We start from the raw sequence: 57,671 nt of genomic DNA on the forward strand, positions 1-57,671 counted from the left end.
TCCGGTCCGTGGGAATAGGGGTGGAGCTTCCCGAACCTGAGGCCATCCCGCTGTCCGAACTGCACCCGGAGAGCAACGGGGCGGTAGTTGCCGTGCTGATTCCTACAATCTTCAGGAAATCGCGACGGTTTATCGCTTGATGATTGTCTTTTTTCATATATGATGATTCTTTTATTTCTTGATCAAATATTCCGGTGTTGTTCGTGTCCTTCCACATATATGGCGCTGAACGGACGCGACGGGCACAGGTTTTCACAGGCTCCGCAGCCGATGCATTTTTCCTCGTTTACGACCGGCAGTTGAGGCGAATCCGGGTCGTTCGGGTCTTTTGCCACCATCAAGATCGCCTGGGTAGGGCAATGGCGGGCACAGTTGCCACAAGTGACGCCGTCCCGGTTGACGATGCAATTTTCCTGAATCAGTACGGCATGTCCGATCTGGATAGCCGTCTTGTCCGCTTTCGTGATCGGACGGATCGCTCCGGTCGGGCAAACTTCCGAACATTTGACGCATTCGGGACGACAGTATCCTCGCTCGTACGATACTTCTGGCTGCATAAATGTTTGAAGGTTCCCCGAAGGACGCAGCACATGGTTCGTACAAACCGATACACAAAGCTGGCACGCGGTGCAATGCTGGGAGAAATTGGCAGCGCTCAGCGAGCCCGGAGGAGTGATCGGGGTTGTCCGGTCCGGTTTCTTTTTATCTTCGATGATGGCCAGTCCGCCGTCGACTTTCTTGTCCGGGAGTTGTACTTTTTCCTGGGCTTTCAGTGTGGCTGAAGTGGCAAGTAATGCCGATACGGTAAAGAATTTGCGACGATCGGGCTTGTCTACGACCGGTTGGTTGGTCTGTGTTTCAGCCTTGTTTGTTTTTCTGCGTGTATATCGGATGGCCCCTTGTCGGCATTTGTCTATGCAGTCCATGCAATCGACACAGCGGCTATAGTCGATCTCGTGTACTTTCGCATTGATACAGGCTGCTTTGCAATTACGGGCACACAAGCCGCAACCATTGCATTTGGACGTATCGATAACCGGTTTGAAAACGGAAAAACGGGAGATCAATCCCAAAAACGTTCCTACCGGGCAGATCGTGTTGCAATAGGTTCGCCCATTCCGCCAGGCAAGTATGATCAGTATAATGAAGGTAACTGTGGCAATGATAAAGGTTGGGAGGCTCCGTAGCCAGACTTCCGTTTCGTAGAAAGCATAATTGTCTGCCCGTTCTGCCAAGTAGGCCAGAAAGTTGTTTCCCCATTGCCAGAGGGGTGCGAATAAGTTAGAGGCGATACGCCCGTAAGCGCTGTAAGGTGCGATCAATGCCGCCCATGCTCCTAACCCGCTGATCATGGCAAGGATAAATATCACCATGGCTCCGTATCTTAACCAGGACAAGGCGGGGGAATAACGGAAACGGTTTTTCTTCCGTTTCCCCGCCAGCCATGAAACAACATCCTGGAATATGCCGAGAGGGCAGATTACAGAGCAGTAAACCCGACCGAAAATCCAGGTCAATACAATGAGAAACAGTACCACGCCGAGGTTGAGTGCCAATACCGCCGGCAGGAACTGTACTTTCGCCAACCACCCGAACCATGCATGCAACGTCCCCGTGAAATCGAGAAACAGTAGGGTTACAAGCGTAAAACAGATAAGTGCAGTTGTAAGTCTGATCGTTCGCAACATAATAAACTCTTTTTAGATAGTCTGTTATTTTATGTTGCAAACATAATAAAAGGAAATGGTTTGCAACTTACACGAATTACGGATTGATGTACCAATATTACGGTTTTGTCAACTTCTGCAAAAAGTCTGGCTGACAAACCTTAGAACTTCAGGCAAGGCCGTCCGCCAATAGGTCCAGCTATGGCCGCCGTCTCGTACTCGGAATTCATGCCTGATCCCTTTCTGCTTCATGACCTGGTGCACCTGCATGTTTCCGTCCAGCAGGCCGTCGTCATCACCGCAATCAATGTAATAACGAATTTTGGGCAAGTTGTTTTGATTCCAGTCGGAAAGGATCTTCAAGACATTGTTTTGCTTCCAGTGTTCGTCTCCCGGCCCGAACAGGCGGTTGAATAAATCCTTGTGCGATTTGTTTTTTCTTGCCTCCATGACTGTGTCGTCGAAAACGGCGGCACTCAACGGAGCACATGCGCAGAACATGTCCGGATGATGCAAGCTGTACAGGAATGATCCGTAGCCACCCATCGACAATCCGGCAATTGCCCGGCTTTCTTTGTCACTGCGAATCCGGTATGTTTTTTCCATATAGGGGATAAGTTCTTCAAAAAACATGTCTTCATAAGGTACTTTTCCATCATACTGGTTGATATACCAAGTGTCCCATGCGTCCGGCATGACGATTATCATCGGCACGGCTTCCTCGTTTGCGATGGCACGGTCGGCAATCGTTTTCATTTGTCCCATCTGTATCCAGTTGGTTTCATTGTCCGTATAACCATGCAAGAGGTAGAGGACCGGGTAATTCCTTTTCGAGGTGTTGTAGTCGGAAGGCAGGTAGATGGAGTAGGAAACTTTCCTACCTAATTTGTTACTTTCGAAAGAGAGCGATTCGAAAACTGTACTTTGCGAATATCCTGCAACGTTGAATAGAAAGCACAGGATACAATAGAGATAAAATTTGTTTTTCATATACTATTAATAATTAGATTTGTTTGTCTGGACAGAGTAAGAATAAGAGAAGAGAGCTTGCCGGAAAACCCATTAGGTTTCGACATACTCTCTTTCCCTTATTGGGAAATTAATCCGCCACCGGATAGGGAAATTCGGTCAACCCTTTGTACATGAATTGATAGGTCGGAACTTCGATTCCCAATTCTTGGGCAGTTCGTACGACATAGCCTGTCAATGTTTCCACTTCGGTGCGATTGCCTTTTTGAAAATCACTGTGCATGGAGGTTGTGGAGTTGTTAGGCATGATCTTCTGGGCGTCGATGGCGGAGAATACTTGACCGTCCGGCAGACGAATCCCTTTGGCTTCTGCCACGCTTTTGAGTTCATAACCTAATGTGATGAACAGATCGATATGGTTATTTACCACTTCGCCAATCGTTTCATTGAAATAGGAGGTGATAGTGGCGGCGGTCGAGATCATGAAGAATTTCTTCCAGATTTCCAAGTCAATGTCATCCGGTATTGTGGTAAGGATACGGGCGTTGGCCAATATATCCTGTAAGTCTTTCTGTCGTTTCTTGTTTCCTTGTTTACTTCCGAAGAACATCCGGTCCTTTATGGTGAACTTTTCCACTCTTCCCGGTCTGACCAAGCGGGAACCGATGTAAACGCATCCTTTCCAAACCTCATTGTTCGGTAATAGCTTTTGTATGCGTTCCGCTATATCCGCTCCGTTCAGCAGGGGAATGATAACCGTATTAGGGCCGATGATCGGAGTCAGCTGAACTATATTCTCCTCCAAGTCGTAGCTTTTGGTACAGCAAAACAGGTAATCGACTGGTCCTATTTCAGCAGGATTGTCGGTTGCGAGGGTTGGTTTTGCTTTGATCGTCAGGAATGTATTTTTGACTTCGATGCCGTTCTTACGTATCTCTTCCAGGTTTTCACCCCGGGAAATGAAATAGATGTCAATATCTTCAGAGTCTTTGTAACGGGCAGCTAATAGTCCTCCGTAGTAGCCGCCTACAGCTCCTATACCGGAAATCGCTATTTTAGTTTTATTCATGTTCTTGTCTTGTTATTTTTACAAAGATGAAAAATAAAATTGGAAAAACTATATCAGTTTGAGTTCTTTTAGAAAGTCGGGGATACATTGTTCAAAATTAACACCAAAGCGGTAGTCCGTTTTTACATTATATGTCCGGCGTATACTGTCTGCTGTGAAGTTTACGGCTATTTGTGCTGATTCGCTTAAGCTGAAGTTATTCAGCAGGCCGGATAACAGGGCGCTCGCAAAAACATCTCCTGTTCCGTGATAACTTCCTGGTATCCTTTCGGAAAACAGGTAGTCTGTCGAATCTTTCCTTTGGTCGTAGGTCGCAGCTCCCAATTTCTTTTCTTCAAAGTATACACCGGTCAGTACGATCTTTTTCGGTCCGAGCTTGCTTAGTTTTTTTAAGATTTTTTCGATATAGGCCTGCGTATAGGGACCGGGATGGTAGCTCTCTTCCAGTAATAAAGCAGCTTCGGTCAGGTTAGGGACGATGATGTCTGCTTTCCTGCATAAGGATCTCATGCCTGTTGCAAACTCAGGCTGGAATATGCGATATAGTTCTCCGTTGTCCGCCATTACCGGATCTACCAGGATCAGGTTGTTTTTTGATCTGAATAGTTCGAAAAACTCTTTGACGAGGTCCAGTTGTTCGAATGAACCTAAGAAACCGCTGTAGGTCGCATCGAATTGTATATCGAGCGACTTCCAGTGCTGCATAAAAGCCCGCATGTCGCTTGTCAGGTCGCGGTAAGTGTATCCGCTGATTCCTCCTGTATGAGTCGATAATATGGCGGTCGGCATGGCACATGCTTCTATTCCGGCGGCGGAAAGGATAGGCAAAGCAACAGTTAGAGAGCATTTTCCGAATCCGGACAAGTCATGTATGGCAGCCACACGTTTTTGATAATCTTTATTTTCCATTTATATGTTATGACTTTATTTTTCTATAACAACAAAAAATATTTCCGATTTGTTATTTGAGAAATAGATAGGCTATGAGAAATATTGCTATTATTGCACTGTTATTGGCATGTGTCAGTGTGGCTGGCAACGCTGGGAACAGGAAAGAGTTTGATTTAATGAAACAAGAAAATATGAAGATGAAAGACAAGGCTGAAATATATCTGGCAGGCGGTTGCTTCTGGGGTACGGAACATTTCTTGAAACAGATCAGAGGTGTGGAACAAACGGAAGTCGGTTATGCCAACAGCCAAGTTCCCAATCCAACCTATAAAGAGGTGTGCACCGGGAATACCGGAGCGGTAGAAACAGTTAAGGTTGTTTATGATCCGCGAACGGTCGACTTGGATCTACTGTTAGATTTGTACTTTCAGACGATAGATCCGACTAGTGTCAACCGTCAGGGTGGGGACAGTGGTTTACAATATCGTACGGGCATTTATTATATCGATAAAGACGATGCTCCGGTGATCGAAGCTGCCATTAAGGATTTGGCAAAAGACTATGCGAAGCCGATCGCCATCGAGGTGATGCCACTCGTTAATTTTTATGCTGCGGAGGAATACCATCAGGATTATTTGGATAAGAATGTGGGCGGTTATTGCCATATTAATCCGAAATTGTTTGAATTGGCACGGAAAGCTAATGCCCGTCCTGTTTATGCAAAGCCGGATGATGTGACTCTTAAGAATAAACTTTCGGACATACAGTATGCCGTAACGCAAAAAAATGCCACGGAGCCTGCATTCCGCAATGAGTACTGGAATGAGCATAGGGAAGGAATCTATGTCGATATTACGACTGGTGAACCGCTTTTCGTATCTACCGATAAGTTTGATTCCGGCTGTGGCTGGCCCAGTTTTTCCAAACCGATTGATAAGAAACTGATTGTCGAAAAGCCGGATACTTCGCATGGAATGACCCGGACAGAAGTACGCAGCCAGACGGGGAATGCTCATTTAGGTCATGTCTTTCCGGATGGTCCTGCCGATAAAGGAGGTCTACGATATTGTATAAACAGCGCTTCACTGCGGTTTATCCCGAAAGAAAAGATGAAAGAAGAAGGTTATGGGGATTATTTGCCTCTTCTGAAGAAATAAAATCAGGCTTATATATTGATGAGGCAGTATCCACTGCCTCATGTTTTTTATTTATTGTTCGAGAACATCCAAGTCCATTTATGCCATATGCTTTCCAAGGGACCTTGTTTGTGGCTTGCCAGCCACCATTTGCAGAACGAAACTTGTAACAGGAAGAGGGCGAACCCGATTAGTAAACTTATTGTATAGCCACAATAAGGAGCTAAATATAGTCCGAACGGGAAATAGATGATCGCTCCCATGATTGATTGCGCGATATAATTTGTCAGGCTCATCTTACCGTAAAAACGCAGAGCTGAAACAGCTTTCCTGAAGCATTCTTTCTGGTATAAGAGTACAAACGAGGAAACGAGGATGAATGTAAACGCAAATTTCTGCCACATGTCGAAAGCTGTCCCTACGGTTTGCTTGATCAAGGCATTGTCGCTTGCCATGATCTGTTCTTTTAAGGAATACAAGGGAGCGAAACAGATTGCAGCAATAATAAGAACCTTTACCCAAAAACGCAGGTGTGTTTCGCTTGTAACGAATAGTTCTTTTCTGCCGATATAAAGTCCCACCAGGAATAGACCTGCCGTCTGCAGAAAACGTCCGGCTCCGATAGCCCAGTACAAACTTGCTTTTTGTCCTAACGTGATATTGCCCCAGATGAAGTCCAGGAAATTTCCGGCTTTGGTATATTCGGCGACCTCACTGTACATGGCGCCTACGCCGAGATCCGGCAGAGCATGGGCAGGATTGAGCAGACTCATGATGTAGTGATACCATTCTATAGGTTGGATTAATAATATAATAGCTGTGATCAAGATCGCTTTGTCACTCCATTTGCGGACCAGAAATAAAACCAAACCTACTACGGCAAATAACAACAGTACGTCTCCGGCCGGGAAAAAAGCGGCATTCAAGGTTGCGAAGCCAAGCAACAGAACCAATCGCCATAAGAAGCGGTAGCCGAAGTCTTTTCCTTTCTTTGTCTGATTATGACATTGGATATAGAATGTAAACCCGAACAAAAGAGCGAAAATAGCATAAGCTTTTCCTGCAAACAGGGAAAAAATGACGTTAAACACTCCGTCGTTTAAGACGGCTAGCCATGCTGGTTGTTCTGTTGGATAGACTGGAAAGATAAAATGTTCCAGATTATGCACTAAAATAATTGCCATGACGGCAAATCCTCTTAGTGCATCGACTACTTCAATACGTGGGATTTTACTTGCTGATAGTTCCATATAAGTTGTTTATTAAGTTTCAATGTTCAAATATAGGTAATTTTGATTTCAAAGCATCCATGTTTTGAAATTGGAAAAGTTCACAAGCAGTATTCAAGCGATATTGGGTAACAAATTGTGAGAATGCATTCCTTTGCATCGCTTGGAAGCAGGACTTTCGGGCAATAAAAAAAGCCACAAATCATTGATTTGTAGCTTTTTGTCCGTTCGCTGACCATTTCTGTCCAGTAGGTTCTGCGGAGAAAGAGGGATTCGAACCCCCGGAACCTCTCAGTTCAACGGTTTTCAAGACCGCCGCAATCGACCACTCTGCCATCTCTCCAATATGTATGCAAGTATTTTTTAATTGCAGTGCAAAAGTAGTGATTATTTTCGAATAATCAAATTTGGTGATGGATATTTTTTCTTTTCACTCTATTCATTTTCTTTTAACCACTGAGAATAAACGTTTGTGTCTTTTTATTGTTACTTTTGTAAGTGATAATAATTAAATAGTAATAAGTTTTATATGAGAAGTTTGAAAAGTTTATTGATGGTTGTGGCCGCGCTGATTTTGGTCAGTTGCTCCATGTCTGCAAAACCAGAAAAAAATGAAACGGAAAAGGTGTCATCAGCGCAGGGGGAAGTGATTGTTTTGAATAAAGCGGACTTCCTGTCGAAAGTATATAATTACGAAAAGAATCAGACTCAATGGGTGTACGAAGGAAACAAACCTGCTATTATTGATTTTTATGCAGATTGGTGCGGTCCTTGCAAGAAAGTATCTCCGATCCTGAAAGAACTGGCTGCACAGTATAAGGACGATATCGTTATTTATAAGATAAATGTAGATAATGAAAAAGAGCTGGCTTCGGCATTTGGTATACAGAGTATCCCGACGTTGCTGTTCATCCCCAAGACGGGTAAACCACAGATAGCCCAGGGAGCTTTATCAAAAGAACAGTTTGTAGAGCAGATAGATAATTTCTTGCTGAAAAAATAAGGTTTTGATATATTTCTGTTGGAAATGTTGTGATTTGGAACGCCCGATTCTCGTGTAGGATCGGGCGTTTTTAACTTCTGCGAATGTTCGCGAGGAGAGATAAAGGGATAAAAAAAAGAGGATATCTGCAAAGATATCCTCTTTTTTATTTTGGCAAAGCTCGAATTATTCAGCGCTTTCTGCTGCAGGAGCTTCTTCTGCTGGAGCGGCAGCAGCTGCTTCTTCAGCTTGCTTAGCAGCTTCAGCGGCTGCCAATTCTGCTTTCTTTTTAGCTACGATTTCAGCTTTTGCCTTATTTGCTTCTTTTTCAGCTTCCAGACGAGCAATGGCGGCAGCTTTTGCAGCTTCGCTATCTTTGTCCTTTACTGCTTGAACAGAAGCCTGTTTGTTTTTCAACCAAGCCTGAAACTTAGTTTCAGCAGTAGCTTCGTCGAATGCACCCTTCTTAACACCTTCCAATAAGTGTTTTTTCAAGCAAACACCTTCGCGGGAAAGAATGTTACGAGTGGTATCTGTAGGTTGTGCACCTACCTGTAACCAATACAAAGCTCTTTCGAAGTTCAAATCTACTGTAGCAGGATTAGTGTTCGGATTATAAGAACCTATCCTTTCAATAAACTTTCCATCACGTGGAGCCCTGCTGTCTGCGACTACGATCTGATAAAAAGCGTAGCTTTTGCGACCGTGTCTTTGCAATCTAATTTTTGTTGCCATGTTTGAATAATTAATTTAAGCTGTTTGTATTAGCGGGTGCAAAGATAGGAATTTTCATAAACAAAACAAATATATTGTAGAAGAAAATAATTGATTATCTTTGTCGGCGTGTGAAATTCTCAATTATCAAATAATAAACGGATACATTTATGAAGACGGATACGTTGAAGAAAATGCTATTGATGCTGTTGTGTGTTGTTTCGGTAAATATGACTGCTTTAGGGAAAGAACTGGTTTCGGATGTGTTGCCGATTGCCGATCCTTATATCCTGTTTTACAATGATACCTATTATGCCTATGGAACATCCCGTGCGGACGGTTTCGAGGTGTACAGTTCTAAAGACATGAAATCGTGGGAGCGTTCTCCGCGCCTGGCACTGAGTAAAGAAGATTCTTACGGGGATAAATGGTTTTGGGCGCCGGAGGTCTACTATGTGGAGGAGGATAAGAAGTTTTATATGTTCTATTCGGTAGAGGAACATGTCTGTGTTGCCACGTCCGATTCTCCTTTGGGCCCATTTGTGCAAGATGAAAAGAAGCCGATTCGAGAAGAAAAAGGAATCGATACATCCGTCTTTTTCGATGAGGACGGGAAAGCCTATCTTTATTTTGTTCGCTTTACAAACGGTAATGTGATTTGGTGTGCGGAGCTGAAAGATAATCTGAAAGAGATCAAAGAAGAAACATTGACGCAATGTGTTGAAGCTACCGAACCGTGGGAGCTGGTGTTCGGAAAGGTGGTTGAAGGGCCTTCTATTGTCAAGCAGGGCGGGCTTTATTATATGTTCTACTCCGCAAATGACTTCAGAAGTCAGGATTATGCCGTAGGTTATGCAACCTCGGATTCTCCTTTCGGTCCATGGAGGAAAAGCGAGAAAAATCCGCTTTTGCATAAAGTGGAAGAACTTGTCGGAACCGGTCATGGTGCACCCTTTTTGGACAAGGCGGGCAGATACCGCTATATTTTCCATGCCCATAAAAGTCAGACGGAAGTGAACCAGCGAAACTCTTATATTATTGATATGTCTCTGACTGGGAAGGATCGTGTTTCGATCGGTGGTGGTTTGATACGTCCGGAAGTCGTGAAATAAATCTCTCTTTTTGACCGGGTGGGATGGCAAGGTTCAGTCAGTTAGTTTGCCATCCTGTACCCGTTGGGAGTATATCCTGTCATTCTCTTGAACCAACGGCTGAAATGCTGGGGATAAGGAAATCCCAGTTCATAAGATATCTCACCGATGGATTTCGAAGTATCGGACATTCGTTCCCGGGCTATATCCAATGTTTTCTGTTGAATATGTTTCAAGGCAGATATCCCGGTTTCTTTTCTTAACAAGTCTCCCAGGTAATTGGCCGACAGACAAAGTTTGTCGGCGCAATATTGTACCGATGGCATACCGCTTTCTGCTGGTGCATTTGAGGCGAAATAATCATCCAAAAGACTTTCGAAACGCGTCAGGATATCATGATTTACATTTTCGCGTGTAATGAATTGTCGGTCATAAAAACGAATACAGTAATCGAGTAGCAGTTTGATATTATCCGTTATCAGTGATTTGCTGTGTTTGTCGATGGGATGTTGTAATTCTGTCCGTATCTTTTCCATACATTCGAGGACGATTTTGCGTTCTTGTTCCGAAAGATGCAATGCTTCGTTTGCATTATAGGAAAAATAAGAATATTCTTTTATCAGACGAGCTAATGGTGTCTTTTGCAAAAATTCAGGATGGAAAGCCAATACCCAGCCTTCTGGTTGATGTAGCCTTCCGTCGTCTTCAGACCCCATTATTTGTCCGGGTGCCAGAAAAAGCATTGTGCCTTGCCGGTAGTCGTAACAGCTTTGCCCATATTTCAGCTGTCCGCAATCTGTATCTTTCAATAAGATGGCATATAGGTTGTATAACTTCCGGCAATACCGTAATGGCTTTGCCTTACATCCTTCGATGACGCTGACTGAGAGATGTAAAGTCTCTACTCCGAAATAGTCATTGTATTGCCGAACTGTGTCAATTTTCATTATTTCACTCATAAGCTATTCTCCTTGTGGATACAAAGTTACTTTTTTTGACAGAAATAGGATGCTGAAACGATAGGTTTATTAACCGATCGATGAAATTGGTATTTCTATCCGTAGTTTTGGTACGGACCGTGTGAATGTTCCTTTCTATTTTTGCAACAGAAAACAGAATATGTAAAAAATGCAACAGGAAATGGAAAAAGAATGGAACAATGAACATGGTATGAACCGTCGTCGTTTTTTGAGGCAGGCGGTATTGGCTGGTTCTACATTTTGTGTGGCTTCGACAACCGGGAAGGCGGTAGGCTCGGAACCGGCAGTAATGAATATATCCGGGAGACCGTATACTGGTCTTGCAGGTATGGCTGCTGTTCATAATCGGCGGACACTGGGTAGTGGCACTGCTGCCATGAACGTTTCGGCGATGGGATTCGGTTGCATGGGATTGAACCATCATCGCAGTCAGCATCCAGGTAAAGAGCAGGCGATTGCCTTGATACGTGAAGCGATAGAACGTGGCGTAACACTTTTCGATACTGCTGAAAGCTATGGCTATCATAAGAACGAGAAACTAATGGGGGAGGCTTTGAAAGGTTATGAGGGGCGTGTGTTCGTTTCCTCTAAATTCGGGCATAAATTTGTAAATGGCGTGCAGATCAAGACGGAGGAGGATAGTACTCCGGCCAATATCCGCCGGGTTTGTGAAAATTCTTTACGCAATCTTGGTGTCGAAACGCTTGGTATCTTTTATCAGCACCGTATTGACCCGAATACATCTGTCGAAGTAGTTGCTGATACTGTCAAAGAACTGATTCGGGAAGGAAAGGTATTGCATTTCGGACTTTGCGAAGTGAATGCCGAAACAATTCGCCGTGCGCATGCGGTCTGCCCTGTTACGGCCATACAAAGTGAATACCATTTTATGCACCGCAATGTAGAAGAGAATGTATTGCCGGTCTGTGAGGAGCTGGGTATCGGCTTTGTTCCGTACAGTCCTCTCAACCGGGGATTCTTGGGTGGCATGATCAATGAATATACGCGATTCGAAGCGGCGAATGACAATCGTCAGACTTTACCGCGTTTTCAACCCGATGCTATTCGTGCCAATATGCGTATCGTGGAAGTACTTAACGTGTTTGGTAGAACGAGAGGAATCACTCCGGCTCAAGTTGCCTTGGCATGGCTGATGAATAAGAAGCCGTTTATCGTACCGATTCCCGGAACGACAAAACTTTCCCATTTGGAAGAAAATCTGCGGGCGGCAGAAATTCGTTTCACGGAGAGCGAAATGAGAGAATTGGAGGAGGCTGTTGCTGCCATTCCGGTTATCGGCAGTCGTTATGATGCTTTGCAGGAATCTAAAGTTCAGAAATAATTACAAGTATAGGAATGAAAAATCTGATTGCATTAGGTTTGAGTGTGTTGCTTTTGTTGGCTGCATGTTCCCGTAGTTCAGTATTGAAGATTGTCGAACAGGGCAGTTTTGCCGTTGGCGGTACGGTACTGACCGATTCATTGGGACGTACTTATCATGGCGACCATGCATACGTGTTTTATCAGAAGCCGGTTGATGCACAAAAATATCCACTCGTTTTTGCTCACGGAGTAGGACAATTCTCCAAAACGTGGGAGACGACACCTGACGGGCGCGAGGGATTCCAGAATATCTTTTTGCGTCGGGGATTCTCCACGTATCTTGTCGATCAGCCTCGTCGGGGGAATGCCGGGAGGGGAACGGAGACAGTTACTTTGTCGCCCGTTTTTGATGAAGAGATCTGGTTCAACCGTTTTCGTCTCGGTATTTGGCCTGATTTTTTCGACGGGGTGCAGTTCAGTCGTGACAAAGATGCTCTCGATCAGTATTTCCGGCAGATGACACCGACTGTCGGGTCTGTTGATTTTGAAGTCTATTCTGATGCATACGCAGCTTTGTTCGACAAGATAGGGCCAGCAGTTTTCGTCACGCATTCTCAAGGTGGTCCTGTCGGATGGAGAACGTTGTTGAAGACAAAGAATATCAAGGGAATCGTATCCTATGAACCGGGTGGGGGAGTCCCTTTTCCCGAAGGACAAGTTCCGGAGGAGGGAAAGATTCTGACACTATCCAGGAAAACGGAAGGGGTTGAAGTCCCTATGTCTGATTTTATGGAGTACACTAAAATACCGATTGTCGTATATTACGGAGACAATCTGCCGGAAACGGACGAACAACCAGAGTTATACGAGTGGACGCGGCGTTTATATCTGATGCGCAAATGGGCACAAATGTTGAACGAACTGGGGGGAAATGTCACGGTTGTCCATCTGCCGGAAGCCGGATTGCACGGTAACACACATTTCCCTTTCTCGGATTTGAATAATATTGAAGTGGCAGATTTGCTTTCCGCTTGGTTGCATGAGAAAGATTTGGACTGACGTTTTTGGGTAAAAGGATTTGTTGTTATTCTTTTAAAAAAGGTATTCGTTTAAAACGAAACTGCTACCGCTTCTAATTCAATTATTATCGTACCTATTTATTTCTTACCTTTGCCGCTCGTTTTATAAAAGCAATACATTTATATATTATATGATTTCAGTAGACGGACTAACAGTAGAGTTTGGCGGTAGCGCATTATTTTCGGATATATCTTTTGTCATTAACGAGAAAGACCGGATTGCCCTGATGGGAAAGAACGGGGCGGGTAAATCTACTTTGCTGAAGATATTGGCGGGTGTGCGTGAACCGACTCGCGGGAAAGTGTCTGCCCCGAAAGATACCGTTATCGCATATCTTCCGCAGCATTTGATGACGGAAGATGGCCGTACGGTGTTTGAAGAGACTGCTCAGGCTTTCGTTCATCTGCACGAGATGGAAGCAGAGATCGCTGCTCTCAACAAAGAATTGGAGACACGCACCGATTATGAATCGGACAGCTATATGGAACTGATCGAACGCGTATCGACATTGAGCGAGAAGTTCTATTCCATCGAGGAAATCAATTATGACGCCGATATAGAGAAGACTCTGTTAGGGCTTGGTTTCACCCGTGAAGACTTTAACCGTCAGACAAGCGAGTTCAGCGGTGGTTGGCGTATGCGTATCGAATTGGCAAAACTGTTGCTGAAGAAACCGGATGTGCTTTTGCTGGACGAGCCAACCAACCACCTCGATATCGAGTCCATCCAGTGGTTGGAAGATTTTCTGATCGATAACGGGCAAGCGGTCGTAGTGATCAGTCACGATCGGGCTTTTGTGGATCATATCACGACTCGCACGATCGAAGTTACGATGGGGCGTATCTATGACTATAAAGTCAATTACAGCCAATATCTGCAGCTGCGCAAGGAACGCCGCGAGCAGCAACAGAAGGCATACGACGAGCAACAGAAGTTTATTGCTGAAACGAAGGACTTTATCGAGCGTTTCAAAGGCACTTATTCCAAAACTTTGCAAGTGCAGAGCCGCGTGAAGATGCTTGAAAAGCTGGAAATACTGGAAGTCGATGAAGAAGACACTTCCGCTCTGCGCCTGAAGTTCCCGCCTTCGCCCCGTTCGGGTTCTTATCCGGTGACGATCGAGAATGTGTCTAAATCGTATGGAGACCATACTGTTTTCCGTAATGCCAATCTGACGATCGAGCGGGGTGACAAGATCGCTTTTGTCGGAAAGAATGGCGAAGGTAAATCTACGCTGGTAAAATGTATCATGAAAGAACTCGAGCATGACGGCACGTTGACGATCGGGCATAACGTGATGATCGGCTATTTTGCGCAGAACCAGGCTTCCCTTTTGGATGAAAACCTGACAGTGTTCCAAACGATAGACGATGTCGCAAAAGGGGATATCCGCAACAAAATAAAGGATTTGTTGGGGGCTTTCATGTTCGGGGGCGAGAATTCTGCAAAAAAGGTAAAGGTGCTCTCCGGTGGCGAACGTACCCGCTTGGCAATGATTAAACTATTGCTGGAACCCGTCAATCTGCTGATTCTTGACGAGCCGACGAACCATCTGGATATGAAGACGAAAGATATCCTGAAACAAGCCTTGATGGACTTTGACGGGACGCTGATCGTCGTTTCGCATGACCGAGACTTCCTGGACGGTCTTGTGACCAAAGTTTATGAATTCGGAAACAAGAAAGTGACGGAACATCTCGAAGGTATCTACGAGTTTCTGCAACGCAAGAAAATGGAAAATCTGAACGAGTTGGAGCGTAAGAATTAAATCCGTATCCCTAGCCCGAGCATCAGGTCGTAAGTGGAATAATCTACCCGGGGGTAATACCGGTAGTTTGTCCGTCGTGAGAAATAGCGGTTTGTCAGGGTGATGTTCCACTTGTCCATTAATAAATAAGCCAGTTTCATCGAGAAGATGGTCAGGCGCGCGTTTCCTGCATCGCCTTGAATGTTCAGGGTTCCGGGATCTGCCTGTGACCAGTCGATCTCCGGATCATATCCTTTCCAGGTAAAGATATGATAGTTTTCCATGTTGAGCAGGAAAGCCAATCGTCTGTTGTAGATGATGCCTGCACCGGCCTTGGTGCTGTAGCCGCTTCCTAAGTTATAATCCCGTTCGCCAAGCAGCATATAATCCGAAAGGCTGGCTCCCAAAGCGACGCCGTTTGCATACAGTTCGGCGTAAATATCCGTCTTGTCTCCCGATGTGGCCTGCTTGTAATAGATAAGGCCTCCTCCTGCTGCTGCCGGTGCTGCGATGCGGTAAGGAGGAACGGTCAGGTCGCTTCCGTCGCGGAGCTCCGAGTTATAGAAGTCGAAATGTTGGAATAATCCGGCGGAAAGGGAACGCGGCCCTTTCGTCCAAACAGTTTTTCCCCATAAGGCTCCGATGGCATTGACCTGGCTGACCACCGGCTGGGCAGAGAACAAATCCATTCCGAAGTTGAAGCGGAACCATTCATAGGGAGAATAAAAATCATCGTTGAAAGGATTCCCGTAGTCGATGCGGAAATTAATGTTCAGACTGGTCGTTCCCCGTTTCGAACCTTCTTGTTCTGCGAGGAAACGAGGTCCCATCGTGACGATAAAATTGACGGGAACGGAAGAGTAGGTTCGTCCTTTTGAAGAACCGTGTCGCCAGGCTTCTCCTGAAATGATACGGTTGAAGGCGCGGACCGGCGACAAAATGCCTGCCAATACCTCGCGCCCCACACGTTCGGCTCCCGACGAACGGTTGTCTATGAACAGGTCGGACAGCCGATAGGTGATTTCACCCAATTCGATTCCTCCGAACGTTGTCGCCAGCATGTCGTTGATCGAAGGCGGTTCATTCTCCATAAAGAACTCCCACATCAGACTGCCGCCGGCTGCAAACGGGGCGGATTGCCAGAAGTTCATACCGTTGCTGCGAGCTGCGTTGAAATAGAGTGAACCGTGATAAGGGTGGGAGAAAAGGTTTGTTGTGAACTGGTCGGTGTCCCATACCGGGCCTTTTTTGAAATTGCTTTTGATCGTATGCCCGTTGATATAAGCCCAATCCTCTTTTACGATATATCGGTCGAAGCTCCAGACGAGCATATTGAGTCCGAATGTTTCGAGTGCCGCTTTCCAAGGGCGGCGGGGTTGGAGTAGGGTTGAGTCACTTGTATAATGACGATGTGTAATTTGAGGTATATATTCTTGTCCCCGTATCCAGGGGAACGAAAACAGACAAATGAGTCCGGTTAGTATAAATTTCTTCATTTTTCCCTTAATTAGATAGTCATCAGCACCTTTTTGAATGCAAACTTATATATAATTAACAGCCGGATGTTCGTTTGGTTTAAATAATTATCAGGTCATCTTTATAGAAAACCGCAACATTGCGAGGAAATACTTATTTTTGCAGAAAAAATCAAAATGATAGACTTTATTACGTTTTGCGATTACACCGGGACATTCGCTTTTGCGATTAGCGGCATCCGTTTGGCCTCTGCCAAACAATTTGACTGGTTCGGGGCCTATGTTGTCGGTGTGGTTACGGCGGTAGGAGGCGGTACGATCCGCGATATCCTGCTCAATGCCACCCCTTTTTGGATGGAACAAGCCTCTTATCTCATCATATCGGCTCTGGCGTTGCTCTTCGTTATCATATTCAGGAAATATGTGATTAGCTTGAACAATACTTTCTTTATTTTCGATGCGATAGGGCTGGGACTGTTCGGCGTGGTCGGTATCGAGAAGGCGCTGACATTCGGATTCCCGATGTGGGTGGCCATTGTGATGGGGACGATTACGGGGGCTTTCGGCGGTATGATCCGCGATATCCTGATTAACGAGGTTCCGCTGATTTTCCGAAAAGATATTTATGCGCTGGCATGCGTGTTCGGAGGCATTATTTATTACGCTTGCTTACAGATGGGTATCGGGCCCTCACTGACGCAGCTTATTGCTGCTACCGGAATATTCGTTTCACGGATAGTGGCAGTAAAATATCATATAAGCGTCCCTGTATTAAAAGGAGAAGAATAAAATTATTAACTTTGCGATATGACAGCAAGTATAAACATTCAAAGTGAGAAAGCCTCGATCCTGCTCATCTATACCGGCGGAACGATCGGTATGATCGAAAACCCCGAAACCGGCGTGTTGGAATCGTTCAATTTCCAACATTTGAAGGATAATATGCCGGAACTGAAGAAGTTGGGGTATGCGGTTTCGACCATTCAGTTCGATCCGGCTATGGATTCATCGGAGATGGGGCCGGAGTCATGGATGAAGATCGTAAAGATTATTGCAGACAATTACCAGTTGTACGACGGCTTTGTCGTGCTTCATGGTACGGACACGATGTCTTTCACGGCATCTGCTTTGAGTTTTATGCTGGAAAACTTAAGTAAACCGGTCATCTTTACCGGTTCGCAATTGCCGATCGGTATGTTGCGGACCGACGGGAAAGAAAACCTGATCACCGCCATCGAGATCGCCGCAGCCAAGGAAAACGGTGTCCCGGTTGTGCCGGAGGTCTGTATCTTTTTCGAAAATGACTTGTTGAGGGGTAACCGTACGAGTAAGATCAATGCGGACAACTTCAATGCTTTCCGTTCATACAATTATCCGCCGCTGGCACATGCCGGTATCTATATAAAGTATGACACTGGGCAGGTTTACCATCCTGTTTCGAGAAAGCCGTTGAAGCCGCATTATCTCTTGGACCGGAATATTGCGGTGCTGAAACTTTTTCCGGGGATTTCTCCCCAGGTGGTGGAAAGCATCCTGAACATACCGGGACTGAAGGGAGTCGTGATGGAAACGTTCGGAAGCGGTAATGCACCGTGCTACGATTGGTTCCTGACGATGTTGAAAGAAGCGGTGAGCCGGGGAATTGTGATTGTAAATGTAACCCAGTGTAGTGCCGGAAGTGTAGAAATGCATCGGTATGAGACTGGTCATAAATTGTTGGAAGCGGGAGTGATAAGCGGTTTCGACAGTACGACCGAAAGTGCTGTTACCAAGCTCATGTTCCTTTTCGGCCACGGCTTGACGCCGGAAGAGGTGAAGGACCACATGAACTGTTCGCTGATCGGGGAGGTGACGATCCCCGACTCATTTCGCCCGTAATTCCTCTTAAGGACTGAATTGGAAATTAAAATGAAACTATCATTTCTGAGTTTAGCAAGTGGAAGCAGTGGAAACTGCTATTATCTGGGAACACCCGAATTCGGCGTGTTGATTGATGCAGGTATCGGTATTCGTACCATAAAGAAGGTGTTGAAAGATAAAGCGATCGATTTCTCCAAAATTGTTGCAGTCCTGATCACGCACGATCATGCCGATCATATCAAGACTGTAGGTTGTCTGGGAGAGAAACATTGTATTCCTGTTTATACGACAGAGGCCGTCCACCGAGGAATCAGCAAGAGTCGCTACGTGGAGGAAACGCTTGTCAGTTCGCGTAAGGTGATAGAAAAGGAAGTGCCTTTTATGATCCGCGATTTCCGCATTACTGCTTTCGAAGTCCCGCATGATAGTACCGATAATGTGGGTTATTATATCGAATATGGAGATCATAAGTTTACGTTGGCAACGGATGTCGGCCATATTACCGAAACGGTAAGTAAATACATGGGCATGGCGAACCACCTGATCATAGAAGCCAATTATGACGAGGAGATGTTGCAATTCGGCACGTATCCTGCTTTTCTGAAGGAACGCGTAGCCAGCCCGACCGGACATTTGAGCAACCGTGAAGCTGCCGAATTCCTCGCAACTCATTATGATCCCAAATTAAAAGATATCTGGTTGTGTCACCTGAGCCGTGACAATAACCATCCCGAACTTGCTTATAAGACAGTCGATTTCCGCCTGTTTCAAGAAGGGGTACGGGTTGGAAAGGATGTTTCCCTGCATGCTCTGAAACGGACTACACCGTCTGATATATTTGAATTTGATTAAAATTTTGTGTAAAAAACGCGGAAAAAGTTTGCGAAGAAAAATTAAACTCTTATCTTTGCACCCGCAATCGAGAAACAACGATAGCATGAATGACTTGGTAGCTCAGTTGGTAGAGCAAATGACTCTTAATCATTGGGTCGAGGGTTCGAGCCCCTCCCAGGTCACTCAATAGAAACAAAACCGACAAATATCGACTTGGTAGCTCAGTTGGTAGAGCAAATGACTCTTAATCATTGGGTCGAGGGTTCGAGCCCCTCCCAGGTCACAAGCTAAAAGGCCTTTTACAGCGTTTGCCTGTGAAAGGCTTTTTTATGATATAAATCGCCAATGGTTATGTAAATAAGTTTATTCCGGGAATTCATTTTCAACAACTTCGAGTATTTCCTGCGTACGAAGAAGAAATCACCCGCCGGCGCAAGACGAACACCGAGTCCAACATCCGCCTGCTGGACGTGCCCAAGCGCATCATAGAGAAGTCCAAGTGGCTGTCCAAGGACGGTCATGTATTTCCGGTACCGGGCAACAGTAGATGCAATGTCATATTGAAGGAACTTAGCAGGCAATGCGGTTTCAAGATACGGTTGACCTATCATGTTGCCCGGCATGAGACCGTTTCTCTCTTCGATAGTGGTGAAGGCTCTCCTGCTCCCTCTGCATTGCATGCATGTACGGGTAGTTTTGCCCATATCCATGTCCGCCGGTATTGCCTGCCCTTTTCTTGGGAGAAACGGCTTATCGTAACGGGCGGCGTGACACAAACTTTTCCGGATATAGAGAAACATTCTAGAAAAAGACTGGAAGACAAGCTATTATTGGACTGTATAGCAACAAAATTATATTTTTCTCAATAAAACTAATTATTTTTTTTCTTTTTATGAATATATATGTTATATTCGTAATATGTGAAAGGTCTTTTTATTATCTAATATCTGTTAGAGTTTGTTCTACTTCGTATTTAAATAATAAAAGCAATTAAGATGAAGTTTTTTATCAATTCATATTTTGGTGATAATCACTCTATTGGTTTATTATCCCACATTAAAAAACGGCTTCCTTACGGGATGGGATGATCAATGGATGGTGTTCAGCCATTATACGGAAAGAGGTTGGACTGTCGATAACTTGTGGCATATCTTCACTGATTTTTATGGTGGGCAGTATGCTCCGCTTGCCTTTTTGAGCTATTTGGTGTTATATGCCGGTTTCGGCTATGATCCCTTTTATTTTCATATGTTTAGTTTGTTGTTGCATATCGGTTGTGTCTGTTTGGTTTGGAAATTAATCTCTTCCCTTCTACGTGTGCATGGAGGAGTGAGTGAAAAGCAAATTTTATATGTAAACTTTATTACAACGCTTCTTTTTGCAGTCCATCCGATTAACGTGGAGGCTGTTGCCTGGATCAGTGCGTTGAAAGTGTTGTTATATGCTTTTTTCTATCTCTTGGGGCTACTTTGTTATTTACGTTATATACGAACATCAAAGATTTTTTATTATGTATTAACGATAGGGTGCTTTCTTTGTTCTTTTTGGGGAAAGGAACAGGCTGTTACTTTTCCACTGGCATTGTTGATCGTCGATTGGTTTACGAACCGGAATATGAAAAATCTTGAGGTCTGGAGTGAGAAAATGTCGTTTCTCATTATGGCATTCTTTTTTGGAATTATTACTGTTCTTTCTCAAGGGAAAGGGCCTTATGAAATGATTTTCCCATTATATCAGCGTTTACTTTTTGGATGTTTTGCCTTAGTAGAATATATTACTAAAAGTTTGCTGCCCGTTAATTTGAATTTCTTTTATCCATTTCCTATAGTATTGGGGGAGGAACCGCCCTTACACTATTACCTTTATCCGGTAGTGCTATTGTTTCTTATGGGGTGGATCATAGCTTATCGGAATAATCGATATTTGGTATTCGGTGTATTGCTGTTTCTTGTCAACTTATTGTTCTCAATACATCTTTTTAATATGTCTCGTCATGCCATTGTGGCCGATAGATATATGTATTTGAGTTATGTTGGCATTGCTTTCCTTATAGCAAATGGAATTTGGTGGTTGAGAAAACGATTATCTTATTTTAAAGCTGCTTTGGTCTTTCTTTTCTTCTATTGTTTCTTTTTGTCAGTATATACTTTTCATTATACAAAAAAGTGGGAAAACACAACGATGGTGAAGAAATACACAAAAGAAGTATTAGAAAAAAGGTTGAATGGAAGTAATCATTTATAGACAATTAAAATTTTAAGGTTATGTTAAATGGTAAAAAAATCTTATCAGTTTGTGGAGCAGTCGCTCTGTTGCTGGGTGTGGGAATGAATCTTCGGCATTCGCTGAATGATTACGGTATGGGTACTAATAGTCTAAGTACATTTGCCTTGGCACAGACCAGTTCTTCTTCCGGATCCGGATCCAGTTCATCGGGGAGTGGATGGTTTTGGACATTAAAAGAAACGGAAACAGAATGTACTTATTCCTCAAGTCCTATTTCGAGAAGTATGTCAATTACTTTACCTGACGGAAGTAGTGTTAGTGGTTCTATAAGTGGAGGAGATGTTATAACTTTTAAAGGTGTTTTGTGGGACTGCAAAGATGGTTGGAATCCCTTCTGCACTAAGGATTGTAGAGCAGCGAAGTAATAGAATGGAAGGTCCTGAATTTACTATTCTGCTATTTTAAATTTGAAGAGAAGGATTATGGTGAGTAGAAGTTTGGGTTCCTTTAACTTAAAAATTATGCAAGTATGAAATTTTCTTATATTTTCCTTATCGTAATAATAGGAACATCGTTGTTTTGTTCCGGATGTCAACATGTTTTTCAGAAAGGGCGTCCCTTTCCTTCTGTGAATTTGGATAGTGTCATGGTCGTTCCTATGCAGGAACAACAGGTTGAAATAATAACTGTTACCCATGAAATCAAAGAGCCTACTCCGGTATCACAATTGATTGAGGATTTCTACTATGTTCCGTTAGAAACGACAGAGGCTTCTTTATTTGCTTATTGTAATCAAATAGAACTCTATGGGCACAGAATCTTTGTGTTTGATAGACATGGGACAGAAAAACTTTTCATATTTAGTGATAAGGGGAAGTTTTTGAAATCATTAGGGGAAAAAGGAGAAGCTCCTTTTGAGTTTTTCAAACCGGGATCATTCGCAATAGACCGCGAAAAGGATCAATTGGTGATATATGACAATATGAAGCAGAAATGGATGCGATTTACTTTGGATGGAAAGTTCATCGCATCGATAGATGTCCCCTTTACTACGATATGCAATTTTCAGATCCTGCCTAGTGGGGAGTATGTAACAGCCACTCATAAAACCCGGATGAATACTCATTTGGGGCAATATGCAGATTATCGGATTTTATATACAGACAGTACCGGTGTTCTTCGAAAGGCAGCATATGATATTGCAGAAACCGAACACTCCGCATTGGTTTATGACCCGGTAGGGAGAAATGAGGAGGATGTTTTTTATGTTCCGATATATTTGAATGAGGTTTATACAGTTACAGACACAGCATTGACCCTTAAGTACAAATTTGATTACAGTGATTTTAATCCTTTTGAAAAAGAAAAAATGGGAGCTTTCGAAAGTTATGAAGATTTTCGTGATTATCGGTTGAGTCATACTTATGTTCACCAATATGCAGAGAATGATACGCACTTGATGTTTGTGACCAGTGATAAAGACGATTACCGTTTTGTCTCTTTTTATGATAAGCGGAGTAAAAAGTTGATTAATCTTGCTGGCTTTTATAACGATACGGATTTTGTAATGGATTTTGGAAGTGGGCTTTATAGTTATAAAGATTATTTTATGGCTTTGGTCTCGCCATCAACGTTGAGGGGATTAAAAATGCACATAGATCAGACAACTCATTATTCGATCCGCGAGGATAATAAGGTCGTGTTTGAAAACTTGAAAGAGGATGATAACTTGGTTTTGGTATTCTTTAAAATAAAGGATCTATGAAAATCAGCATGATCAATATAATAGTTTCGGCATTTGTTTTATCAGTTACTGCCGGTTTGTTTTATTTGAATCGGCGTCCTGCTGAGAATATTGATGATGTGACATTGCTTACGTTATTTAAGAAGTGAAAAAATGAAAAAGTATCGTTTAAAATTAAGGATGAAAGGGACTGATTTTTATTTGCGCTATGTACAAAGAAAAGCATAAAATCTATTGTTGTTGAATGAGAACGGGGAAATTCATTATTGGTATTTTGCTGCTATGCTGTTTTATCCGTATGGTGATCGGGGAGCCATGTACTGTGCCTTCGGGGAGCATGGAGCCGACGTTGCTTTGCGGAGATCGGCTTTGGATTAACAAGCTGGCTTATGGTGGACGATTCCCCTCTCGTTGGGCGGATATCCCGTTGCTGAATGTCTTTACTTGGATACGCCCTCTGCGTCTTGCTGATGAAGAGAATCATTGGGAGTATCGTCGTTTGCCGGGTTACAGCGAACCTAAACAGGGGGATATTGCGGTGTTCAACAGCCCGGTAGATCCGCAATTGTTGTTGGTCAAGCGAATTACCCGGGTGGTAAAAAAAGGAGAGCCTCTTCGGATCGACCGGCGAACGCTTCTTCTTTATCGTTCGTTGATTTTGCGTGACGGAGGGAAAGTGATGGAGAAAGATGGGAAAATATATATCGATGGAAAGAGCAGCTCGCAGTATATACCCAAGCAACGCTTTTATTATATGGAGGGGGATAACAGGATGAACTCGCATGATAGCCGGTCGTTTGGTTTTATTTCGGAAGAGGCAATCATTGGAAAGTTCGATTTTGTTCTTTTCTCTATCGATTCCCAAAAGCAATGGTGGAAAGCAATTCGTTTGCGACGAATGATGATGCGGTTTCCTTAAGGTTTAAAAGATCTTCATGTCGGTATGGGTGGCTTAACCATAATCCTGCAAGAACTGCGGCTCGAATATACATAAATATCTACAACTTTCAATAAAACAAGAATTTAAAGTGAATTAAATCTAATCTTATAGTTCTTTCTGTTATCGGCCTGGGGCGAAAACCTTTTTGCCCCTTGTCAAAAGCCTTTTTGCCCAAGGTCGAAAAGGTTTTCGACTTAGGTCAAAAGCTCTATGATATGATAGTTTAATGATAGAAGTATAGCGGTTATCACTCTATCGGCTTTGGATTTGATCCGTACAATTGGTTTTGTCTTTGTGTTAATCTCCGATGATTATTGGGTGAATCCAGCCTTGTTCGCGCGCAAAAAAGATCGTTGAATGATAGATGAATGATAGTTGAAAACAACAACTATCATACTATAATGTCTTGTTTTTAAACAATATACGAACCTCAATGATAGTATGATAGTTGTTTCTCTTTTTAACTTTTGTGGGGTTATCCCATATCGTTGGCAATAGGAATTGGCTTTCACAAAGGAATTTTGTCAATCCTGCGCTGATGCCGACCGCCTTCGAACGGGGTGCTCAGAAAGGCTTCGACCGTATGAGTGGCTTCCTCTTGACTGATAAATCTGCCGGGCATTACGAGTATGTTGGCATTATTGTGCTCGCGTGCGAGACGTGCTATCTCTTCTTGCCAGCACAGAGCGGCCCGTATTCCCTGATGTTTATTGAGTGTCATGGCTATTCCGTTTCCGGATCCGCAGATGGCTATTCCGGGATATACTTCGCCGGCTTCTACAGCTTTGGCAAGCGGATGGGCGTAATCGGGATAATCACAACTTTCAGTCGAGTCGGTTCCGAAATCTTTATAGGCCAACCCTTTCGAGTCGAGTATTTGTTTTACGAATTCTTTCAGTTCGTACCCTGCGTGGTCACTACATAAACCTAATGTTTTCATATTTATCTGTTAGAGGAGTTTGGAGATTTATGATTTATAATTTCAGATTTATGATTTACCAACTATTCATAAATCTGAAATTATAAATCATAAATCTGAAAATTAATTCAATAATTCTTTTACCTGATTGTATACGTTCTGACCCGTGAAGCCGAGTTTTTCGTCCAATACCTTGTATGGAGCGGAGAAACCGAATGATTCGAGTCCCCACACCTTACCGTTGGCACCCACCAATCCTTCCAGGTTGACCGGCAGACCGGCAGTAAGCCCGAATACCTTGCTTCCTGTTGGAATGACAGATTCTTGGTATTCTTTGCTCTGGCTGCGGAATAAGCCTTCAGACGGAACAGATACGATGCGGACCTTGATGCCATCGGCGCGAAGCAATGCTGCTCCTTCTTCCAGTGTGGAGACTTCTGAACCGGAAGCGACCATGATTACATCAGGGTTTTCGTCACTTTCTACAATATAAGCTCCCTTTTCAGCCTGCAAGGCTTCGTCGTAGCGGTTTCCTTTTGCGGGCAGGTCTGTGATGTTCTGACGGGAGAAAATCAAAGCTGTCGGAGTGGCTGTGTTTTCCATAGCCATCTTCCAGGCAATTGTTGTTTCGGTCACGTCTGCCGGGCGCAATACCAACATTGAGTTGTGTCCCTTGTGGTTCTTCAGCTTTTCCATCAGACGAATCTGCACTTCCTGTTCAACCGGTTCGTGTGTCGGTCCGTCTTCGCCTACGCGGAAGGCATCGTGAGACCAGACGAACTTAACCGGCTGTTCCATCAGGGCAGCCATTCGGATAGCGGGTTTCATGTAGTCGGAGAATACGAAGAACGTACCGCAGGCTACGATTACACCTCCGTGGAGCGACATACCGATACATACGCAAGCCATCGTCAGTTCGGCAACACCGGCTTGAAGGAATGCACCACTGAAATCGCCTTTTACGAATGCATGTGTTTTCTTCAGGAAGCCGTCGGTCTTGTCCGAATTGGAAAGGTCGGCTGAAGAAACGATCATATTTTCTACCTGGGTTGCCAGCACGCCTAAGACGGTTGCCGAGGCCGCACGGGTCGCCTGGTTCGGTTTCTGTTCGATGGCTTTCCAATCGATGACAGGTGCTTTGCCTGAGAACCACAAATCCATCTTGGCGGCCAGTTCCGGATTAGCTTTCGCCCATTCTGCTTTGGCCGCATAGCGTTCCGCAACGATTGCTTCCAATTCTTTGGCACGTTTGGCATATAGTTCCGCAACTTCGGGGAAGATCTGGAACGGATCGTCCGGGTTTCCTCCTAAGTTCCGGATGGTGTCTGCGATAGAGACGCCGGCTGCCGAAAGAGGTTGTCCGTGTGTAGACACCTTGTTTTCGTAGCTGCTCTTGTCAGCACCCACAGCACCCTTACCCATGATCGTGTTACCGATAATCAGGGTAGGACGGGATGTTTCGGCTTTCGCCTCGGTCAGTGCCCGGCGGATTTCCGTTACATCGTTTCCGTTGATTGTGATGACTTTCCAACCCCATGCTTCGTATTTCATGGCTACGTTTTCTGTCGTCACTTCGCCTACGGTTGTGGAAAGCTGGATGTTGTTGGCATCGTAAAACATAATCAGGTTGTCCAGTCCCAGCGTACCGGCAATACGTCCGGCTCCCTGAGAAATCTCTTCCTGGATGCCACCATCGGATATATATGTGTAGATCGTCTGATTCATGACGTCACCCAGGCGTGCTTTCAGGAACTTGGCGGCGATAGCAGCACCTACGGCGTAAGTGTGGCCTTGTCCCAACGGACCGGATGTGTTTTCTATACCACGCATCACGTTGACTTCGGGATGTCCCGGAGTCACACTACCCCACTGGCGGAACTCTTTCAGTTCGTCGATCGTGAATTTGCCTGCGAGGGCGAGTACTGAATAAAGCATCGGCGACATATGCCCCGGGTCCTGGAAATAGCGGTCTCTGCCTTCCCATGCGGGATTCTTGGGATCATACACGAGGAACTCTGAAAACAGTACGTTCACAAAGTCTGCACCACCCATTGCACCACCGGGGTGACCGGATTTCGCTTTTTCTACCATTGACGCAGCCAGGATACGGATGTTGTCCGCTGCTTTGTTCATTAATTTAATATCGTTCATTGTGATGAGTTATTTTTATTTTTTGCAAAGATAGTCAATCTCTTCGTAATGACCATCCTATCGATGAAACAATTCATTTTCTGTAAAGTTTCCTAATTTCCGATATTTCTCATAGAGAGCAAGATACGCCAGATGATTTTTATGATTTGACTGGTATTCTTTTGCAAAACCTTATCTTATAGTCCGCTGTGTGTCTTCGATTTTGGCATATATGCACGGTGCTACGGCTGCGAATATGGAAACATCGAATGCGCAAGTCTGTTCCGCTTGGGCTACTTTGTGATCGGAATATCCGGCACATCTGCCAAAGTCAGCATGTTGAATGATGTTTTTTATTATAGGGAGAAATAGAACCCTTGTTCCAGCAGATGGTCGTATTTTTCTTTGTTGAACATATAATAGAAAGCCCCTCTTTTGGAACCTTTCTTGTCTTTTTCATCCAACTTCTCCAGAATATCCATCGCATTTAGTTTTTTGCGGAAATTACGCTTGTCCAGTTGAGTCTGGTAGATGGCTTCATACAGGTTCTGCAATTGCGGTAACGTGAATTTTTCGGGAAGCAGGTTGAATCCGACCGGACGGGTAGCGGCTTTTCTGCGCAGACGGGCTAATGTGTCGGTGATCATTTGGTTATGGTCGAAAATAAGTTGTGGAACTTCGCTGACCTTGGCCCAGACCGCATTATACTCTTCCAGTGTTTCGCTACTGAAATCGTTCATATTGACGAGTGAATAGTATGCTACGGAGATAACCCGCTCTCCGAGATCGCGGGTAATGTCTCCGTAAGCACCTACCTGTTCCATAAAAAGATTATCAATGCCAGTACAGTCGGTAAGCACGCGTGAGGCGGCCTCCTCTATACTTTCTCCTGCTTTGATAAAACCGCCCATCAGAGACCATTGTCCCATCATGGGTTCAAACTTACGTTTATAAAGTAATACATTAAGCTCTTTTTGATCGAATCCGAGTATAATACAATCTACTGCAACGTAAAATTTGGTTTCGTTCTGATAAAAAGCGGCTGTCATGATTTTTTTTATGGAATTATAATTAATTATTATGCGAGCTTGCGTGCGCCGTCGCTGATTACTACATTATATAACTTAGGTTCGTGGCCGAATTTAGCAGTGTAGGATTCGAATGCTTCTTTGATGAATGCATCGTATTTTTCTTCTTTCACCAAGTTGATTGTACAACCACCGAAACCGCCACCCATTACGCGTGAGCCGGTTACACCGCATTTCTTGGCAACATCGTTCAGGAAGTCCAATTCTTCGCAGCTGACTTCGTACAATTTGCTCATGCCGTGATGTGTTTCGTACATCTTCTTGCCTACGGTTTCGTAGTCGTCTTTTTCCAAAGCGTCGCAAACATCGAGTACGCGCTGTACTTCTTCGATCACATATTCGGCACGCATATAATCTTCAGCGCTGATGTCGCCTTTGACTTCGTTCAGCATATCCATTGTCGCATCGCGTAGGAATTCGACTTCCGGATGATTGCGACGGATTGCGGCGGCGGCGTTTTCGCAAGATTGGCGACGTTTGTTGTAAGCCGAAGATGCCAGTTCGTGCTTAACGACTGAATCCAGTAAAACCAATTTGTAACCGACCGGATGGAACGGGAAATATTTATATTCGAGTGAACGGCAATCCAGACGGATCAAACTGCCTTCTTTTCCGAATACAGAAGCGAACTGGTCCATAATACCGCAGTTTACGCCGCAATAGTTATGCTCTGTTGATTGACCGATCTTAGCTAATTCAAATTTGTCGATGTTCAGGGAGAACAAGTCGTTTAAAGCAAATGCATAGGTACTTTCCAATGCGGCGGAAGAGGACATGCCTGCACCCAGAGGTACATCGCCTGCAAACACGGTATCGAATCCCTGGATCTGTCCGCCACGTTTGATGGTTTCGCGGCAAACACCGAAAATATATCTTGCCCAGCTTGCTTTTGGAGCGTCTTCTTCGTTCAGACCAAATTCGGCGTAGTCGTTCAGGTCGACAGAGAAAGCACGAACTTTACCTGTGCCGTTTGGTTTGATTTCGGCAATCATGCCTTTGTCGATAGCCCCCGGAAATACGAAACCACCGTTATAATCGGTATGTTCGCCAATCAGGTTAATACGGCCCGGAGATGCATATACGCTACCTTTTGTTGAGAATAACTCCTGAAATTTATTTCTGATCTTTTGTTGCATGATATTAATTTTTTAGATGTGTTATAAATAAAGAAATTATCCGGCTTTATTGGTAACCGGATAATTTCATGAATTGGCATATTTATAGTCTTATTCTGATTTTTTTGACGGTTTGGAACCGATAGCTGCGTAGAATAAAATGTAAGCAGCACTGAAAAGCACAACCCAATAGCTGGTCATGTAGTCGGTCATATCGGCAACCCAACCCTGGATAGCAACCATTACGGCGCAACCGAACACCATTGTCATAAAGATACCGCTGGCAATGGCCGTGTATTTACCTAATCCTTCAACCGCCATGTTGAAGATACCACCCCACATTACACTGGTGCAGAGACCAACGAGGAGGAATGCCAGAATACCGACGGGAACTTCCTGCCAGATAACGCTTAATGAAGCCCAATCTATACCGGGAACTTCAACCGTACTCGTTTCAGGTGAAAACATTCCGAAGCTCACTAACAGCAAAGTGGCGCTTGCGACAGTCGTGATCATCGCGCGGCTGGAAATTTTGGCACCGATACTTGCTCCTACAAAACGTCCGATAAGCATCATCAGCCAGTAAACAGCTACGATAAGGCCGACGGTGCTGGCCGGTATGCCTTTAGATGTCAGATATTGTAGGATATAGGTAGGAGTTCCTACTTCTACACTCATATATAAGAAGATAGCCAGGGCGCCCAAAGCAAAATGACGATGGCTTAAAGCTCCTTTGATTAGACTTGTGTCGACCGGAGCCTGTTCGGGCTCTTCGATTTTAGTGAACATGATCACTACAAATGCGATGACAAAAATAGCCAAAGCGATCATCAGGGCAGGGGTGGCATCGGCAATATGTGCCTTTGCTGCATCACCGATAAGAGCTCCCATCAAGATGTAGCAAGCAACGGCTGCGGTACTGTTGAATACACCTCCGAGCTGAATCAGCTGGTTACCCTTGTTTCCGCCACCTCCCAACAAGTTAAGCATCGGGTTGACTACGCAGTTCAAAATACACATGGTGAAACCGCTGGTAAACGCTCCGATCAGATAAACCAAGAAAGCGCTTTCTTTGCCTACGTGACCGCTCAACCATTGGATTAAAATACCGATGATACCTATGGCTAGGCCGATAAGAGCCGTTTTTTTGTAGCCATATTTGGCAATCAGCATACCTGCGGGGATTCCCATTACCAAATAGGCGATGAAGTTACCATAGTTTCCGATTTGGGCAAGGACATTGCTTGCTCCGAAGTCGTTCTTTACAATAATAGCCATTGGTGAACAAAGATTTGTCACGAATGCGATCATAGCAAAAAGTGCAATCATGATGATGATGGCACTCCATTGTTTTTTTTGTTGAGTCATTGATTGATGTTTTTTTTGTTATTATTAATTTGTTACTTGTTATTCGACAGAAAATTTATAAATTGTCTTGCTCTGGAACGTTTCACCCGGGCGTAGGACGGTGGACGGGTACTCCGGTTTGTTCGGGCTGTCGGGATAGTGCTGTGTTTCCAGACAAAGGGCGGCACGTGCCGGATAGCGTTGTCCGTTCTTGCCGACGAAATTGCCTGTCATCCAATTACCTGTGTATAATTGCACACCCGGTTGTGTCGTGTAGCATTCCATTACGATGCCGGTTTTGGGCGATGTGCAACGGGCGCAGAGTGACAGCTCGTTCTCTTCTTTTTTATTTAATATATATGTATGGTCATATCCTTTTCCGAAATTCAGTGCTTCGAAATCTTCATCGATACGTTCGCCCACTTCGTGTGGAGTACGGAAGTCCATCGGAGTTCCTTCTACTTTTTCTTTCGGACCATAAGGTATAGCCGTTTCGTCGGTCGGCAGATAGTAGTCTGCATTGATTGTCAGTTTATGATCATATACGGAAGGATCACCTTGGCCGGATAGGTTGAAGTAGGAGTGATTGGTCAGGTTCAAGACGGTCGGTTTGTTTGTTACCGCATGATACGTGATTATGACCTCATTGTCATCGGAAAGATGATAAGTCACTGTTGTATCCAGTTTTCCGGGGAAGCCTTCTTCACCGTCGGCAGACGTGTATTTCAATTCCACCGTCTGGCCGTCGATCTTGTTTAGGTCCCAGACTACGGAATTGAAGCCTTTCAAACCACCATGCAGGCTGTTCGGCCCATTATTGATAGCCAATTTATCGTACACAATGCCATCCAATGTGAATTTTCCGCTCGCGATACGGTTGCCGTATCGTCCGCAGATAGCTCCGAAATAAGGTTCTTCGGAAACCAGGTATTCGTCTATAGAATTGTGTCCTGTTACTACATCGGTTAACTTTCCGGACCGATCCGGTACCATAAGCGATACAATCTTTGCACCGTAGTTGGTAATGGTAAGTTCTGCTCCTTTGTTATTTGTAAGGATGCATAGCATCGTCTCCTTGCCGTCTATTTGCTTGCTGAAATTAGCTACAGTTAAGCCAGACAGCGTGCTTTCGTTCTTCATGTAAATATAGTTTCAAAATTGTGTGTAAAATTACTCTCTTCTTTGTATTCATGCGCTACTTTGAAGATGTTTTATAGCATAAAACGGCTTTTTGTCTGCTAAAACGGACGATACGTCTTCTTTCAATCGGATTTATTAGTGTACATTTGTAACTAAATAATCTTTGTATTCACGGAAAAACACATACCTATGACAAAAAGTATGAAAAAAGCCATTGCCCTGTGTCTGTTTAGCATGGGTGTTGTCGGTTTAATGGCACAAAGTAATGAATTTAAGATAGATGTGCAGAAAACAGGTGCGCCTATCCAGTCGACCATGTACGGGATCTTTTTTGAAGATATCAATTACGGAGCCGATGGCGGCCTGTATGCCGAACTTGTCAAGAACCGTTCTTTCGAGTTTGAAAATCCGTTTGGGGGCTGGACGCCCTTCGGGAATGTCAGTGTGCAGACCCAGAAGCCCTGTTTCGACCGTAATCCGCATTATGTCCGCCTTTCTTATGAAAAGGAGCTGACCGGAACCGGCCTTGACAATGAAGGCTTCAATGGGATCGGCATCAGGGAAGGGGAGAAGTACGACTTCTCTTTATATGCCCGCACTCGGTCCGGCGATGCGCCGGTCAAGCTGCGTATAAACCTAGTGGACAGCCGGAATGACCTGTACGAGCAAAAAGAGATCGAGGTGAGCGGCAAGGAATGGAAGAAATATACGGTTGTTCTGACGCCGGGAGCGACAGAAGCCCGTTCCCGTCTGCGTATCACGATGGTGACAAAAGGAATTGTCGATCTCGAACATATTTCATTGTTTCCACAAAAGACATTCAACAACCGTCCGAACGGCATGCGTGCTGATTTGGCACAGGCTTTGAAGGAACTGAAACCTGGTGTCTTCCGCTTTCCCGGCGGTTGCATTGTGGAGGGAACGAACAAGGCTACCCGCTACCAGTGGAAAAACACGGTCGGTCCGGTCGAGAACCGTCCGATCAATATCAATCGATGGAACTATACATTCTCGCACAAAAAGTTTCCGGATTATTATCAGTCCTGCGGCTTGGGCTTTTTCGAATATTTCCTATTGAGTGAAGATATTGGGGCTGAACCGCTTCCCGTGTTGAACTGCGGTCTTTCCTGCCAGTATGAAAACCAGGACCCGAACGAGAATTGTCCGGTGGATAAGCTACAACCTTATATAGACGACGCCCTCGACCTAATTGAGTTTGCTAACGGTTCGGCAACCAGCGAATGGGGAAAGATACGTGCCGATATGGGACATCCGGCTCCTTTTAACCTTAAACTTATTGCCATCGGCAACGAACAGTGGGGACCGCTTTATCCCGAACGTCTCGAACTGTTTGTCAAAGCGATTCGGGCTAAATATCCGGAGATAAAGATCATCGGTAGTTCCGGTCCGCAATCGGAAGGGGAGGATTTTGATTACCTCTGGCCGGAAATGAGGCGCTTGAAAGTGGATTTAGTGGACGAACATTTCTACCGCTCTCCTGAATGGTTCCTGAACGGAGCCAAACGCTATGATTCGTACGACCGCCAAGGACCGAAAGTGTTTGCCGGCGAATATGCCTGCCATTCTGTCAACCGCGAGAACAGTTTTCTGACCGCCTTGTGTGAAGCCGCTTTTATGACAGGTTTCGAGCGAAACGCGGATGTGGTGTGCTTATGCACGTATGCCCCGCTTTTTGCTCATGTGGATGCTTGGCAGTGGCGTCCGGATCTGATCTGGTTCGACAACCTTTCATTGGTAAAGACTCCTAACTATTATGTGCAGCAGCTATATGGTCATAATGCTGGTACGAACGTCGTTCCGCTGACCATGCAGGGCGAACCGGTCACCGGACAGTTGGATTTGTATGCCACTGCAGCGGTCGATAAGCATTCAGACGAGCTTATCATCAAAGTCGCCAATACCGGAATCCGTAACAAGCGGATTAAGTTGAACTTGAACGGTCTTTCGGCCGGTAAGCATAAAGGGACGCTTACGTTGCTCCATTCTTCCGACCTGGAAGCTAAAAACACGTTGTGTAATCCTTCGACAGTAGTCCCGCTCGTTTCTGATATTGAGGTGGAGGCTCCGCAGGGAGAAGTGAACTTGAGACCGCTTAGTTTCTCCGTCTATCGTATCAAATTATGAATAATAGTAGGTCCTGCCATTGATCGTTTTCGTGCAACCGGTATAGGAGCTTTCGGTGACAGGCCGGACCTGTATTTTGGAGTTTGTTTCGAACGCCGGAGACTTGCCAGGACTTGACCTTACTTCCTTTCCCAACAAAGGTCAAGGATGAACCATGCCTTGTAGTAGTCCTTGGCCTTATTGTACATTACCTTTTACTTGGTCTATTTTAGATGAAATTCCTGAATCGTTCCAAACTTTTTGTTATTTCAAATATTTATGGAAAAAATGTTCGATTTTGTCGAACGGGATTACTGACAGGTTGTCGTAAAGGTCGACATGGTTGGCACCGGGGAGGATCAGCAACTCTTTGTTATCACCCGTTAGTTTCTTGAATGCGTCTTCGCTGAAATAACGGGAATGGGCTTTCTCGCCGTGTATCATGAATACGGCACTACGGATTTCGTCGCTGTAAGTGAGTAAAGGCATGTTGATGAACGAAAGAGCCGATGTCTTGTTCCATCCTCCGTTGGAGTTGAGTGACCGTTTGTGATAACCACGGTCGGTCTTATAATAGTTGTGATAGTCTTTTACAAACCAGGGGACATCGTCGGGGAGTGGATCGACCACTCCGCCGGTGAGCGCGTATGAGCCGTTCTTCGTGTCTATTGTACGTTGTTCGTTGAGTTGGCGGCGGAGTTCATGGCGCTGGTCGGCATTCATGGAGTCGAAATAGCCGTTTGCGTTTACCCGGCTCATGTCGTACATCGTGGAAGTGACTGTGGCCTTGATGCGGGTATCGATCGTGGCAGCGTTGAGTGCCATACCTCCCCATCCGCAAATACCGATGATGCCGATGCGTTCGGGATCGACGTCATCGTGTGTAGAGAGGAAATCCACAGCTGCGCAAAAGTCCTCGGTGTTGATGTCGGGAGAGGCTACATAGCGGGGTGTTCCACCACTCTCTCCAGTGTATGAAGGATCGAAAGCGATGGTCAGGAAACCGCGTTCTGCCATTGTTTGTGCGTAGAGGCCTGATGCTTGTTCCTTCACGGCCCCGAAAGGACCGGATATAGCGATAGCCGCCATTTTCCCGTTTATATTCTTTGGTGTATACATATCGGCTGCAAGCGTGATGCCGTAGCGGTTGCGAAATGTTACCTTACTGTGATTCACTTTATAGCTCTTCGGGAAAATCTTGTCCCATTCTTTTGTCAATTCTAAGTCTTCCATTTCTATATTCTTTTTATCAGTTTGAATTATATTCTCTTCAATTATCCTGTTTCCTGCCTCCATTGCCGTGACTCCAGCCATCAACAATGCTAATGCTATTATTTTTTTCATATCTTTTGTATTGATTTGGCCGATGCGCAACCAACAATGGTATTAGCCGGCACATTTTTGAATCTATTGCATTGATTTTTTTACAAAGGTCGGCATGTATTCTTTTTCTCTTTGTAGATAAATTACGGATATTATGCCCTAAATTACTGTTTTGCCGATATATACCAATCTGTTCGCGACAAAATCTCCCGGAGAGGGATGTTTGTTAGTTTGCTCTCGATCCAAGCTGTAAAATCGAAAGTTTTAAGGAGTTGTTTTTCGTATTTGTCTTGCCGGATACGCATTATATCCTTTTGGTATTGTGACCACAGCTTCTCTTGGTCTTTTTTATAGATGGGCAATGGATGGGCCATTAGGAAGCGGAATAGTAGTTTTTCGGTGATATACACTTGCTTCTCGTAACCGATCATTCGCTTGATGGAGCTTATTTCGTTCGCGAAAAAGCAATAGTTCCCTAGTTCTGCCTGGATAAGGAGATTGATGAGGCGGGCTGTTTTGTAGGACGGCAATGTGTGGAAGAATTTGCCGGAACCGAGTATGTTTTTCATGCTTTTACGGGCTTTCATCGGTTCTCCCAGGCAAAGATAAAGGATGGAAGAATAGAGGGATAGTTTTAGTTGGGTTTCCGGTCTGGTCATGGTTGCTTTCTTAGCAAAAAAATCGGTATAGGTCTCTGTAAGATGCACTGCTGCGTCAAATTGTCCGGTGTTGAGCAATCCCGAGAGTTCGTACAGGTAGTGGCGTCCTTGTACTTCCATCAGGAACTCTGTTGGGTAGTTGCCCGTGCTGATTTCTTTCAGTTTGGACAAAAAGAAAGGCATTTCCCGGTATAATCCGGCAACGTGCAGGCTGTTCAGTACTCCCTCTATGGCACTCAGGTAGTAGATCGGTGGGTTGAGGATTAGATGCCGGTTCGCTTCGAAAAGCGCGATCAGTTCCTGATAGAAGCGGATCGCCGATTTATAGTTTCCGGCATTCAGGTAGTAGGTCGCTTGGAACAACAGGTGAAGTTTGTGTGCCTCGAATCCCTGGTAGGAATGGTTGGCGATCAAGTTCAGTTCGCTTAAAACAAGATCGTTCAGGTTCTCTTTCTGTTTGTTCGAACGGGCATACCCTTTATAGGTAATGCGGTATTTCAGAATATCATATAGTTGCAGGTGGAGGTTCGTGTTGCGAGCATATTTCATTACGTCGTTAATCTGCATTTGTTTGCTTACCAGTTCTTTCTCGCTGATGCCTTCAAAACCGAGTGTGCTTAGATATTTCAATTCCGTACGGTAAATCAGAAGGAGGAGTGGATCGTTTTCGTATGTGACGGCCAGCTTCTTTGCTTTTTCCAATTCGGCAAGTGCATTGTCGAAAAGTTCCCGTTCGAAAAGAATGCCAGCCTTTGTGATATAATTGAAGATAGTCGTCTGTATGTCTTGTTTCTCCCTCAATTGGACGAGGCAATCCAACAATACCCGATAAAGATGCTTGGCTGCTATCTCAAAGCTTTTTTCGTTCACTTTGCCGCAAAACTTCTCATATATTTGTTCGGCGGAGAAGCCTTCGCATGCCAGGTCGTATAGAACCATATAATGTTTATCCCCGTTTTGCAGGTTGGTATAGAGTCTGATGTATCGTTTTTCCGCTTTGGAAAGCGACTTGATCAATAGCATGACCTGATTGAGTTTTGTGGCCTGTTTCATAAATTTATCTGTTTGTCTATAAGATATATTTTGTATATGTTATTTACAAAAATAAGATTTGGGTTTATCTTTTCCAAAGAATTATGTGGAAAAAAGAAACGATATACATATTATATTTGTAACGCTTCATTGCAAATGATTCATAATTTAATACGAAATAAAATATGGACACAACACAAATATCCAGACGACAAATCCTGGTGGTTGGGAGTTGCAATACCGATATGGTTATAAAAGCCGCTCATCTGCCTCGTCCGGGTGAAACGATTTTGGGTGGAACATTCTTTATGAATCCCGGTGGAAAAGGGGCGAACCAAGCAGTGGCGATAGCGCGTTTGGGTGGTTCCGTCACTTTTATATGCAAGACCGGAAGTGATATATTCGGTCACCAGTCACAACAACTTTTCGAGGAGGAGGGAATCAATACCTCTTATGTCTTTTCAGATTCTGGGAATCCTTCCGGCGTAGCCCTGATCACGGTGGACGAAAAAGCGGAAAACTGCATTGTCGTCGCTTCGGGAGCGAATGCTAACCTTCTGCCGTCCGATCTAGCGAAGGCAGAGGAGGCTATTGAGTTGGCTGACTTGATCCTGATGCAGCTGGAGGTCCCGATGGAGACCGTGTGCTTTGTTGCGGATATCGCCTGGCAAAAGGGGAAGAAAGTGATTCTGAATCCGGCTCCGGCACATCCATTACCGGCCGATCTGCTCCATCATTTATATTTGATCACGCCGAACGAGACGGAAGCGGAGATGATTACCGGTGTGAAGATAACGGACGATATTTCAGCGGTGGAGGCTGCCCGTGTCCTTTCGGGAATGGGAGTGCAGCATGTTATTATTACGCTGGGATCAAAAGGGGCACTTATTTGTAGCGACGGAGAAGCCGAGATAGTTCCCGCTTTGAAAGTAGAAGCTGTCGACACGACTGCCGCCGGCGATGTATTTAATGGAGCCCTGACTGTCGCTTTGTCCGAAGGGCGAAATTTGAAAGAATCCGTCCGGTTTGCCTGTAAGGCTTCGGCTATCTCGGTGACACGTGTAGGGGCGCAGTCGTCAGCTCCTTATCGGAACGAAGTGGATATATTCGATTAATCAAATCTTGTATAAATTCAATAACATGAAAAAAACGATTCTTTTTACCTGTTTGACCGCTTTGCTGGCGGCCTGTTCCGGAAAATCGGCTGTAACTGCTCCGGAAGAAACGACGGTGCAGCCTGTCAACCTGATATTGGATACGGATCTGGGACCGGATTATGATGATGTCGGTGCGATGGCTCTGATGCACGCGTTGGCTGATAGTGGGCAAGTGAACATTTTAGCGGCTGTTTCGTCTAATAAGGACGAGCATGTCGTACCCTGCATAGAAGTGCTGAACACCTATTTCAACCGACCGGACATTCCTGTCGGTGCCCCGAAAAGCGAGGGTGGCGTTTCGCTGACCACCTGGCATAAGACTAAATGGACGGAAGAGCTTCCGGCGCGTTATCCACATAAAACGGCAAAAACCTCGGATGCTTCGGATGCGGTGAAGGTCTATCGCCGGATTTTGAGTACGCAGCCGGATAGCAGCGTTGTGGTTTGTACGATCGGTTTTTTCACCAACCTGAAGGACCTATTGCTTTCCGGTGGTGACGAATATAGTCCGCTTTCCGGCTGTGATTTAGTCGCGAAGAAGGTGAAACGGGTGGTTTCGATGGCAGGTTTGTTTCCCGAAGGGAAGGAATTTAATGTCTATTGTGATACCCCAGCATCCCGTGTGGTGGCAGAGCGATGGCCTACGGAAATCATATTTAGTGGTTTTGAAATCGGAAATATGATTTTTACCGGGAAGAAGCTGGTCCAGATGGATGTGGAAGACAGTCCTGTGAAAGATGCCTATTCGCTCTGTTTTGCCGAAGGCGATCCAAATGGCCGGATGAGTTGGGATCTTACGGCTGTGCTGGTGGCAGTCAAAGGGTATGAACCTTATTATAATGTGGAGCGCGGAACGTTCCGTGTCGTGAATGATGAAGGAGCCAATAGCTGGACACCGGATGGGAAAGGTAAGGACCTTCGTCTGATCGAGAAAGTGCCGGCGGTGGAGATGGCGGTTCTTATTGAAAATTATATGATGCATCAACCTGTTTCAAAGTAAGGAAGTTATGTTTATAGTACAAGATTATTCGTTGGCGATCCTATTTTGTGTTGTCACAATGCTTTGTTGGGGATCGTGGGGAAATACACAGAAGCTGGCCTCGAAGACTTGGCGGTATGAGTTCTTTTATTGGGATTATGTGATTGGAGTGTTGCTCTTTTCCGTTTTTTCCGCTTTTACGTTGGGCAGCTTTGGCTCTGAGGGGCAGGGGTTTCTGCTTAATTTGCCACAAGCTGATATGAGATCGTTAGGGAGCGCTTTCCTGGGGGGCATTATTTTTAATGCAGCCAATATCCTATTATCGGCAGCTATTGCAATTTGCGGCCTGTCGGTAGCTTTTCCGGTCGGAATCGGGCTGGCGTTGGTATTAGGCGTATTAGTCAATTATTTCGGAGCGGCTAAAGGAGAACCTTTGTATATCTTTATTGGCGTAGCTCTGATCGCAGTTGCTATCCTGCTGAACGGTCTGGCCTATAAGAAAGCATTGGTCGGTTCGAAAAAAGTGTCGGGAAAAGGTCTTTTTATTTCTGTCGCAGCAGGCGTGATCATGGCTTTCTTCTACCGTTTTGTTGCGGCTTCGATGGATCTGGATAATTTTGCAGAGCCCGCATTGGGCAAGCTGACACCTTATACCGCTGTGTTTATCTTCTCTTTAGGCGTGTTTGTTAGTAATTTCCTGTTTAATACGATCGCTATGAAACGTCCGGTGGAAGGTGAACCAGTTTCTATCTCCGGTTATTTCAAGGGGAATACCAAGACACACTTGGTGGGTATATTAGGAGGCGTTATCTGGTGTATCGGGCAGTCTTTTAGTATGATCGCTTCTGAAAAGGCCGGAGCTGCCATTTCGTACGGTTTGGGGCAGGGGGCGACGCTTGTATCCGCACTTTGGGGGATTCTGATATGGCATGAATTCAGAAGAGCTCCACGTTCTTCGGATTTTCTGAATGCCGGAATGTTCGTCCTGTTTGTGATTGGCCTGGGCTTCCTTATTTATGCAGGGGCGTGAGTCGGAGTCTAAAACAAGAACGGTTCTGGGGAAGTTGCAATAATTTTGGTGCGTTTTATCTCAGCTATAAGTTATTTATCGCGAAAAAGCCTTACATTTGTCTTAGTTTCTTGTTTATTGGATATGTACAAAACTAAAAAGCAGGCTTTATGAAAGAGGATAATGATATTTTCAAGAAGTTCCGGGACTCTTTTAGTAAGATTGACGGACATTTCCATATATTAGAACAGCGTGTACCCGTAGAACGGCAGATGGAATATTTTAAATACTCGGAAAAGATCAGGAAAGATCAGGATAAGCCGGATATCTCGAAAATGGATTTTTCGGTTTTCGAGGATAGTCTGGATGATCCCGAATCGACTGTGGAACATAAGAAGTATGTATTGTCTATGCTCGCGACCTCACGACAGGTAAAAGCATACAGGATATTGGAAGAATATGCCCAGGCTCCGGATCCGGATGTGGCAGACTGGGCATATATGGCTTTGATGGAAAGCCGTATCGCTCTGGAATCCGAACTGTCGGACGAGAAGCAGATTTATATCTCTACCGGTTTGGGAGGAAAAGGGGAGAAGTTGCGTTTTTATGTGCTGATCCTGGCGAATGAGCTGAAACCGTTCTTGGAGTATCAGAAGAAAGTGATTGAACGTGAATTCCCCTATTCCTTGGAAAAGGCGGGTTGCGAAATCGAGCGGTTGACAATAGGTGAAAAATATATGGAGCTGGTTTTCCTGATCCCTGTCCGGGCAGATATCAAGCAGGCGCTGGACAAGGTGATCAACGAATGTAACCAGTATGGAAACTTTCTTTCGCAGGTCTTCACGATCACGAATGTGAAGGAGTTGTCGGCCGAGGAAGTGGAAGAGATTATAAAAAAGAATGGAGGAAACAGTCAAGCAAGCCATTAAATATGGTATAGTGGGAGTGAGTAATACGGTGATAACCGCCGTTGTCATCTGGATCATGATGAAGTTGTTCGGATGTTCGGATGTTGTTTCGAATATGGTCGGTTATGTAGCAGGCGTATTGAATAGTTTTATATGGAATAAGCAATGGACATTCCGAAGTTCGGCTGGATGGATCGGCAGTGCCGTCCGTTTCGGTGTCGTGTTCGGAGTGTGTTATCTGTTGCAATTGGGGCTTTTAGTGTATGTCCTGAATCCATACCTGTCGATCGACCCATATTATAACCAATTGATAGCAATGGCTTTTTACACGGTGATTAATTTTATCATGAATAAGTTTTATACGTTTAAAGCTTAAATGCAGATGAAGAAACTTGCGGTCATAGTCCCTTGTTATAACGAGGAGTTGGTCATTGCCGAATCATACCGGCGTACACGGGAGGCGTTGCATAAGCTCCCTGTTTTAACGGAAATTATCTATATCAACGACGGCAGTAGAGACCGGACGCGTCTGATGCTGGACGAGATCGCGGCTTCCGATCCGCAGGTGAAGGTGATCCATTTCTCCCGTAACTTCGGACATCAGCCGGCTGTCACGGCAGGTATCAACAATTGCGATGCCGACTTGGCTGTCATTCTGGATGCCGATATGCAGGACCCTCCCGAACTTATCCCATCCATTCTCGAATTGCAGGAAAAGGAGCAGGCGAACGTGGTTTATTGCGTCCGCAAGTCCCGCGAAGGGGAAGGGCTTTTCAAGAAAGTGACGGCGAAGGCTTTTTACCGTATGCTGAACTACATGAGTGATGTGAATTTCCCGTTAGATACAGGCGATTTCCGCTTGATAGACCGCAAGGTGATGGATCAGTTCGACCGTTTTCAGGAGCGTGGAAAATATATTCGCGGACTGATCAGCTGGGTAGGCTTCAAGCAGGTTCCTTTCTATTATGAACGAGAGGCACGTATTGCCGGAGAAACGAAATACCCGTTCAGCAAAATGTGGAAGTTTGCCACCACCGCTATGCTTTATTTCTCCAAGAAACCGTTGCGCCTGGCGACAAGCTTGGGCTTTATCGCCGTATTGGTCGGCATCGTGCTGGCCGTCTGGTTTACTTTAGGCAAGATATACGGCTTCAGCAATGCTGAAACAGGTTGGACTTCCATCATGACCTCCGTTATTTTCTTTGGCGGCGTTCAATTGCTGACAGTCGGTGTGTTAGGGCAATATATCGGCATCTTGTTTGACGAGATCAAAGCACGTCCGGAATATATTATCGATGAGAAGAAGAATTTCTAATCTGAATCTGGCTATTCGTGAATAAATACCCCATCGATCCAGATCGTAGCCTTTTGTCCTTTGAATTTGAGCAGGACATAATTCGGATCAGCCGGTCCTAACGGGAAGTGTGCGATAAACCATTCCTGCCAGAGCTCCTTTTTTATTTCAGCATCGGTAATTACCTCTACCTCTCCGGTTAATGCCACGCTATTGCCATTTTCGCTATAGCATAAGCCTGCTTTGGGATTCAGACGGAAATCTTTCGTTTTCAGAGAGTCGTTGCCGGTTGCCATCCAGACCACGGAATATCCTTCCGATTTGATTTTGCTCATGGGGACAGGGCGGGGATACCCTTCTTCGTTGACGGAAGTAATAACCACAACCTCGCAACGTTGCAATAACTGTTCTGCTTTTTCTTTCATAAGTTTCATATTTCAATGTTTTATTAGTTACGTGCAAATGTAGGGGTGGAACTGCCCTGCTCTATTGTAAAAAAACGACTTTTTCATTCCAGGTAAGTCAGCAAGACATCTTCGGGGATAGGGATCGAGAGGAAAGAAGCCGGTGTATTGCCGGATAACTGCCGGATTTCCTTATTGAAGTGGGAGAGGTCGTAATAGCCCGCTTCAACGGCAATCGTAAGCAGGTTGTCCGGTATGCAATTTTTCAGCAGGTCGATGGTGTTTCTGAATTTCATGATCCAGCTGTATTCTTTTGGAGTATAGCCGGTATATGCTTTGAATTTGCGTTCGAAATGACGTTGGCAAATGCAGATTTCATCCATCAATTGCAGGATCGGGAGACGCCCTTTCGAGCGATTAATCTGCTGCACGGCGAACGGGATCTGAGGATCAATCTCATAGTTGTCTTTCAGGCGGTGGATAAGGAACCGTTCGATCAGGCAAATCTGCTGCTGTAAAGTCTGTGCTTCACATAATGATTCGGCAAACGAGTCTGTAAAGAGAAGCGTCAAGTCGTTGCAGCTTATCCTCTGGTTCGTAAATTCAGAGAGAGGCGGTTTGCAGAAAGCGGTTAACCCGCAAGGATGGAAACGGACTCCCAGCATGTGAACGCTCGGCGTGTTCGTGACCAATTCCGAGAAAGTAGTCATCGGACCGACGAAGAAGCAACGATAGGGTTGCATGACCGGCTGGTTCGTGCCGACACATTGTGCAGTGTCTCCAATGGAAAAGATAAAGTCGCAGCAACCGTCCGGCAATATTTTGAAGTACGTGCCGAGTTCGGTTTTTCCTTTGAATACCCAATATTTATCAATGTAGGCCGACAATAGTCCGCAAGGTTGATATTCCGTGTACATATTTTTCTTGTTTTAGCGCGTGGCGAACGGGTGGATTACCGAACAAATCTGAGTCACCAGCCTGCGGATATTTTCTCTCGCAAATTCCGGTTCCATCGCTTTCTCCATTGTGACTGGACCGGGTGTGATCGAGAATATTCCCTGGAAGCCGGCCCGGTTCATTTGAGCTGCATCTTCTATGCTTCCTGCAAGTACTATGACGGGAATATTTTGTTTCCGGGCCTCTTCCAAGATACCGGAAGGCACTTTCCCCATCACTGTTTGCCGATCAGCCCGTCCTTCACCGGTAAAGATCAGGTCGGCTCCCGTTATTCTCTTACCGAAGTCCAGCACGTCGAGCATCAGGCGGATACCCGGTTTCAACTCGGCATTCAGGAACGCAAGGAAACCTCCGCCCATTCCTCCGGCTGCCCCGGCTCCGGGGATATCCGAAATGTCTTTGCCAGTAGTCGACAGGATAACCCGTGAAAGTGCCTGCATACCGGTATCCAGTTCTTTGACCATCTTGGCATCGGCTCCCTTTTGCGAAGCGAAGACGTAAGCCGCCCCGTCAGACCCGCAGAAGGGATTGCGTACATCGCAGGCAATCGTGAAGCGGGCCTCCTTTAAAGCCGGATGTACGGCAGATGTATCGATGGAGGCTACCTGCGACATGATCCTGCCTCCTGTCCCCAACAGATTTCCCCGCTTGTCCAGGAAACGGAACCCTAAGGCTTGCAGCATACCTAACCCTGCATCGTTGGTGGCACTGCCGCCTATGCCCACGATAAAATGGCGGCAACCTTGTTCGAGGGCGTCGAGAATCAGTTCTCCCGTCCCGTAAGTAGTCGTCAGCATCGGATTCCTTTTGTCTTCGGGAACCAAAGGCAAGCCGCTGACGGCTGCCATCTCGATCAGAGCTGTTTGCCCGTCGCCCGAAATACCGTACCGTCCCTGCACGAGCTCCATCAAAGGACCGTGTGCCGGCAGGGTCCGGTATTTCCCTTTTGTTGCGGAGGTGAGTATGTCTAACATTCCTTCGCCTCCGTCGGCGATCGGAAACAGCAAGGTCTCGCAATCGGGAAAGATCGTTTTGATACCTTCCATTACTGCACTTCCGGCTTCTTCCGAGGTCAGGCAGCCTTTAAAAGAGTCGATGGCTATTATTGCTTTATTCATTTTATCCGTCTTATAATGCTTCAGATGGTTTGTGAGTTCAAATGTATCTAAAGTTTATGAGAAATGACGGATTTCCAGAGAGAAAACAAAGCAATAAATAGATGCTCATTGGGAACAATTAGGTTAAAAAGAATGTTCCTTAAATAGAATTCAACATAAAAACAACTGAAATATGAAAGCAAATATAGGATTGATCGGGCTTGCCGTGATGGGCGAGAACCTGGCGCTCAATATGGAGAGCAAAGGTTTCACGGTTGCCGTATATAACCGGAGCGTACCCGGCGAAGAGGGAGTCGTAGACCGTTTTATCAATGGCCGGGGCAAAAGCAAACGTTTTATCGGAACGCATTCGATCGAACAATTGGTCGACTCGGTGAAAAGTCCTCATATCATCATGATGATGGTCAAAGCGGGGCGTCCTGTAGACGAGCTGATCTCGCAATTGCTCCCTTTCCTTTCGTCTGGCGATGTAATTATCGACGGAGGCAATTCTGACTTCCACGACACGGAACGTCGTGTGAAGGAGTTGGAAAAGAAAGGGATCTATTTCGTCGGAACCGGAATTTCGGGAGGCGAGGAAGGAGCCTTGCACGGCCCGTCTGTGATGCCCGGAGGTTCGGTGGAAGCTTGGCCGCTGGTGAAAGACATCTTGCAGGGAATTTCCGCCAAGTTGGACGATGGTTCGCCTTGCTGCGAGTGGATCGGAGCGGGGGGAGCCGGCCATTTTGTGAAGATGGTGCACAACGGCATCGAATATGGGGATATGCAGCTTATTTCCGAAGCCTATTCGCTGTTGAAAAACCGGAAAGGATTGGACAACGATGCGATGGCCGTCGTCTTTGACGAATGGAACGGAGGAGAATTGGATAGTTTCCTGATCGAGATAACCGCCAATATTCTGCGTTTTCGTGACGAAGACGGAAAACCGTTGCTCGACAAGATATTGGATGTCGCCGGACAGAAGGGAACCGGCAAATGGAGCGCGATCGCGGCGATGGACGAGAATGATCCGCTGACGTTGATCACCGAAGCGGTTTACGCCCGCTTGCTCTCGGCCTTGTATCCCGAACGAATAAAGGCGGCAAGCCTTTATAGTGGAAAGTTGAAAGTGGAAAGTGGAAAGTTATCAGACAACGCTCAACTTTCAATTGAAGACGTCCGTCAGGCACTATACGCAGCCAAGCTGATTTCCTATGCACAGGGATTCTCCTTGCTTCGCCACGCTTCCGAGCATTATGGTTGGGATTTGGATTACGGGACGATTGCCCGCATCTGGCGTAAGGGGTGTATCATCCGTTCCGTCTTCCTGCAAAAGATCACGGAGGCATACCGGAAGGACCCGGACTTGGAAAACCTGCTCTTCGATGACTTTTTCCACACTAAGATACAGGAGGCTCTTCCTGCCTGGCGCCGGGTTGTCGCCGAAGGTGCGCTGAGCGGTGTCGCCCTGCCTGCCATGAGTTCAGCTCTAAACTATTTTGATGGGTTGCGCACGCTGTATTCGGCAGCGAATATGATTCAGGCTCAACGCGACTATTTTGGAGCCCATACTTATGAACGTACCGATCGCGAACGTGGTCATTTCTTCCACACCAATTGGACTGGGGAAGGAGGCAATACGGTTTCGGGCACGTATAGCGTCTGATTCTACTGTTTTGGAACTTTCCGAAAACCTCAAAAATAGTTTTTGAAGCTTTCGTAGAGTTCTGCCACCCTCGAAAATGATTTTTGGGGCTTTCGGGAGTTCCGCTGCTTTAAAAAATGATTTTTGAGGTTTTCGGAAAGTTCTGACATCATTAAATTAAAAAAGCAAATGAAAACAGCAAGCAATCAATTATTAGTCATATTCGGAGCTTCCGGCGACCTGACGGGGCGGAAGCTCTTGCCCTCGCTCTACGAATTGCACGTTCGGGGCTTATTGCCGGAACGTTTCTGCATCTTGGGGGCGGCCCGTACGGAATATACGGATGACGAGTACCGCGCTTTCGAAAAGGTGCATATCCGGGAATCCCTGAAGAACAAGGAGGTGGACGATGTCGAACTGGACAGTTTCCTCCGCCGTGTTTTTTACCTTGCGTTCGATTCGACTAATTCCGCCGGATACCATAAACTGAAAGATCGTATCCATCAGTTACGGCAAGAGCAGCAGTTGCCGGACAAGATCATCTATTATCTTGCCACGCCGCCGGTGATGTACGAGTTGATCCCGACCTGCCTGAAAGAAAACGGGATGAATGTTGCCGGAAGCGAGGACGGTTGGCGCCGCGTGATCGTGGAGAAGCCTTTCGGAACGAGCCTCGAATCGGCCGAACGTCTGAACAAGCATCTCATCCATATCTTCGATGAGAAGGAAATTTACCGTATAGACCATTATCTGGGGAAAGAGACGGTGCAGAACATCCTGGTTCTCCGTTTCTCCAACGGCATATTCGAACCGTTGTGGAACCGTAATTACATCGACTCGATCGAGATCAGTGCCTCGGAAACACTTGGCGTGGAGAATCGCGGGAAATATTATGACGGGGCGGGGGCTTTGCGCGACATGATCCAGAACCATCTGATGCAACTGATGGCATTTACGGCGATGGAGTCGCCTTCGGTGTTTGACCCGGAGCCGATCCGTGACGAGATCGTGAAGGTGTTCCGCGCTTTGCGTCCGTATAAGACGCATGATATGGACAACCTGATTGTGCGTGGCCAGTACGACGGCTATCGGGAAGAGAAGAATGTGGCGCCTGACTCCACTACGGAGACGTACGTCGCTATGAAAATGTTTATCGATAACTGGCGCTGGAGCGATGTCCCGTTCTATATCTTTACTGGGAAGAAATTACCGGAAAAGAGTTCGGAGATCGTCGTGAACTTCAAGTCTACTCCTCACCAGCTTTTCGTCGGACAATGTTCGGGAGGTTCCTGCAACAAACTGATTATCCGTATCCAACCGGACGAGAGCATCACGCTGAAGTTTGGTCTGAAAATGCCGGGAGCCGGTTTCACGGTGAAGCAGGTGGGTATGGATTTTCGCTATGATTCGCTTTCGAAGAACTATCTGCCCGATGCCTATGAACGCCTGTTGCTCGATGCCATGTTGGGCGATTCGACTTTGTATGCCCGTAGCGACGCTTTGGAGGCAAGCTGGCGGCTGATCGACCCGATCCTTCATCATTGGAAGGAGGAGGGTGCGAAGAACCTGTTCTTCTACGCCCCCGGTGAAGACGGCCCGATCGAAAAGGCCAAGTTGGGGATGACACCGAAGGATTGCCCTTGCCAAAGTTGTCAATGATAAAAAAGGATGATTATGATCATAGAGAATTTTAAAGATGATAAAGAGGCCCTCCGGGCAATGACCGGAGAGCTTGTCCGGTATATGGACCGGAAAGATGACGGCCTGCCTTTCAACCTCGCTTTGTCGGGAGGAGGGACGGCACAGAAGATGTTCGCTCTTTGGGTGGATGAATATAAGGATAAGATCGACTGGGATGCGATCCGTTTCTTTTGGGTCGATGAACGATGTGTTCCGCCAACTGACCCGGACAGTAATTATGGACATGCAAACGAGCTTTTGTTCAAGCCGCTGCATATACCCGTCGGTCATGTGCACCGCATTCATGGAGAAGTGGAACCTGGTACGGAAGCGATGCGTTATTCGCGTGTCGTGAAAGAGTATCTGCCCCGGCACGGGCAATTGCCCTATTTTGATTGCATCATCTTGGGTATCGGAGGTGATGCGCATACTGCGTCCATTTTTCCGGATACCTTGCCGCTGTTGACGGACAGCCGTAATTACGCCGTTTCCCAACATCCCGAATCCCATCAGTTCCGTATCACGATGACCGGCCCGCTGATCCTGAACGATTCGCCGTTGCTGGTCCCGGTCTTGGGGACGGGAAAGAAAGAGATGCTCGAAGAGCTGAAAAAAGGCTATTCGGCAACCCATCCTACGCCTGCCGCCTATATCCTTACTCATGCGGTAGAGGCGTTTGTATACACGACTTTATGATAAGGTGGGGTGGAGTGAGAATAAAAAAGAGGTTCAACTGCAAAAAATGATGCTGCTGAACCTCTTTTTTTGTTGTAATTTATTATTTCGATGTTTTCATCGAGAGCTTTTCCAAGAAGTAAACGATGGCGTAGCCTAAAACCATCAGGCCGACAGCTTCCCAAACAAGTTGATTCGGCATGATGTTGGCTTCGACTAAAGGCTTTACAATGCCGTGGCTGTCCGTATAAGTCTCGATCGTTTCCTTCCAGGGCCAAACCTTGTTTAGCGAACCGAGCATAAAACCGGCCAATACGGAGATCGTAATGTCGTGGAACCGGCGGAGAGCGAACGAAAGCACACGGGAGAAACTGGTGATACCGATTGCCGCACCGCAGATAAACACTAACATTACGGGAATATTGAATGTCTTTACCGCCTCCATGATATAAAAATATTTGCCTAACAGCACTAAAATGAAACTACCCGATATACCCGGCAGGATCATGGCACAGATGGCTATCGCTCCGCAAAGGAAGATAAAGAACAGGTTGGAAGGTGTCTCGGCTGGTGTCGCAACCGTTATGTAGAATGCAATAACGATCCCGATGATATAACTCAGGATCGTTTTCCAATCCCATTTCTTGATATCTTTGGAAACGAACCAGGTGGAAGCAAGTACCAATCCGAAGAAGAAGGACCAGACCAGAATAGGGTGGTCTGTCAACAGCCAGGTAATGATTTTTGCCAATGAGAAGATACTGATCCCGATCCCTGCAATGATGGATAGCAGGAAGTTGGCATTGATTGCTTTCCAGAATGCCGCGATTTTTCCGGTAAAAAGCAGTTTGAGACTGGCTCCGTTAATGCTTTTGATCGAGTCGATCAACTCTTCATAGATTCCGACAATGAAGGCGATGGTCCCGCCTGATACGCCAGGCACGACGTCTGCCGCACCCATACCCATGCCTTTTAGAACTAAGAGGCCGTAGTCTTTTAGATTTCTTTTCATGTTTAATTATTATTATCCTTATTCTTGAGGAATTCTTTCACCAGGTCTTCCGGTGGAATATGTTTGCTGCCGATACGCTCGATTATCCCTTCATAACTGAGCCCGGCATTTTTTAGATAATCGAGCAATTCTTCGGGAGATGTCTGCCTGTAGTGCTCACCGAAATGTTTCATATCTCCTTTTGCCAGATATGCCATTGCCATATGAAGATGCATATAAGGCATTTCCGGACTGCCTTCCAACACTTTCTTATAGTATTGTAAGGCTTTGTCAATATCTCCTTTCATAAACAAATATTGGCCGGCACGGTATAAGCTCTCGAAGTCTTCTTGCTGCTTGTCTTCCACTTGGTCGAGGGCGGTGAAAAGGCGTTCAGTTGCTTCCATAGCCTTGTGTTCGTCTCCGTTTTCCAGATATGTAAGGGCCAGTAAGGAAAGGATGCGGATATTCTTCGGGAATAGCCTGGACGCTTGCATCAGGGCATCAGAGGCTTCTTTGTCACGTCCTGTTTCGACACAACATCGGATATAATTGATATAAATGCTTGAATCTTTCAGCTGACGGTTCTGTCTTAGTAGCTCTTTCAGCAAAACATAAGCCTTTTCGTAGTTCTCCAGCTTAATGTAGCATTCGGCAAGCAGGGGAGTGATGCGAATGTGGATATCGTCGGTCGTTGCAATATCATTATATACCTCGATTGCCTTCTCGTAATTTTCGTTCATGTACAGGCAATAGGCCTTCAGAATCTTCAACTCTTCGTTCGAATCGTCGCATGTGAGGGCAAAGTCGAATGCTTCGATCGCTTTCTCATAGTCTCCGCTGATGGAATAGAGGCGACCCAAAGTGAACCAGTAGTCGTTGGAGTAGGGGTTCTTGTCGATCAGTTCGTTACAGACCTCGATCGCTCTTTTTATATCGCCCTCTATTTCTAAATTATAGCAAAGCTCGTCTTTCAGGATCAGGTTGTCCGGGAAAAGCATAAGTCCGCGATTGATGAAATCGTGTGCTTCCTTAGTCATTTCCACATCCCCTAAGATTGGTGCGATATATTCGAATAGCGTTTCTAAATACTCGCATTTGTTGGCGATGAGTTTTTCTACATGTCCGATTACTTTGTCATACGAATCTTGCATGACGTAACATTCGAGACGCAGCATGTCGAGATCTTGATTGTCGGTTTCAGCTATTGATTCGATCAGAGCGAGCGCACTGTCATAGTCCTCGTTGTAGACATACGACTTGCATTGCCTGATCTGCAAATCGGGATTACCGGGATGAAGCCGTAGCCCTAGAGCCAGGACTTCATCATAGTAAGTATAATCATCAGATTCTTCAAAACTGTCCAACAGTTCATCGATTTCATCGGCATCAAAATAGGCGTCCTTACCTTCCTGGTGGCCGGTCAGATAACGTTGTAACAGGCGTGAAATATCTTTTTTCTTCATACTATATAATTGTTAATCAATGTGCCAATATGCCAATGCAATTGCATTCTTCCATTGGCACATTATCCCATTGGGATATTATTTATCTTTTACCTTGCTCCATGTATCTTTCAAGGATACTGTGCGGTTGAAGACTAATTTATCGACTGTAGAATCTTTATCTACATTGAAATAGCCGATACGCTGGAACTGTAGGTAGTCGAGCGGTTTGGAGTCTGCCAGGAACTTTTCGACATAACAATTTGTCAATACTTTCAAGGAGTCCGGGTTGATGATCTCTTTCATTGCTTCTAAAGGCGAGCAGTTTTTTGCTTCGCGGATAGCCGCCATCTCGTCGCGCGGGTTTTCCACTTTCCACAGGCGGTCGTATAGACGGACTTCTGCCGGCAGACAGTGTGCACAACTCAACCAATGGAGCGTACCTTTTACTTTCCGGTTGCTGTCCGGCATTCCGCTCTTGGTGTTCGGGTCGTATTCGCAATAGATTTCCGTAATCTCGCCGTTCTCGTCTTTCTTGCAGCCTGTACATTTTACGATATAAGCGTTTTTCAAGCGAACTTCCTGGCCGGGAGTCATACGGAAAAATTTCTTCGGAGCATCTTCCATAAAGTCTTCCCGTTCGATCCACAGCTCGCGGCTGAATTCGATCGTATGGCTACCTGCCGACAGATCTTCCGGATTGTTGATCGCCTCCATCTCTTCCACTTGCCCTTCCGGATAATTGGTGATAATGAGTTTAACCGGGTTCAACACGGCCGATACACGGGTTGCACGAGTATTGAGGTCTTCGCGGACGGCACTTTCCAGTAGCGCAAATTCATTCAGTGCATCATAAGTGGTATAGCCGATCTTGTCGATGAACTTATGAATTGCTTCCGGTGAATAACCGCGACGGCGGAAACCGCAGATTGTCGGCATACGGGGATCGTCCCAGTCGTGTACCAAGCCTTCTTTTACAAGGATCAGCAGGTTGCGTTTGCTCATCAGCGTGTAACTTAGGTTCAGTTTATTGAACTCCGTCTGACGCGGACGGTTGTCGTTCAGATCCTTGCCCTCTTTCAACCAGTCGATGAACAGATCGTACAACGGACGATGCACGACAAATTCAAGTGTACACAACGAGTGAGTGACACCTTCGAAGAAGTCGCTCTGTCCGTGTGCAAAGTCGTACATCGGGTATGCTTTCCACTTGTCGCCCGTACGGTGGTGCGGAGTCTTGACGATACGGTAGATGATCGGGTCGCGGAAGTGCATGTTTGGATTTGCCATGTCGATCTTGGCACGCAATACCATCGAACCTTCTTCCAACTCGCCGCTGTTCATCTTGTGGAACAGCTCCAGGTTCTCTTCGATCGGGCGGTCACGGTAGGGACTGTTTGTTCCCGGTTGTGTCGGTGTCCCCTTCTGGGAGGCGATCTGTTCGGAAGTCTGCTCGTCGATGTATGCTTTTCCCTCCTTGATCAACTGGATAGCGAAGTCCCAGAGTTGCTGGAAGTAGTCGGATGCGTAATATATGTTATTCCAGTGGTAACCCAACCATTCGATGTCTTCTTTGATGGCGTCCACATATTCCAGATCTTCTTTTACCGGATTGGTATCGTCGAAGCGTAGGTTGCAAACACCTCCATATTTTTGTGCAATGCCGAAATCCAGACAGATGGCTTTGGCATGTCCGATATGCAGGTATCCGTTTGGTTCGGGCGGGAAGCGTGTTTGCACACGTCCCTTGTTTTTGCCTTCCGCCAAATCTTTTTCCACCATTGCTTCAATGAAGTTCAAGCTCTTTTTACCTTCTTCTTCGTTTGTTTTGATATCGCTCATCTTTGTAGTTAATTTGTCTATTCAAAGTTTGCAAAGATAGTGAAATAAAGGCCGGAATGCAACTGTTTTGCAACTTTTCTTTTGTCCTGTTTTTTCAGAAGGGAAGAGCTCTCGCACGCATTTCTCTTTTCGAACGAAGTGAGAGAGATTTACTTTTCTTTACTTTACTTTTCTTTTCTTTGTGTACTTAAATGCCGTTTTGGGGGAGTTTTTTCCGACAAAACCCGAGTTTTGGAGAAATTTATTATTTGACTTATTGTTGTTTTTGATGGTTGAAAAAGCACTTGTTTTTGTCTGTATTGATATCTGAATACACTTGCATGGAACAGTAATTACACTTGCATGGAATTACAAATGCACTTGTATGGATTTCCTCGCTGTCTTTAGGTTAGGGTTATTGTATTAAATCAGGCTTATTAGAAGCGCAATGTTTAAGAAGGTTACAAGTGCTCCTAAAGTGACTAAAATGATCGTTGTGGATCGTGAATTCACAAATTTGCCCATCACTTTTTTACTGGATGTCAGGTAAACTTGTGTAAAAACTGTGATTGGTAACTGTATACTTAGCAGCATCTGCGAATAGATCAAGCCTTTGAACGGATCACCCACGACAAATATGATAAGCAGGGCTGGGATGAACGACAACAAGACTCCTAATTTGGAATGGAGGTCTTTGTGGTTATAAGCTTCACCATATAACCCTGCAAAGATGGATGCTCCGGCTATTCCAGAGGTGATTGTGGAGGAAATACCTGCCAGCAGGAGTGCTCCGGCGAATATGATACCTGCATTATTTCCGACCAATGGTACTAATAGCTGTTGTGCCTGGTCCAGTTCGTCTACCGCAATATTCTGTTTGAAGAAGGTTGCTGCTGCCAGTATAATCATGGCAGAGTTGATCGCCCAGCCGATAACCATCGATAACAGTGTATCGTAGAACTCATATTTCAATTGTTTTTTGATCACCGATTCGTCCTCAAGGTTCCATTCGCGGCTCTGTATGACTTCCGAGTGAAGAAACAAATTGTGGGGCATGACAACGGCTCCCAGTACACTCATGATGATTAGCATGGAGTTCTCCGGGAAAGTCGGTTTTATCCATCCTTCGATGGCTGCTTCCCATTGTACGTCTACTAATGCCAGCTCATAGAGAAACGAAAGTCCGATGATTGAGACGAACATGATAATCCAGCGTTCTATTTTGCTGTACGTATTGGTAAGTAACATTCCGAGGCAGACAACCGTCACGATGACTGCGCCTACTTTGATTGGCATTCCGAATAGCATCCGCAGAGCAATGGCACCTCCCAACACCTCGGCAAGCGAGGTCGAAATGCTGGCCAGCATGGCGGAGATCAGGATGGGACGGCTCAGTACGCGTGGCATATATTTGTTGGTTGCCTCCGAAAGGCAAAGTCCAGTCACGATCCCCAAGTGGGCGACATTATGCTGGATGATGATCAGCATGATGGAAGAAAATGTGACAACCCAGAGCAAGGCATAACCGAATTCGGAGCCCGCAGCCAGATTGGTAGCCCAGTTCCCCGGATCGATAAAACCTACGGTAACAAGTAATCCTGGCCCGATATACTTTAACAGGTCCAAAGCGCCGGCACTCGGACGGTGGTTGATTTTGAGTTTGTCTAATATGTTCATATTAATAGTTTATGTTATTGTTGTGCATGATGATTCATCAGTGAACTAACAAATAAGGCAAGCCTACGATATTATACACCGATAAATTCTCATTTACCATCCAAAGATATAAAATATTTAATGGTGGAAATGTTTATGATAATTGATAATTTTTATCGGCTGATTATTTCCCTTTTAGGGGAATGTCAGTACGAATGTTGTCCGTTTGGCGGCCGGTGCGCTCTTCAGGGCGATGCTGCCTCCCGAAAGGCGCATGATCTGACGGGAGATGGATAGTCCGATGCCACTGCCGCCCTCTTTGGTGGTAAAGAATGGAACGAAAATGTGTTCGGCCTCTTCTTGCGGAATAACAGGCCCGTTATTGCTGACTTCAATCAGGACGGCTTCTTCTTCGTTACAATAGGCTTTTACTTCGATTAGACCATCCGCTTGCTCGCAACCGATTGCCTGCATGGCGTTTTTCAGCAGATTCAAGACAACTTGCGAGATCAAATTCTCGTCTGCATAGACGATCAGGTCGGAAGGCTCTACACTGACGTTGATCGTAATGTTGGGAAAATTAGTATGATGTCGAGCCAGCTTTACCATGCGTTCCGCAAATTTCTGGACATAAAATAGAGTGGGCTCCGGCGTCGGAATATGCGTGAATTTACGGTATGACTCCACAAAAGAAATTAGGCTCTTCCCTGTTGTGCTGATTACTTCCAACCCGTTGCGTATCTCGTCATCCGCGTTTTGGTGCAAAGAGAGAAGTGTGTCGCTTAGAGATGTGATAGGAGTGACTGAATTCATGATTTCATGCGTTAAGACGCGTGTCAGGCGAATCCATGAATCGATTTCCTTATCGTCCAGCTCACTATTAATGTCGTTAATTGCTAAAATGCGTACATGTTTGTCCTGTAGTGTCATTTCCGAAACACGGATAGACAGGTGAACGTTGCCACGTTCATTGGTAAAAGATATCTGATGTTTGTCGCCAGGTTGGATGTTTTGTATGACGGTTTTCAGGTTCTCGTCTATACGAGCAAGCTGGCGTACATTCGTAAAGACGGCTAGTCCGAGCAAGCGCAAAGCCTCGTTGTTCGTCTGATAAATCACACCGTTGTCATCGAGCACTATAATACCAGTATTGACGCAGTTCATAATCAGTTCGTAATATTTTTCTTTCTGGGCGGCATCCGCTTTGGCCTGGAAAAGAATCTGCGTGATGCGGTTAAGCGATTCGCTAACCAGTTTGTCGTTCGACGAGCGTCCACGTGTCGCATATCGGAAAGCATAGTCACTGTTGTCTATCGCATCGAACATGAAAGCTACCTTTTGGGCGTTTCGCTTGTCGGACAGCAGGACTAACCTGAGGAAGAAGGACCACACGGATAAGATCGGGACAAACCACACCCATTCCTGCTGGAGAACTAAATAAGTACCGGCTATTGTCAGAAGTATGAAAACAGCAATACGGAGATAGAAATTATGGTAAAGTCCTTTCAACAACATTATAGTTCGTATCGTTTAATCTTGTTGTATAAAGTCTGGCGGGAAATACCTAACTGGCTTGCAACAAGTGACAAATTTCCACTATACTTGTCCATCGCGTTTTTAATCATGTTATATTCCATCTCTTCCAAGGTTGTCGCCTCTTTTGTCACCGGCTTTTTTTTCGCCCGTGGAAAATCGAAATCGTTGCCGTCCAACACACTCCTTTCGGCAATGATGACGGCTTTTTCGATTGTGTGTTCGAGTTCCCGGATATTCCCGAACCAAGGTTGCGCTTTCAGCTTCTCTTTGGCATCCAGGCTGAGACACATGGCTGTTTTTCCATATATCTTGGTATATTTGGAAAGGAATATTTCGGTAAGGGGTACGATGTCTTCCGGTCGTTCTCTGAGTGGCGGTATCTCCACATGAATCGTATTGATACGATAGAGCAGATCCTCGCGAAAATCTCCTTTCTGTACCATTTCCTGTAAGTCACGGTTGGTGGCACAAATCAGGCGAATATTGACCGGGATAGGCGTATTGCTTCCTACACGGACGATGCTACGGCGTTGCAAAGCAGTCAATAATTTGGCTTGCAAATGGTAGGAGAGGTTTCCTATCTCGTCAAGAAACAGTGTACCTTTGTTGGCAACCTCGAATTTCCCCGGACGGTCTGCCCGAGCATCGGTAAATGCACCTTTGACATGTCCAAACAGTTCGCTTTCGAAAAGAGTTTCCGTGATGGCCCCCATATCGACTGGGACCAATGTCTCCTTTTTCCGGTTGGAAAGTAGATGGATCTCGCGGGCAAGCATCTCCTTACCTGTCCCGTTTTCCCCAGTCACCAATATGTTGGCATCCGTCCGGGCTACTTTTTCAATTAGGGAACGAAGTTGCTGCATGGCGTTACTTTCCCCCCAAAACATTCCGCTTTCTTTGGAAACGACGAGTTTGTCTGTGGCGATCGAAATGCCTTTACGGTTTGCCGTCCGGATATTATAGGCCGTTTTCAATGTTTCCAGCAGTTTGGCGTTATCCCAGGGCTTGACCACGAAATCGGCCGCTCCTTCCTTGATTCCCCGTACGGCAAGGTCGATGTCCGCATAGGCCGTGAAAAGAACGACCTGTATCGAAGCATCTTCCTTTTTTATTTCCGAAAGCCAGAACAACCCTTCGTTGCCGGTATTGATACCGGCACTGAAATTCATATCTAGTAAAACCACATCAATATTTTCATCATGCAGTGTGGCTTTTATTTTATTGGGAGTAGAGATCGTGATCACCTTCTCGAAGTAAGTGCCTAACAGCATCTGTACTGCGGTAAGGATTCCTTTGTTGTCGTCAACTACCAGTATAGTGCCTTGTTTTGTCATCTGTTTTTCTTGTATGTCTGCTGCAAAGATAATTTGTTCTGCTGAGTAACTGATAATTTAAAAGAAATTTTGTTGTTTTACTGGTAGTCTTGTTTTTGTCTGCCACTAATTATTAATTAGGGCATATGCCCAACTATCTTTATGCCATTATCGAACTTATCCGAGCAGAATAGAACCCTGCTCGGATGACGGTCATTGTCTAATTCTTTTACAGTATTGTCTAATTTTTTGACACTTGGTAAAAGTACT

General features: G+C 45.5%; 49 protein-coding genes, 3 tRNA genes and 2 pseudogenes (1 of these 54 only partly in view). 27 read left to right on the top strand and 27 right to left on the bottom strand.

The window, feature by feature from the left end; genetic code table 11:
* The 5 genes from NQ542_RS02935 to NQ542_RS02955 form a co-directional block, all read right to left on the bottom strand.
* Positions 1 to 157, bottom strand: the 5' portion of a protein-coding gene (locus NQ542_RS02935; protein WP_005650260.1) for an aldo/keto reductase. The gene continues 1,250 nt to the left of window position 1, outside the view; only the first 157 of its 1,407 coding nucleotides appear in the window; its start codon is at positions 155 to 157; the stop codon falls past the left edge of the window.
* Positions 158 to 182: 25 nt separating this feature from the next.
* Positions 183 to 1,688 carry a 4Fe-4S binding protein gene (locus NQ542_RS02940; RefSeq protein WP_005638908.1) on the bottom strand — a complete coding sequence of 502 codons (1,506 nt, stop codon included), beginning with the start codon at positions 1,686 to 1,688 and terminating at the stop codon, positions 183 to 185.
* 108 nt (positions 1,689 to 1,796) lie between these two features.
* Complete coding sequence (locus NQ542_RS02945; RefSeq protein ID WP_005638910.1) at positions 1,797 to 2,657, bottom strand: alpha/beta hydrolase; 861 nt, start codon at positions 2,655 to 2,657, stop codon at positions 1,797 to 1,799.
* A 109-nt stretch (positions 2,658 to 2,766) separates the two neighbouring features.
* Complete coding sequence (locus NQ542_RS02950) at positions 2,767 to 3,705, bottom strand: ketopantoate reductase family protein (RefSeq protein WP_005638912.1); 939 nt, start codon at positions 3,703 to 3,705, stop codon at positions 2,767 to 2,769.
* Between the two features lie 48 nt (positions 3,706 to 3,753).
* Positions 3,754 to 4,614, bottom strand: coding sequence for a pyridoxamine kinase (locus NQ542_RS02955; protein ID WP_005638914.1), 861 nt, complete (start codon positions 4,612 to 4,614; stop codon positions 3,754 to 3,756).
* Between the two features lie 158 nt (positions 4,615 to 4,772).
* On the opposite strand from NQ542_RS02955, the gene msrB reads away from it, so the two are divergent.
* A complete protein-coding gene (gene msrB, locus NQ542_RS02960; protein WP_227226134.1) occupies positions 4,773 to 5,753 on the top strand; it encodes a peptide-methionine (R)-S-oxide reductase MsrB in 981 nt (326 codons plus the stop codon).
* A 47-nt stretch (positions 5,754 to 5,800) separates the two neighbouring features.
* On the opposite strand, the gene NQ542_RS02965 is transcribed toward msrB, so the two are convergent.
* Entirely contained in the window at positions 5,801 to 6,982 is a 1,182-nt protein-coding gene (locus NQ542_RS02965; RefSeq protein ID WP_005638918.1) for a DUF418 domain-containing protein, read from the bottom strand.
* 237 nt (positions 6,983 to 7,219) lie between these two features.
* Positions 7,220 to 7,304 (bottom strand) — tRNA-Ser (locus NQ542_RS02970).
* Between the two features lie 186 nt (positions 7,305 to 7,490).
* On the opposite strand from NQ542_RS02970, the gene trxA reads away from it, so the two are divergent.
* Positions 7,491 to 7,964 (top strand): thioredoxin, encoded by a 474-nt coding sequence (trxA, locus tag NQ542_RS02975; protein ID WP_005650097.1) that lies wholly within the window; start codon positions 7,491 to 7,493, stop codon positions 7,962 to 7,964.
* 165 nt (positions 7,965 to 8,129) lie between these two features.
* On the opposite strand, the gene NQ542_RS02980 is transcribed toward trxA, so the two are convergent.
* Positions 8,130 to 8,678 carry a 30S ribosomal protein S16 gene (locus NQ542_RS02980; RefSeq protein WP_005638928.1) on the bottom strand — a complete coding sequence of 183 codons (549 nt, stop codon included), beginning with the start codon at positions 8,676 to 8,678 and terminating at the stop codon, positions 8,130 to 8,132.
* A 149-nt stretch (positions 8,679 to 8,827) separates the two neighbouring features.
* Between NQ542_RS02980 and NQ542_RS02985 the strand changes: the two genes are divergently transcribed.
* Positions 8,828 to 9,769 (top strand): glycoside hydrolase family 43 protein, encoded by a 942-nt coding sequence (locus NQ542_RS02985; RefSeq protein WP_005638929.1) that lies wholly within the window; start codon positions 8,828 to 8,830, stop codon positions 9,767 to 9,769.
* A 41-nt stretch (positions 9,770 to 9,810) separates the two neighbouring features.
* Here the strand turns inward: NQ542_RS02985 and NQ542_RS02990 are convergent, their stop codons facing one another.
* The gene (locus NQ542_RS02990; RefSeq protein ID WP_005638930.1) at positions 9,811 to 10,707 is read right to left on the bottom strand and encodes a helix-turn-helix domain-containing protein; all 897 of its coding nucleotides are present in this window, start codon (positions 10,705 to 10,707) and stop codon (positions 9,811 to 9,813) included.
* A gap of 181 nt (positions 10,708 to 10,888) precedes the next feature.
* Here NQ542_RS02990 and NQ542_RS02995 point away from each other — a divergent pair, with 181 nt between their 5' ends.
* From NQ542_RS02995 to NQ542_RS03005, 3 genes are all read left to right on the top strand, one after another.
* Complete coding sequence (locus tag NQ542_RS02995) at positions 10,889 to 12,070, top strand: aldo/keto reductase (RefSeq protein ID WP_005650096.1); 1,182 nt, start codon at positions 10,889 to 10,891, stop codon at positions 12,068 to 12,070.
* Between the two features lie 14 nt (positions 12,071 to 12,084).
* Complete coding sequence (locus NQ542_RS03000) at positions 12,085 to 13,110, top strand: alpha/beta hydrolase (protein ID WP_005638932.1); 1,026 nt, start codon at positions 12,085 to 12,087, stop codon at positions 13,108 to 13,110.
* A 151-nt stretch (positions 13,111 to 13,261) separates the two neighbouring features.
* Positions 13,262 to 14,899: an ABC-F family ATP-binding cassette domain-containing protein gene (locus tag NQ542_RS03005; RefSeq protein WP_005638933.1), complete on the top strand. Its 1,638-nt coding sequence runs from the start codon at positions 13,262 to 13,264 to the stop codon at positions 14,897 to 14,899.
* Here the strand turns inward: NQ542_RS03005 and NQ542_RS03010 are convergent.
* The gene (locus tag NQ542_RS03010) at positions 14,896 to 16,374 is read right to left on the bottom strand and encodes a DUF3943 domain-containing protein (RefSeq protein WP_005638934.1); all 1,479 of its coding nucleotides are present in this window, start codon (positions 16,372 to 16,374) and stop codon (positions 14,896 to 14,898) included. The genes NQ542_RS03005 and NQ542_RS03010 overlap by 4 nt on opposite strands.
* Before the next feature lie 156 nt (positions 16,375 to 16,530).
* Here NQ542_RS03010 and NQ542_RS03015 point away from each other — a divergent pair, with 156 nt between their 5' ends.
* The 11 genes and pseudogenes from NQ542_RS03015 to lepB all read left to right on the top strand — a co-directional run bounded on the left by NQ542_RS03015 (position 16,531) and on the right by lepB (position 23,936).
* Positions 16,531 to 17,142: a trimeric intracellular cation channel family protein gene (locus tag NQ542_RS03015; protein ID WP_005638935.1), complete on the top strand. Its 612-nt coding sequence runs from the start codon at positions 16,531 to 16,533 to the stop codon at positions 17,140 to 17,142.
* An 18-nt stretch (positions 17,143 to 17,160) separates the two neighbouring features.
* Positions 17,161 to 18,231: an asparaginase gene (locus NQ542_RS03020; protein WP_005638937.1), complete on the top strand. Its 1,071-nt coding sequence runs from the start codon at positions 17,161 to 17,163 to the stop codon at positions 18,229 to 18,231.
* A 30-nt stretch (positions 18,232 to 18,261) separates the two neighbouring features.
* Entirely contained in the window at positions 18,262 to 19,065 is an 804-nt protein-coding gene (locus NQ542_RS03025; protein ID WP_005638939.1) for an MBL fold metallo-hydrolase, read from the top strand.
* 91 nt (positions 19,066 to 19,156) lie between these two features.
* Positions 19,157 to 19,229, top strand: a tRNA-Lys gene (locus tag NQ542_RS03030).
* Between the two features lie 28 nt (positions 19,230 to 19,257).
* Positions 19,258 to 19,330: transfer RNA gene (locus NQ542_RS03035), tRNA-Lys, on the top strand.
* Between the two features lie 136 nt (positions 19,331 to 19,466).
* Positions 19,467 to 19,709, top strand: a pseudogene (locus NQ542_RS03040) (site-specific integrase); the annotation flags it as partial.
* A pseudogene (locus NQ542_RS03045) lies at positions 19,663 to 19,890 on the top strand (hypothetical protein); the annotation flags it as partial. The pseudogenes NQ542_RS03040 and NQ542_RS03045, both read left to right, overlap by 47 nt.
* Positions 19,891 to 20,070: 180 nt before the next feature.
* Positions 20,071 to 21,291, top strand: a complete 1,221-nt coding sequence (locus NQ542_RS03050; protein WP_005638944.1) for a hypothetical protein — start codon at positions 20,071 to 20,073, stop codon at positions 21,289 to 21,291.
* 20 nt (positions 21,292 to 21,311) lie between these two features.
* Positions 21,312 to 21,698: a hypothetical protein gene (locus tag NQ542_RS03055; RefSeq protein WP_005650091.1), complete on the top strand. Its 387-nt coding sequence runs from the start codon at positions 21,312 to 21,314 to the stop codon at positions 21,696 to 21,698.
* A gap of 104 nt (positions 21,699 to 21,802) precedes the next feature.
* On the top strand, positions 21,803 to 23,038 hold the full coding sequence (locus NQ542_RS03060; protein ID WP_039850095.1) for a 6-bladed beta-propeller: 1,236 nt from the start codon (positions 21,803 to 21,805) through the stop codon (positions 23,036 to 23,038).
* Positions 23,039 to 23,261: 223 nt separating this feature from the next.
* On the top strand, positions 23,262 to 23,936 hold the full coding sequence (gene lepB, locus NQ542_RS03065; RefSeq protein ID WP_005638949.1) for a signal peptidase I: 675 nt from the start codon (positions 23,262 to 23,264) through the stop codon (positions 23,934 to 23,936).
* Between the two features lie 529 nt (positions 23,937 to 24,465).
* Here lepB and rpiB read toward each other — a convergent pair.
* From rpiB to NQ542_RS03095, 6 genes are all read right to left on the bottom strand, one after another.
* Positions 24,466 to 24,897, bottom strand: a complete 432-nt coding sequence (rpiB, locus tag NQ542_RS03070) for a ribose 5-phosphate isomerase B (RefSeq protein ID WP_005638951.1) — start codon at positions 24,895 to 24,897, stop codon at positions 24,466 to 24,468.
* Between the two features lie 102 nt (positions 24,898 to 24,999).
* Entirely contained in the window at positions 25,000 to 27,027 is a 2,028-nt protein-coding gene (locus NQ542_RS03075; RefSeq protein ID WP_005638953.1) for a transketolase family protein, read from the bottom strand.
* Positions 27,028 to 27,362: 335 nt separating this feature from the next.
* A complete protein-coding gene (locus NQ542_RS03080) occupies positions 27,363 to 28,055 on the bottom strand; it encodes an NUDIX hydrolase (protein ID WP_005638955.1) in 693 nt (230 codons plus the stop codon).
* 29 nt (positions 28,056 to 28,084) lie between these two features.
* The gene (galK, locus tag NQ542_RS03085) at positions 28,085 to 29,230 is read right to left on the bottom strand and encodes a galactokinase (protein WP_005638956.1); all 1,146 of its coding nucleotides are present in this window, start codon (positions 29,228 to 29,230) and stop codon (positions 28,085 to 28,087) included.
* Positions 29,231 to 29,320: 90 nt separating this feature from the next.
* Positions 29,321 to 30,577, bottom strand: a complete 1,257-nt coding sequence (locus tag NQ542_RS03090) for an MFS transporter (protein ID WP_005638958.1) — start codon at positions 30,575 to 30,577, stop codon at positions 29,321 to 29,323.
* A gap of 39 nt (positions 30,578 to 30,616) precedes the next feature.
* Positions 30,617 to 31,696 (bottom strand): aldose epimerase family protein, encoded by a 1,080-nt coding sequence (locus tag NQ542_RS03095; RefSeq protein WP_005638959.1) that lies wholly within the window; start codon positions 31,694 to 31,696, stop codon positions 30,617 to 30,619.
* A 189-nt stretch (positions 31,697 to 31,885) separates the two neighbouring features.
* On the opposite strand from NQ542_RS03095, the gene NQ542_RS03100 reads away from it, so the two are divergent.
* The gene (locus NQ542_RS03100) at positions 31,886 to 33,841 is read left to right on the top strand and encodes an alpha-L-arabinofuranosidase C-terminal domain-containing protein (RefSeq protein WP_005638961.1); all 1,956 of its coding nucleotides are present in this window, start codon (positions 31,886 to 31,888) and stop codon (positions 33,839 to 33,841) included.
* Between the two features lie 243 nt (positions 33,842 to 34,084).
* On the opposite strand, the gene NQ542_RS03105 is transcribed toward NQ542_RS03100, so the two are convergent.
* Together NQ542_RS03105 and NQ542_RS03110 are read right to left on the bottom strand one after the other, a co-directional pair.
* Complete coding sequence (locus NQ542_RS03105; protein WP_227945715.1) at positions 34,085 to 35,053, bottom strand: alpha/beta hydrolase; 969 nt, start codon at positions 35,051 to 35,053, stop codon at positions 34,085 to 34,087.
* A gap of 254 nt (positions 35,054 to 35,307) precedes the next feature.
* Positions 35,308 to 36,855 carry a hypothetical protein gene (locus NQ542_RS03110; protein WP_005638967.1) on the bottom strand — a complete coding sequence of 516 codons (1,548 nt, stop codon included), beginning with the start codon at positions 36,853 to 36,855 and terminating at the stop codon, positions 35,308 to 35,310.
* Positions 36,856 to 37,019: 164 nt separating this feature from the next.
* On the opposite strand from NQ542_RS03110, the gene rbsK reads away from it, so the two are divergent.
* The 6 genes from rbsK to NQ542_RS03140 all read left to right on the top strand — a co-directional run bounded on the left by rbsK (position 37,020) and on the right by NQ542_RS03140 (position 42,202).
* Entirely contained in the window at positions 37,020 to 37,949 is a 930-nt protein-coding gene (rbsK, locus tag NQ542_RS03115; RefSeq protein ID WP_005638971.1) for a ribokinase, read from the top strand.
* 25 nt (positions 37,950 to 37,974) lie between these two features.
* Positions 37,975 to 38,991: a nucleoside hydrolase gene (locus NQ542_RS03120; protein WP_005638973.1), complete on the top strand. Its 1,017-nt coding sequence runs from the start codon at positions 37,975 to 37,977 to the stop codon at positions 38,989 to 38,991.
* A gap of 7 nt (positions 38,992 to 38,998) precedes the next feature.
* Entirely contained in the window at positions 38,999 to 40,000 is a 1,002-nt protein-coding gene (locus NQ542_RS03125) for a GRP family sugar transporter (protein WP_005638975.1), read from the top strand.
* Positions 40,001 to 40,149: 149 nt separating this feature from the next.
* On the top strand, positions 40,150 to 40,908 hold the full coding sequence (locus NQ542_RS03130) for a hypothetical protein (protein ID WP_005638979.1): 759 nt from the start codon (positions 40,150 to 40,152) through the stop codon (positions 40,906 to 40,908).
* Entirely contained in the window at positions 40,880 to 41,263 is a 384-nt protein-coding gene (locus NQ542_RS03135) for a GtrA family protein (RefSeq protein WP_005638982.1), read from the top strand. Before NQ542_RS03130 ends, NQ542_RS03135 begins: the two co-directional genes overlap by 29 nt.
* A gap of 6 nt (positions 41,264 to 41,269) precedes the next feature.
* Positions 41,270 to 42,202, top strand: a complete 933-nt coding sequence (locus NQ542_RS03140) for a glycosyltransferase family 2 protein (RefSeq protein WP_005650082.1) — start codon at positions 41,270 to 41,272, stop codon at positions 42,200 to 42,202.
* A gap of 11 nt (positions 42,203 to 42,213) precedes the next feature.
* On the opposite strand, the gene NQ542_RS03145 is transcribed toward NQ542_RS03140, so the two are convergent.
* The 3 genes from NQ542_RS03145 to NQ542_RS03155 all read right to left on the bottom strand — a co-directional run bounded on the left by NQ542_RS03145 (position 42,214) and on the right by NQ542_RS03155 (position 44,660).
* Positions 42,214 to 42,615, bottom strand: coding sequence for a pyridoxamine 5'-phosphate oxidase family protein (locus tag NQ542_RS03145; protein WP_005638985.1), 402 nt, complete (start codon positions 42,613 to 42,615; stop codon positions 42,214 to 42,216).
* A gap of 74 nt (positions 42,616 to 42,689) precedes the next feature.
* Positions 42,690 to 43,502 carry a helix-turn-helix domain-containing protein gene (locus NQ542_RS03150; protein WP_005638987.1) on the bottom strand — a complete coding sequence of 271 codons (813 nt, stop codon included), beginning with the start codon at positions 43,500 to 43,502 and terminating at the stop codon, positions 42,690 to 42,692.
* A 12-nt stretch (positions 43,503 to 43,514) separates the two neighbouring features.
* Complete coding sequence (locus tag NQ542_RS03155) at positions 43,515 to 44,660, bottom strand: glycerate kinase family protein (protein WP_005638989.1); 1,146 nt, start codon at positions 44,658 to 44,660, stop codon at positions 43,515 to 43,517.
* A 172-nt stretch (positions 44,661 to 44,832) separates the two neighbouring features.
* Here NQ542_RS03155 and gnd point away from each other — a divergent pair, with 172 nt between their 5' ends.
* The 3 genes from gnd (at position 44,833) to pgl (ending at position 48,660) form a co-directional block, all read left to right on the top strand.
* Positions 44,833 to 46,305: a decarboxylating NADP(+)-dependent phosphogluconate dehydrogenase gene (gene gnd / locus NQ542_RS03160; RefSeq protein WP_005638990.1), complete on the top strand. Its 1,473-nt coding sequence runs from the start codon at positions 44,833 to 44,835 to the stop codon at positions 46,303 to 46,305.
* 168 nt (positions 46,306 to 46,473) lie between these two features.
* Positions 46,474 to 47,943 (top strand): glucose-6-phosphate dehydrogenase, encoded by a 1,470-nt coding sequence (gene zwf, locus NQ542_RS03165; RefSeq protein WP_005638992.1) that lies wholly within the window; start codon positions 46,474 to 46,476, stop codon positions 47,941 to 47,943.
* A 15-nt stretch (positions 47,944 to 47,958) separates the two neighbouring features.
* A complete protein-coding gene (pgl, locus tag NQ542_RS03170) occupies positions 47,959 to 48,660 on the top strand; it encodes a 6-phosphogluconolactonase (protein WP_005650079.1) in 702 nt (233 codons plus the stop codon).
* An 82-nt stretch (positions 48,661 to 48,742) separates the two neighbouring features.
* Here the strand turns inward: pgl and NQ542_RS03175 are convergent, their stop codons facing one another.
* The 6 genes from NQ542_RS03175 to NQ542_RS03200 form a co-directional block, all read right to left on the bottom strand.
* A complete protein-coding gene (locus tag NQ542_RS03175) occupies positions 48,743 to 49,651 on the bottom strand; it encodes a DUF368 domain-containing protein (RefSeq protein ID WP_005638997.1) in 909 nt (302 codons plus the stop codon).
* Between the two features lie 2 nt (positions 49,652 to 49,653).
* Entirely contained in the window at positions 49,654 to 51,096 is a 1,443-nt protein-coding gene (locus NQ542_RS03180) for a tetratricopeptide repeat protein (protein WP_005638999.1), read from the bottom strand.
* A 78-nt stretch (positions 51,097 to 51,174) separates the two neighbouring features.
* The gene (locus NQ542_RS03185; RefSeq protein WP_005639001.1) at positions 51,175 to 52,917 is read right to left on the bottom strand and encodes a glutamine--tRNA ligase/YqeY domain fusion protein; all 1,743 of its coding nucleotides are present in this window, start codon (positions 52,915 to 52,917) and stop codon (positions 51,175 to 51,177) included.
* Positions 52,918 to 53,319: 402 nt separating this feature from the next.
* A complete protein-coding gene (locus tag NQ542_RS03190) occupies positions 53,320 to 54,573 on the bottom strand; it encodes an Nramp family divalent metal transporter (RefSeq protein ID WP_005639006.1) in 1,254 nt (417 codons plus the stop codon).
* 174 nt (positions 54,574 to 54,747) lie between these two features.
* On the bottom strand, positions 54,748 to 56,067 hold the full coding sequence (locus tag NQ542_RS03195; RefSeq protein WP_005639008.1) for a sensor histidine kinase: 1,320 nt from the start codon (positions 56,065 to 56,067) through the stop codon (positions 54,748 to 54,750).
* Positions 56,067 to 57,422 carry a sigma-54-dependent transcriptional regulator gene (locus NQ542_RS03200; protein ID WP_005639010.1) on the bottom strand — a complete coding sequence of 452 codons (1,356 nt, stop codon included), beginning with the start codon at positions 57,420 to 57,422 and terminating at the stop codon, positions 56,067 to 56,069. The genes NQ542_RS03195 and NQ542_RS03200 overlap by 1 nt, the downstream gene beginning before the upstream one ends.
* Between the last annotated feature and the right edge of the window lie 249 nt (positions 57,423 to 57,671).

It is taken from the genome of Parabacteroides merdae ATCC 43184 (genome assembly GCF_025151215.1).
Classification (GTDB): Bacteria; Bacteroidota; Bacteroidia; order Bacteroidales; family Tannerellaceae; genus Parabacteroides; species Parabacteroides merdae.

Coding starts and splice junctions, on each gene's coding strand:
- NQ542_RS02940 (WP_005638908.1), bottom strand. CDS start 1,688: ATGTTGCGAACGATCAGACTTACAACTGCACTTATCTGTTTTACGCTT.
- NQ542_RS02945 (WP_005638910.1), bottom strand. CDS start 2,657: ATGAAAAACAAATTTTATCTCTATTGTATCCTGTGCTTTCTATTCAAC.
- NQ542_RS02950 (WP_005638912.1), bottom strand. CDS start 3,705: ATGAATAAAACTAAAATAGCGATTTCCGGTATAGGAGCTGTAGGCGGC.
- NQ542_RS02955 (WP_005638914.1), bottom strand. CDS start 4,614: ATGGAAAATAAAGATTATCAAAAACGTGTGGCTGCCATACATGACTTG.
- msrB (WP_227226134.1), top strand. CDS start 4,773: ATGAAACAAGAAAATATGAAGATGAAAGACAAGGCTGAAATATATCTG.
- NQ542_RS02965 (WP_005638918.1), bottom strand. CDS start 6,982: ATGGAACTATCAGCAAGTAAAATCCCACGTATTGAAGTAGTCGATGCA.
- trxA (WP_005650097.1), top strand. CDS start 7,491: ATGAGAAGTTTGAAAAGTTTATTGATGGTTGTGGCCGCGCTGATTTTG.
- NQ542_RS02980 (WP_005638928.1), bottom strand. CDS start 8,678: ATGGCAACAAAAATTAGATTGCAAAGACACGGTCGCAAAAGCTACGCT.
- NQ542_RS02985 (WP_005638929.1), top strand. CDS start 8,828: ATGAAGACGGATACGTTGAAGAAAATGCTATTGATGCTGTTGTGTGTT.
- NQ542_RS02990 (WP_005638930.1), bottom strand. CDS start 10,707: ATGAGTGAAATAATGAAAATTGACACAGTTCGGCAATACAATGACTAT.
- NQ542_RS02995 (WP_005650096.1), top strand. CDS start 10,889: ATGGAAAAAGAATGGAACAATGAACATGGTATGAACCGTCGTCGTTTT.
- NQ542_RS03000 (WP_005638932.1), top strand. CDS start 12,085: ATGAAAAATCTGATTGCATTAGGTTTGAGTGTGTTGCTTTTGTTGGCT.
- NQ542_RS03005 (WP_005638933.1), top strand. CDS start 13,262: ATGATTTCAGTAGACGGACTAACAGTAGAGTTTGGCGGTAGCGCATTA.
- NQ542_RS03010 (WP_005638934.1), bottom strand. CDS start 16,374: ATGAAGAAATTTATACTAACCGGACTCATTTGTCTGTTTTCGTTCCCC.
- NQ542_RS03015 (WP_005638935.1), top strand. CDS start 16,531: ATGATAGACTTTATTACGTTTTGCGATTACACCGGGACATTCGCTTTT.
- NQ542_RS03020 (WP_005638937.1), top strand. CDS start 17,161: ATGACAGCAAGTATAAACATTCAAAGTGAGAAAGCCTCGATCCTGCTC.
- NQ542_RS03025 (WP_005638939.1), top strand. CDS start 18,262: ATGAAACTATCATTTCTGAGTTTAGCAAGTGGAAGCAGTGGAAACTGC.
- NQ542_RS03055 (WP_005650091.1), top strand. CDS start 21,312: ATGTTAAATGGTAAAAAAATCTTATCAGTTTGTGGAGCAGTCGCTCTG.
- NQ542_RS03060 (WP_039850095.1), top strand. CDS start 21,803: ATGAAATTTTCTTATATTTTCCTTATCGTAATAATAGGAACATCGTTG.
- lepB (WP_005638949.1), top strand. CDS start 23,262: ATGAGAACGGGGAAATTCATTATTGGTATTTTGCTGCTATGCTGTTTT.
- rpiB (WP_005638951.1), bottom strand. CDS start 24,897: ATGAAAACATTAGGTTTATGTAGTGACCACGCAGGGTACGAACTGAAA.
- NQ542_RS03075 (WP_005638953.1), bottom strand. CDS start 27,027: ATGAACGATATTAAATTAATGAACAAAGCAGCGGACAACATCCGTATC.
- NQ542_RS03080 (WP_005638955.1), bottom strand. CDS start 28,055: ATGACAGCCGCTTTTTATCAGAACGAAACCAAATTTTACGTTGCAGTA.
- galK (WP_005638956.1), bottom strand. CDS start 29,230: ATGCAACAAAAGATCAGAAATAAATTTCAGGAGTTATTCTCAACAAAA.
- NQ542_RS03090 (WP_005638958.1), bottom strand. CDS start 30,577: ATGACTCAACAAAAAAAACAATGGAGTGCCATCATCATCATGATTGCA.
- NQ542_RS03095 (WP_005638959.1), bottom strand. CDS start 31,696: ATGAAGAACGAAAGCACGCTGTCTGGCTTAACTGTAGCTAATTTCAGC.
- NQ542_RS03100 (WP_005638961.1), top strand. CDS start 31,886: ATGACAAAAAGTATGAAAAAAGCCATTGCCCTGTGTCTGTTTAGCATG.
- NQ542_RS03105 (WP_227945715.1), bottom strand. CDS start 35,053: ATGGAAGACTTAGAATTGACAAAAGAATGGGACAAGATTTTCCCGAAG.
- NQ542_RS03110 (WP_005638967.1), bottom strand. CDS start 36,855: ATGAAACAGGCCACAAAACTCAATCAGGTCATGCTATTGATCAAGTCG.
- rbsK (WP_005638971.1), top strand. CDS start 37,020: ATGGACACAACACAAATATCCAGACGACAAATCCTGGTGGTTGGGAGT.
- NQ542_RS03120 (WP_005638973.1), top strand. CDS start 37,975: ATGAAAAAAACGATTCTTTTTACCTGTTTGACCGCTTTGCTGGCGGCC.
- NQ542_RS03125 (WP_005638975.1), top strand. CDS start 38,999: ATGTTTATAGTACAAGATTATTCGTTGGCGATCCTATTTTGTGTTGTC.
- NQ542_RS03130 (WP_005638979.1), top strand. CDS start 40,150: ATGAAAGAGGATAATGATATTTTCAAGAAGTTCCGGGACTCTTTTAGT.
- NQ542_RS03135 (WP_005638982.1), top strand. CDS start 40,880: ATGGAGGAAACAGTCAAGCAAGCCATTAAATATGGTATAGTGGGAGTG.
- NQ542_RS03140 (WP_005650082.1), top strand. CDS start 41,270: ATGAAGAAACTTGCGGTCATAGTCCCTTGTTATAACGAGGAGTTGGTC.
- NQ542_RS03145 (WP_005638985.1), bottom strand. CDS start 42,615: ATGAAACTTATGAAAGAAAAAGCAGAACAGTTATTGCAACGTTGCGAG.
- NQ542_RS03150 (WP_005638987.1), bottom strand. CDS start 43,502: ATGTACACGGAATATCAACCTTGCGGACTATTGTCGGCCTACATTGAT.
- NQ542_RS03155 (WP_005638989.1), bottom strand. CDS start 44,660: ATGAATAAAGCAATAATAGCCATCGACTCTTTTAAAGGCTGCCTGACC.
- gnd (WP_005638990.1), top strand. CDS start 44,833: ATGAAAGCAAATATAGGATTGATCGGGCTTGCCGTGATGGGCGAGAAC.
- zwf (WP_005638992.1), top strand. CDS start 46,474: ATGAAAACAGCAAGCAATCAATTATTAGTCATATTCGGAGCTTCCGGC.
- pgl (WP_005650079.1), top strand. CDS start 47,959: ATGATCATAGAGAATTTTAAAGATGATAAAGAGGCCCTCCGGGCAATG.
- NQ542_RS03175 (WP_005638997.1), bottom strand. CDS start 49,651: ATGAAAAGAAATCTAAAAGACTACGGCCTCTTAGTTCTAAAAGGCATG.
- NQ542_RS03180 (WP_005638999.1), bottom strand. CDS start 51,096: ATGAAGAAAAAAGATATTTCACGCCTGTTACAACGTTATCTGACCGGC.
- NQ542_RS03185 (WP_005639001.1), bottom strand. CDS start 52,917: ATGAGCGATATCAAAACAAACGAAGAAGAAGGTAAAAAGAGCTTGAAC.
- NQ542_RS03190 (WP_005639006.1), bottom strand. CDS start 54,573: ATGAACATATTAGACAAACTCAAAATCAACCACCGTCCGAGTGCCGGC.
- NQ542_RS03195 (WP_005639008.1), bottom strand. CDS start 56,067: ATGTTGTTGAAAGGACTTTACCATAATTTCTATCTCCGTATTGCTGTT.
- NQ542_RS03200 (WP_005639010.1), bottom strand. CDS start 57,422: ATGACAAAACAAGGCACTATACTGGTAGTTGACGACAACAAAGGAATC.